Here is a 57,671-nt window from a genome sequence, read left to right on the forward strand (position 1 = left end):
TCCGTCAATCTATTCTTCAGGCTTTAGCTGAACAATCAAGAATTGTTCGTTTGCCATTGAATCAAGTTGGTTCTTTGAATAAAATTAACAAAGCTTTTTCTAAATTTGAACAAGAGCACGAGAGAAAGCCTTCTCCTGAGGAGTTAGCTGAATCGTTAGAGTTGCCTGCTGATAAAGTAGCAGACACATTGCGTGTTTCTGGTCGTCACATTTCTGTTGATGCTCCGTTTGTCGACGGAGAAGATAACAGCTTGTTGGATGTATTGGTGAATGATGATTCTCCAATTGCCGACAGAAATCTTTTGAATGAATCTCTTACCCGGGAAATTGATCGTGCACTAGCTACTCTTACTGAAAGAGAGAGTGACATTATCAAACTTTTCTTTGGTATTGGTATTCAGGAAATGACTTTGGAAGAAATTGGTGAGAAATTTGGGTTAACACGTGAGCGTGTTCGTCAGATTAAAGAAAAAGCGATTCGTCGTTTACGTCACACTTCTAGAAGTAAATTACTGAAGACTTACTTGGGATAAAACATTCCATTTACGATATGTAAAAAGCAGTTTCGAAAGAAACTGCTTTTTTTATTGTTTTTCTTTCAACTGTTCTTGAAGTTTGTACATTTCATCGCGATATTGAGCAGCTTGCAAAAAGTCCATTTCTTTGGCCGCTTTTTGCATTGCTTTTTTCGTTTGTTCAATGGTTTTTTCCAGACTGCTTTTACTCATATACTGAACAACAGGATCGGCTGCAATCTCAATAGAATCCGGACCAGAATAGGACACCGTTTCGTTGTCTTTTCCGAGATTCATCATACTTGTTTTCGAACGGGTAATTTGTGTTGGAGTAATGCCATTTTTAATATTGTAGGCCAATTGTTTTTCTCTTCTATGATCGGTTGCATCAATGGTTTCCTGCATCGATCTGGTAATTTTATCGGCATACATGATTACTTTTCCGTTCACATTACGTGCCGCTCTTCCCGAGGTTTGTGTTAACGATCTGGTTGATCTTAAAAATCCTTCCTTATCAGCATCTAAAATTGCTACTAAAGACACTTCCGGAAGATCTAAACCTTCTCGTAATAAGTTTACTCCAATTAGTACATCAAAAACGCCATTCCTTAAATCTTCCATGATTTTTACTCGATCTAAGGTTTCAACATCGGAATGGATGTAACGACAACGAATATTTAAATTGGTGAAATACTCCGATAATTCCTCTGCCATTCTTTTGGTGAGCGTTGTTACTAATACTCTTTCCTGAATTTCGGTTCTATTATTAATTTCTGAAATTAAATCATCGATTTGGTTGAGGCTTGGTCTAATAATAATTTGAGGATCAAGTAATCCTGTTGGTCTAATAACTTGCTCTACCACAACGCCTTCGCACTTCTCTAATTCGTAATCGGCTGGTGTAGCACTTACATGAATAGTTTGTTTGGCAATTTGTTCAAACTCTTCAAATTTTAAGGGACGATTATCTAGAGCCGAAGGCAAGCGGAATCCATATTCAACCAAATTAATTTTTCGGGAATGATCGCCTCCATACATGGCTCGAATTTGTGGAATGGTAACATGACTCTCATCAATTACCACCAAAAAATCATCCGGAAAGTAATCCATAAGGCAAAATGGGCGCGTTCCTGCAGGTCTGCCATCAAAGTAGCGGGAGTAATTTTCAATGCCTGAGCAATGACCTAATTCACGAATCATCTCCAAATCGAAATTTACTTTTTCTTCCAACCTTTTGGCTTCCAAATGTTTTCCAATATTTTTTAGGAAGGCCACTTGCGCCACCATATCATCCTGAATTTGATGAATGGCTTGTTGTACTCTATCCTTGCTGGTAACAAATATGTTTGCTGGATAGATTGTGATTCGGTCGTAAGGATCTAATCTGGATCCATTTAACGGATCGAAAGAGTATATTTCTTCAATTTCATCGTCCCAGAATATAATGCGATAGGCAAAATCAGCGTAAGCAGGATAAATATCAATAGTGTCTCCTTTTACCCGAAAATTGCCTCGATCAAATTCTATTTCGTTTCGCGAATACAAAGCATCAACAAAAGAATGAAGAAGCTTGTTACGTGAAATTACTTGCCCTTTTTTTATTTCGGTAACATTGGCATGAAAATCATCCGGATTTCCGATACCATAAATACAGGAAACCGATGAAACTACAATCACATCCTTTCTTCCAGATAAAAGGGCCGAAGAAGCGCTTAGTCGAAGTTTTTCAATTTCATCATTAATCGATAAATCCTTCTCAATATAGGTACCTGTTACGGGTAAATATGCTTCGGGCTGATAGTAGTCGTAATAGGAAACGAAATACTCTACAGCATTGTTTGGAAAGAAGGTTTTAAATTCGCCATATAATTGTGCCGCAAGTGTTTTATTGTGGCTTAAAATTAGAGTAGGGCGTTGTACTTGCTCAATTACATTAGCAATGGTAAACGTTTTACCCGAACCCGTAACACCAAGCAGAGTTTGATAGGGAGCTCCATCGTTTAAGCCTTTGCGTAATTCTTCAATGGCGTTTGGTTGATCTCCTGTTGGTTTAAATTTTGATTCAATTTTAAATTTCATGCCGCACTTTAAATTCGTTCTTCGTCTGATTTGCTAAAATATAGAAACAATATGAACCTTGATAGTATTAATTGAAAAATCTGTTCTTTTACGATAGGCTTGTAAATAAAAACAGCCGATTACTTTAGTGGTAATCAGCTGTTTTTTATACGATTGTTTATTTTAACGGTTTAATTGAAAGTAAACAGGGAAATGATCGCTGTAGCCACCGTAGTATTTTGGTCCGGAATAAGAGCGACTAGGTGCAGAAATTCCATTTGGAGTTTTGTAACAAATCCATTCTTCAGTGAAAATTTTGCCAGCTTGATAGTTGGTGTGCAAGCCTTTTTTATTGGTGATAAGGTTGTTGGAAATAATTAGATTGTCGAGCATATTCCAATTGCCTTTATAGTTATAGCTTCCTTTGCCTTCTACTTTTAAATCATACATTAAATTGTATAGCGCCTTTGGATTTGATGTTTCTTTACTATTTGTAGCGGCTAAAGTTTCATTAGCAGATTTATTGGTTGGTTCATCGTTAAAATCGCCCATGATGATAATTTTTGCATTAGTGTTTTCATTTTGAAGTTTATCAACAGCTAATTTTAATTGTTCGGCAACAAAAACACGGTTTTTTTCCGATTTTTCAACGCCACCAATTCTCGAAGGCCAATGATTTATAAATAAATGCAAGGTATCTGTAGCTCCAATAATTCCCTGAACATGAAGAATATCTCGTGTTTTATAGTTTGGTTCGTTCGGGAACTTAATTCCGATTACATCATGACTCAAGTATTTGAATTCATTTTTGCGATATAAAAGTGCGCAATCAATTCCTCTTCCATCCGGACTATCGGTGTGAGCAATGCCATAATCAGCATCTTTTAGTTTTTCCTGATTTACCAAAGCTTCCACAACGGAGCGGTTTTCAACTTCGCAAAGTCCAATAAGTGTTGGAAAATCGTTTTTATTGATGGAAGATAGTACACTAGAAAGGTTTACTAATTTTTGCTGATATCGTTCGTTCGTGTATTCTAATTTTCCTTTCGGAGTAAAATCGTCATCCCAAGTAATTGGATCATTAATTGTGTCGAATAAATTTTCAACATTATAAAAAACAATTGTGTACTCTTTTTTTTCCTGAGAACAGGAAAAGGCGATGAGAGTAACCATTAGAACAAACAGTAATTTTTTAAACATGAAATAATTTTTATTGATTCTAATAAAAAGGAGTAACATCGGTTACTTTCATTCCTGCAGCTTCTGCGGCCTGAAAACCTAAAATTGCATCTTCAAAAACCTGACAGTTTTCGGGAGCAATTCCCATTAATTCGGCACATTTTAAAAATGTATCTGGTTCTGGTTTATGATTTTCAACGTCGTCAGCACTTACCAAAATAGGAATGTACTTGTCTAAACCTAAAAGTTGCATTGTTTCGGTCGCAATATTGCGTTTTCCTCCAGTACCCACCGCCATTGGTATTTTACCATGGTATTTGTACACGAGATCGGTAACCGCAGCAATTTCCTTGATTTTATGCATCTCCTTTGTGAAAAATTCTTCTTTCAGATCAGAGAATTTTTGTGGATCAATAGTTCGGTTGTTTTTTTCGTTTAGCAAATCAATAATTTTTGAGGAAGGCATTCCTGCACAGCTTTTTAAAAAATCAATGCTAAACTCTAAATTCATAATTTCAGCTGTCTTTGTCCATGCTTCAAAATGCAAGGGCATTGTGTCGGCTAATGTGCCATCTAAATCAAAAATAAATGCTTTTGTACTCGGAAATATATTAATTGTTTTCATGGCCTTGGTTTAATTGTTTTATTCGTAATTTTCTTTTTTAAAGGAGATTCCTTTCAATAGTAATTTACGAGAGAATCATTAAAAAAGGGACGACTAAATTATTAAATTAATTTTAATTAATGGCATTGATTTTTTGTTAATTGTGGATTGTTTTGGTATTGTTTTGTGGGCTGAATAGCAGTTTGTTAATAAATTATTTCTTGGATATATCGTTAAAAATATTTAAATTCCCGTCGTTTGTACAACTTTTTACGGGATCAAACGTTATTATAACTGTTTGATTGGTGTGTAAATTAAAAATCAGTATATGAGGATTGTAGCAAGAGGTTTAGTTCTACTATTTGTGTTGTTGAGTGTTACTGTGAGTGCCAAAAATAATTCGGGTGCTGAAAAAAGAGCAAATTTAATTACTTCCTGGATGGAGAAAAAGTTGGACTTATCTGTTGAACAAACTGCTCAGATTGAAGTTTTGAATTTGAAGTATGAAAATGAGATTGAAAAGCTAACTACTGAAAAAAATGGATTTATTTGCATGCAGGCGGTTCGCGATAGTTTGCAACGGAAGGAAATGGAAATGAAAGACGTTTTATCGGAAGAACAATTGGCAAGTTATATTGAATGTAAATGCGAGTTAAAGGAAGAACTGAAACGAAAATGTAAAATGGTGAATTAAACTTGTTCTAAAATATATAAATCCCAATCGAAATTCGATTGGGATTTTTTTTGTCCAAAATCAGGAAGGAGATAAAAAGATAAAAAAATCTGATTTATTTTCGTGTTTGTAACATTCGTTACACTTTTTGCGATTGTTCTGCTACATCTTTGTAGTGTTGAAAGAGGAGAATAGATTCCTGAGAAGGTAATCTTTTTTAGTTTTCTCTTTCCCAAATTCGTAACTTAAGTAATCAAATTTATAACATTAAAAAATACTATTATGGCTATGTTTTGTTATCAGTGCCAAGAGGCAGCAAAAGGAACCGGATGTACAGTTAAAGGAGTTTGTGGAAAAACCGATGAGGTTGCAAATATTCAGGATTTACTGATGTATGTGATGAGAGGTATCTCCGTTTTTAGTACTAAAGCTCGTGAAGCTGGCGTGGAGAACGATAAGGTAAACCACTTCATTATGACTGGTTTATTTATGACTATTACGAATGCCAATTTTGATAAAGTAAAATTTGTTGAAGCAATTCGCACCGGACTTAAGTTACGTGAAGAGATTAAAAATCAAGCGGAAGCGGCAGGCGTTAAATTTGAAAACTTACACCATTCTGCAACATGGTTTGCGGATAAAGAGAATGATTTTGACGCAAAAGCACGTGTTATAGGTGTATTATCTACCGAAAACGAAGATGTTCGTTCATTAAGAGAATTATTGATGTACGGCTTAAAGGGTTTTGCAGCTTATGTAGAGCATGCTTACAATTTAGGTCTTGAGAAAGCAGAAATGTATGCTTTTATGCAGAAAGCGCTTCAGGCTACTACAGACGATACATTAACTGCAGACCAATTGGTTGCTTTAGTAATGGAGTGTGGTGCTAGTGGTGTAACTGCTATGGCTGTTCTTGATGAGGCTAACACAACAGCTTATGGTAATCCTGAAATTACAGAGGTAAATATAGGTGTAAGTAATAAGCCAGGTATCCTTATTTCGGGTCACGACTTGAAGGATATGGAGCAATTATTGAAGCAAACCGAAGGAACTGGTGTTGATGTTTACACTCACTCGGAAATGTTGCCGGCAAACTACTATCCAGCATTCAAAAAATACGAGCACTTTGTAGGAAACTACGGAAATGCATGGTGGAAGCAGAACGAAGAGTTCGAAACTTTTAACGGACCAATTCTTTTCACTACGAACTGTATTGTTCCTCCTAAAGCAAGTTCTACTTACCAAGATAAAGTTTATACTACTGGAGCTTCTGGTTTTCCAGGATTTAAACATATCGAACCTGATGCAAACGGAGTGAAAGACTTTTCGGAAATTATCGAGTTAGCTAAGAAATGTAAAGCACCAACCGAGATCGAAAACGGAACTATTATTGGTGGTTTTGCACACAATCAAGTAATGCAGTTGGCTGATAAAGTGGTTGATGCTGTTAAAACAGGAGCTATTCGTAAATTCTTTGTTATGGCAGGTTGCGATGGACGTATGAAAAGTCGTGATTACTATACCGAATTTGCTGCAGCTTTACCAAAAGATACCGTAATTTTAACTGCAGGTTGTGCTAAATACCGTTACAACAAATTACAGTTAGGTGATATAGGTGGAATTCCAAGAGTATTGGATGCAGGTCAGTGTAACGATTCATATTCATTAGCTGTTATTGCATTAAAATTGAAAGAAGTATTTGAATTAAACGATATTAACGAATTGCCAATTGCTTACAATATTGCTTGGTACGAGCAAAAAGCTGTTATTGTATTGTTAGCTCTTCTATCATTAGGAGTTAAGAATATTCATTTAGGACCAACATTACCAGCTTTTCTTTCTCCAAATGTAGCTAAAGTATTAGTGGATACTTTCGGAATTGCAGGAATTGGAACTGTTGACGAAGACATGAAAATGTTTTTGAATTAAAAATAAAATCTCGAAGTATTAAAAACGTTTCGTGCGAGAAGAAGGATAGAGGTGAAAAGTTATCGGAACGTTTTTAATTTTTAAGATTTGGTTAGATAATAGGTTTAGGGTTATTAGCTACTTAATGTGGAAGTGAATCACCACATTAAGTAGCTTTTTTGGTTTTAGCTTTATTTGTAAAATCATTTTTTGAAAGATTAGGCATGCTTATGGATCGGGTGAAGACAATTAAATTTTTAAAGAAATATCACAAATGGCCTTCTCTGGCTCTTACAGTCTTTATTTTGCTATTCTCAATCTCGGGAATCGTGATGAATCATCGAGGCGTATTTTCATCGGTTGATGTAAGTCGAAACTATTTGGGGAGTGAGTATCAGTACAACAATTGGAATAAGGCTGCAGTTAAATCGGCACTTATAATTCAGGGTGATACGGCATTAATTTATGGAAATGTTGGGATTTGGAAAACTACCGATAATTGTAAAACTTTTCAGAATTTTAATTCCGGATTAAAATCGGGAGTGGATAATCGTAAGATCGAGAAGGTGATTAAAACCGATTCGGGAGCGCTCTATGCCGGAACTTTATTTGGACTTTTCCATTATAATTCACAAAATGAAAATTGGGAGCATATTGTTTTGCCAATTGCCGAAGAACGAATTGTTGATTTGGTGCTGATAAAGCAGGAATTATTTGTGCTTACCCGATCGAATTTGTTGAAAAAAACAAAGGATGGTTTTGTGCTAATTAATTTGCTTCCATCGGAGCAATTCGATAATAAAGTTAGTTTGTTTAAAACCCTATGGGAAATTCATAGTGGAGAAGCTTTTGGTTTCTTTGGGCAATTGTTTGTCGATTTTATTGGGCTCACTTTTATATTTCTTAGCCTTAGTGGTTTGGTATATTTTATCTATCCAAAATGGATAAGGAAATTAAAGCAGAAGGGAAAAGAGACAAAGCGGAAGATTAATTTCTTGAAATTTAACTTGAAATGGCACAATCATTTCGGGAATTGGTTGCTTGTTTTTTTAGTACTGACAACACTTACGGGAATGTTTTTGCGCCCGCCTTTACTAATTGCTATTGCCTCGAATCGCGTTTCTAAAATTCCATTTACCCATTTAGATAATGCGAATCCATGGTACGATCAGCTTCGCAGAATATTGTACGATGAAGAATTAGATCGAATTTTGTTGGCGACGAATGAGAGCGTGTACTATTCTGATGATGATTTTACGACAGCTCCGAAGGTTTTTGCTACACAGCCTCCAATTTCGGTAATGGGTGTGAATGTTTTCGAGAAAGCGAACAAAGGAAGTTATATTGTTGGCTCGTTTAGTGGTGTTTTTTATTGGATTCCTGAAAAAGGAATGCTTTTCGATTACATTAGCAAAAAACCATATGTTCCTACCAAAACCATGGGACCTCCAATTTCATCGCATCCAATTGCAGGATATTTAAAAGATGCCAAAGGAAAAGAAATACTGTTCGATTACAATTTGGGTGCCGGAAATTTAAGCGATAATACCGGTTTTACACAAATGCCCGAAAATATTCAACAATCGCCAATGTCCCTTTGGAATTTGTGTTTGGAAATTCATACGGGAAGAATCTATCAGTATCTTTTTGGTCGCTTGTATATTCTTTTTATTCCTTTAGCAGGATTAAGCATTTTGTTGATTTTAATAACGGGATACCTTCTATATCATAAACAAAGAAAAAGAAAAATATAGCTTTTTGATGCGTTTATTATGGAGGAGAACAAAATGAGAAAAACGAGGTGGAATCTTATTGATTTCGCCTCGTTTTTTTTATGTATTAGCGCTAAGTTACTTCTTTTTTTGCTGTAAAAACCAATCGTAAATTGCTGGATTGTTATAGGTTTCGGTCCAGGAATTATGAGTGGCTTCAGGGTAAATGGTAAATTTTACCTTACTGCCTAGTTTTTTTAAAGTTTCTACCATTTCAACGGATCTAGCGATAGGAACAACATCATCTTTAGCACCATGAAAAACCCAAATGGGTAGCGACTTTATTCGTTCCAGTTGAATGGTGTCGCCACCACCGCAAATCGGTATCGCGGCAGCAAAAAGATCCGGTTTTGCAAGAATAGATGCCCAGGTTCCAAAGCCTCCCATACTTAATCCTGTAATGTAAATTCTATTTTTATCTACAGGATATTTGCTAATAATTTCTTTGTAAAAGGGCAGGAGTAATGCTTCGTTCCAGTAAATTGTATCCGGACATTGTGGAGAGATGCAAATGAATGGAAAATCTTTTCTATCATCTAAAAACGAAGGTGGCCCATGAAATTTCACCATATTTAAGTCATTTCCCCGTTCGCCCATTCCATGAAGAAAAATAAGTAAAGGAAGCTTTTCTTGCGTTTGCTTGCTACTTGGGATGTATTCCAAATAGTTTACACCCAATTGGGATTGTTTTTCAACTTGTTGTGCTTTCATGCCAAGGAATGAAAATAGTAAAATCGTTACAGCTAAAAGCTTGTGCTTCATCATATCTTAATTGCTTATTTTTATAAATCTACTAATTGTAAATGATAAGTTAAAAGGAAAAAATTATTTAACGAAAGTCTGTATCTTTATCGCCAGATAAAATAAAAGGAAAAGCATGTTCAATTTTGAAGATATAAATCTGGACCGTATTGTGGTTCATAGTGTAGGAAATAAACACCACGAGGAAGATCTAAAGCTTTCTAAATCGGAAATTAATTTAGAGGATGATGATGTTAAGGATATCCTGTTAAAGTATTTTTTAACGGCATTTAATAAGGAGGAGTTCTATAATTTTCAGCACGATAATGATTTAAATATGAATGAGGTATTTTGTTATGCCTCGGAGTATTTCGAAGAAAATGTTTCTTTTTACGATCAATCGACCAATATTGCAGTGCATTTGTACGAAAAATCGAATCATCCGAACATAAAAGGTGGGGAATTTTATTTGGTAGGTTTCTCGAATTGTGTTGTAGATGGGGAAGTTTGCGATGCCTTGGGTATTTTTAAATCGGAAAATAAAGATACTTTCTTAAAAGTGTACCAAAAGCAGGAAAATTTTGAGTTGGGTTGCGAGAATGGTATTAATATCAAGAAATTGGATAAAGGATGCTTAATTTTTAATTCCGAAAAAGAAAAAGGTTTTAAGGTTTGTATCGTGGATAAAACCAATTCGAACAAGGAGGCTTTGTACTGGAAAGAGGATTTTTTGAACTTAAAGCTTCGCGAAGATAATTTTTATCATACCCAAAACTATTTGGATATGTGTAAAGGATTTATTGGCGATGTGTACAACGATGAGAATGAAGTTGCAAAAGCCGATCAGATCGATTTAATGAATAAATCAATCAATTTTTTTAAAGATAAAAAGCTGTTCAACGAGGAGTTATTTAAGCAGGAAGTGATTGAGCAACCAGAAGTTGCAACTGCTTTCGACGAGTATAAAACCTATTATCAGAACGAACAGGGAACTATGGTTACGCCAGAATTTACCATTAATAACGATGCAGTAAAAAGCGAGCAAAAACATTTTAAGCACATTTTAAAGCTCGATAAAAACTTTCATGTGTACATTCACGGGCAACGAAAATTTATTGAAAAAGGATACGATGCAGCTCGGGATTTAAGCTACTACAAATTATTTTTTAGAGACGAGAATTAATTCAGATATAAGCGACCTGTCAGCGTATTTATACCTGACAGAGTCGATAGTGAAACTTCAACTATTTTACATTTACTTTATATCCCAGTACTGGCTCGTTGTCGAAGTAGATAATTAATTCAGTCTTTCCTTTTAAATTGGTAGGAACCTTGAAGCTAATTTGATTTTTTTTTCGAATTGGTTTAACAATTTGGCCAAATTTTTCACTTTTAAAATGATATGCAATTTGAATTTCATTAGTAATATTTTCAATCGAAAATTCAATTTCCTTTCCTTTGGTACTGGAAATAGCACCATTTTGTGGATGAATAATTTTGTATCCTTTGCCTAAAAATGCATTTAAAACAGCTGGCTGAAAAGCAAATTCTTCTTTGGAGAGCTTTTTATTCAATAGCAACCATTCCTCATCGTCGGGATAATGTTTCATTGCAAACTCTTCGGGTTCACTATCAAAATAGGCAGGAGTATATTCCTGCATAAATTCCATTTTTGCGTAATCAACCGAACCTGCCGCCCAGGTAATATCTACAAGCTTCCATTTTCCATTTATTTTCACTGCATTCCAAGCATGGTTCGACGCTAAATTTGTATTGCCAATTTCAGATACAAATCGTTTGGCTGTTCCCGGAATAAGCACGCACTCAATGTTTAGAAATAAGCATATTTCCTGATAAAGCGTGGCGTATCCTTCACACAAAGCCTTTTGGCTTTTTAGAGTTTCTAATGCTAAATTTTTTCTAAATTGTTTTTTTTGTGCTTGTAAATCTTCTTCCGAAGAGTACGAAAATCGAATTTTTTGCACCTGATTTACACCTTTTGTATCGTATTTAATATGCTTAGCAAGCCATATAAATGCAGCTTTGGCTCTATCTGCATCCGTAGAGAAATCTGTTTTTATTTTCTCAGCTAAGGCTTCATAACTATCAAATTTACTCGGGTAATTGTCAATCAATACATCGCTTGTCTTTACAATCTGTCCGTTGCTTACAGAACAAATTAAAGAGAACAGAAGGAAGAGAATGGTTTTTGTGAAGTTATTCATTGTGCTATAAGTATTCATTTTTAAATATAGATAAAAGATACAAGAATCAAGCCTGAAAATAAAAGAGCACATTAAAACCTCATTCTATGCTTTACCTCATAGGAGCGAACACTGTTTTAAGTTTATTCGAGTTGTAAAACTCCCTTTCTATTAATAGAGAAAGGGTTGGGGAATGAGGTGAAGTGGAATTGAAAATGGTATTAGCATAAGTTCACCCTTTCGCCTGTCGGCACTTCCCCTAAAAAGGGGAAGATTGTAAATGTAAGAGACGAGTCAATTTATCTTTTTTTTTATGAAATAGAAAAATAGAATTAGTACATAAATCTAAATAAGAGAATTCTTTCTTTTTAAAGGGGAGATGCCGACAGGCAGAGGGGTGCTTTAAAAAAAAAATTTCAGGTTAATTCCTCAATCTTTGTGTAAACTTACTTTTAGGCGTCCTGATTCTTTTTTTCACCAATATGTTCGGGAAGCAAGGCCTTACAATTTACTCCACAAAAAAAGACCCACGTTCACGGAAGCTTGAGCATGGGCCTTTCGAGTAATATACTTAGTAGTATATGTTTTTAATTATCTTAGGTGATTTACCACTTGATAGATTGGTTGGAGAATAGATTCTCCTAATAAAATACTCCTTTCGGGAGACCAACCAAATTCAGGATCAGGTAAATCATTATTGTCCTTAAATGGCATTTCCAGCGTCAAAGATAAACATTTATATCTTTCTCCAATGTGTTTCGAGCAAATTGCTAAATTTCCTTTTCCAGGTTCGTTCTTAGGGTAAGTGTGAGTGTCCTGAAAATCAGGACAAGTAGCTATCCAGGAATCAATAAATTTTTTCGTTAAATTTTTCAATCTTTCATTGAAGGAAGGGATACCTTCTATGCCCGAAATAAAATTATAAGGCAAACCTTCATCGCCGTGAATATCCAAATTTAAGTCACAGCCATACTCATCCATTAAGTTGCGAACATGAAAAACTTCAGGACTGTTTTCAATCGATGGTTCGGCCCATTCGCGATTGTAGTTTATACCTTTTGTGTTTACGCGCAAATTACCTGCAATACTACCATCAATATTCATATTTGGCACCACATAAAAAACAGCTTTACTTAGTAGCATTCTCGAAACGGCATCGTCCTGATCCAACAAACGATCAATGAAGCCTTGCATAAACCATTCGGCCATACTTTCGCCAGGATGCTGACGGGCAATTACCCAAATACTCTTTTTCGCCTCGTCGGCTTCCCCAATAATCAGCATGTCAATATCTTTTCCTTCTACTGTTTGGCCAATCGAAACCAATTCGCATTCGGGCGATAGTTGTGCCTGATGAACCAAATCCAGATGTTGATCGTAGGTGTAAGGAGCAAAATAAGCGTAGTAAACCGAATTATAAACCGGTGTGTGCTCAATAGTCAACTCTTTGCCATCATATTGCGATGGCACTCGAAACCAATTCTCCCGATCGTACGATGCCACCGCATGGTAATCCTCGTATCCTTCCGGATACGATGCTTTACCAGCATTCGTAATGCGTATTTTAACAGCCTCACCCGTTGCACCGGTCAATCGGAAATAAAACCATTGAAAATACTCAGAATTAGTGTCGTTAGGAATGCTTACCTGTATGTTTTTAGGATTGGTGGCATCAATTACTTCAATTTTACCGCCATCAAAATTCGATGAAATTTTCATGTGTGTGTGTCGTTTTTTTTTGAGATTCATTCAAAGGTATATTTTTAGATTTTTACAGCCAAGAAATCTTCCTAATTCTTAAATCTCACTATCGAAGTACTAATTCTCTATATGTAAACGTTTAAATCAGAACAATTTCTTCTATTTTTGGAAGTCTGTTCATGTATGAAATATTATTTTTTAATTTTACACACCACTTGGGTGTTTATTCTAATTCATATTTAATGATCAATTTATTTCGTTTAAAAGGCAATCTTTCCAAAAAGTGGAAATTCGTAATCGTAGCAATCATGCTATTGTTTTTGCTTAGCGGAGCCGTACTTTTTAAGTTCTATCAGGATATATTTTCGGTGAACATTGATTTGGGCGACGAAAAAGTGACCTATTTGTATATTCCTACCAATTCGAATCAGGCCGATGTGTTGCAACTATTAAACGACAAACATTGTCTTAAAAACAGCACTAGCCTCGAGTGGGTTATGGAGAAGAAGAATTTTGCACGTCACATTCATCCTGGGCGATACGAAATTAAGAATGGCATGAGCAATAATGCATTAATCGACCTATTGCGCTCTGGGGTTCAAACGCCACTCAATCTCACCTTTAATAATACGCGCACACTCGAAGATTTTGCAGGTAAAATTGCGGCTCAAATCGAGGCCGACTCAATTAGTATTCTTTCCTATTTAAACGACGAGTCGGAAATTCAACAGTACGGATTTACTTCTCGCACCATTTTAGGAATGTTTATTCCAAATACCTACCAAGTGTACTGGGATATGGATGCCCAAAAGTTTGTGGAGAAAATGTACAAAGAATACCAAAAATACTGGAATTCGGAACGAACAGAAAAAGCTAAAAGCATTGGGCTTACACCTATCGAGGTAAGTACTTTAGCATCCATTGTCGATGAGGAAACTATTAAAAACGATGAAAAAAAACGGGTAGCCGGGGTATATATGAATCGCTTAAATCGACAAATAAAATTAGATGCCGACCCAACCTTAAAGTTTGCTTGGGGCGATTTTACCATCCGTCGGGTTCTCAACAAGCACAAAAGCATCGATTCTCCATACAATACCTATAAATATAGAGGTTTACCTCCCGGACCAATTCGTCAGGCATCCATTTCCGGTATCGAGGCTGTTCTCAACTACGAAAAGCATAAGTACTACTACTTTTGTGCCAGTCCGGAGTTTAACGGCTATCACGTATTTGCCAATTCCCTGCGCGAGCACAATCAAAATGCACGTCGCTATCAAAAAGCACTTAATCAAAAAGGAATTATGAAATAGATTCACAATACCTTTATACCCTTTTTATTTTTTTCCTTTCACCTTTTTCTTACTTTACCCTTTACTCTTTTTATGGGCGTTCCCTTCGGGCGGGCTTTCCGTTTCTACTCCTCACTCGCCTAGGCTCGCTGTGGGGTAACACTTCAATCCCTAACGCTTGGCAGTATCACTTTACAGTAATTGTGCGGTGTTGCAGTATTATGTTGCGGGCTTGCGTCATTAAAAAAGACAGATTCCTAATAGGTGTGTATTTCCACTCAAAAAGCACTTGATAATAACGTGCTGAAAGTAAGCCAATTAGAGTTAATTTTATTGTTTTATTAAATAAAAAACGATAATAATTTCCATATGTTCAATGCACATAATTTAATTTCCTTATCTTTATTATTTGAAAAATTGTAGTAAACAAAAGAGTTCGCTTCTCCAGCTCAGGTTTTATGGGGGAAGTCATCCTCCTTTTAAAAGATAAGCAAAGCATAAAATGAGTATAAAAGGAAAAATGTATGTCGACGATATGGTTTACAACATACGGCGATTAGATTTTGGTTTCGACCAAAAAATTAATACCAATGGTACTGCCTCCACCGCACCCTTAGGCGGTTTATTTAATGTGGAGGTAGAAAGTCCCAAAAACACACACCTGTATGCATGGGGAGCCAGTAAGTTCGATATGAAGTACGTAAAATTGGTATTTTCACCCGTAACACTTGCCTCCAAAAACCGCACCATCGAGCTGTACGATACCCTCTGCATTGCACACCACGACTATTTTCACAGCGAAGGCAAAGCCCCAATGGTTAGCGTACTCCGACTCTCACCCGCCATCATCGTTCAAGATGGCCAAACCCTAGTCGAAAAAAACTGGAAGGTGAGCGATTTGAGTGCTCAGAACACGGAGCCTACTGCGGTGCCCGAAAATCCTGAAATATTGGAATGCTTTTTTGAAGATGAACAAGGAAATGCTGTTGCAAAACCAAAAAAGAACCAAACTATTTTTCTAGTTGTTAACACAAAAGAAATGGTAGGTCAGGGGATTGATATTGACTTAAGCGATGACAATATTGATTACGAATACAATGGATCTATAGTCGATAATGATTTGATTCAAGGTGTAAATGTAACTGCCGATACAATGAAAATTCAGTTGAAAACAATTAAACAAAGAAGATCATAATGGCTATAGTAACACAAACAAATGGTGGTGGGAGTAGTGCAGATTCTGGTGGATTGCTGATGGATGAGTTTCTTCCTTTTGTAGAGTTTAAGGATGTTAAAAAGAAGAAAAAAGAAGATCATTATCCTTTTCGTGGTATAAAAAAGGAAACTGTAAATTTGTCTGAATATTTAGATGAAGGGTATAAAACATCAGAACTCTTAACAACATTTGTAACGAATCAACGCAAATTAAAAATTACCTATAAGGTAATTAAAGGTTGTTCAGATAGTGGTGATGATGATGGAGTTATTCAAATTAAAACAGCGGAAGAAATTTTCGGATTAAAATTGAGTGTAACTCAGAAATCTGCAAAATATGGTGATGCCATGGAATTGGAGCTTGATTATACAGGAGATGAAAAAATAGAATTCTTTCTGGATTTTTATGCTTCTGATGATAATTTAGATGAGTGGAATATAGGAGAACTTAAGAATGTACATTGTGGGCGATGTAGCATCAATTTTGATTTGTGTGAGTATTGTAGCGATTGGAGTACGATTGCTCCTGTTATACCAAAAAAAGATTTTGTAGGTTGGAATGAAGAATTGCATCCTGATTGGGAATGTTATGACTATGCTGCTGAACAGCTTCGAGTTGCAGGATATCAATTAAAAGCAGAAAGTTGGAGGGATTGGAGTAAGTCAACATTAACTAAAAATTCTGATGTGTATCAATTCTTTTTGGAGGATGATATTGCAGGAATGAAGCAAGGAGTACAGAAAGATCAGCTTAAGGATGGTGTTAAGTACTTAAAAGAAACTTTGGGCAAGGGAATACCTGTAATGGCGGGTGTAGATGATGATTATTATATGTATAATGATGATCAAACAACCGAACATTATATTACTATAGTTGGTATGGGAGAAGATTCCAAAGGGAAATATTTTTTATTTTATGATAATGCAACTGGAGATGTAGTAGTTGGAGCTTCAGCAGAAAATAAACTTTATTGCAAATGTGATGAACATAAGTTTGAAGGTGAAGGTGATCTAAATAATAGATATATACAAGGTACAGCAAAGAAAACTTATACTATTTCTCACATTCGTAAAACTAAATGATATTCATATGAAATATATTGCAATAATTGTCACACTAGCTAGTATTATGTTTGTCTCTTGTCAGCCTTCTAATAATTCTAAAAAGGAGTATCAATCTAATGATTTAAACAAAAGGGGACATATTCATGACTCTATAGAAGAGTTGATATCTGTGAAAAATGATAATAATGTCGATTCTATACAACCGAGTATTAATATAGAGTATGATTTGGATAGTTTGCCTTTTGATTCTGGTTCAGAGATCTTAAAATATATTTCTTTCAGAATTAAATTTAAGCCGGATAGTATTATACCAGAATATAGAAGAATCAAAGGTATGACTATACCTTTTTGGTCTAGGACGAATTTCTATATAGCTGAAAATGATAATTATAAGGGGATGAGTAAGCGAAATTTTGATCTTTATAAAGTATTAACACATAATGTGAAAAGTGATAAGCAATTCTTAATAAAAGAAAGAAAATTTATCTTTTCTGTTATAAATAGAGATAATGCATTTAAAGTACGAGATTCGGTTCCATTAAATATTGACTTACTACTACTAAGTATATATAAAGATGGAGTAAAATATAGTTTGTCTCCTTTTGTTTCGCATGCAGAGGAAGTTCAGTAAGAATAGTTAACTTAATTTTAATCCATGAAAGGCATCATCATCCTTGTAAGTTTATTTGCACTTATTCCTTTCCACGGACAAGCACAAAACAAAGACTATTCAGACTATTTGTTAGAGCTTGAAAAGAGCAGAATCGAATTTGGTGTTCAATTCACAAAAGCTGAGAACAAAGGTTCTGTTATTAGTGGAGCCAGAGAATTTTTATTGAATAGTTATCAGAATATCTTCGAATATTGGTATGGTACAAAATGGGATTTTAATGGAACAAGCAGAGTACCAGGAGAGGGAAGTATTGCATGTGGCTATTTTGTGACGAATACCCTGGTAGATCTTGGTTTTAACATTCCCAGAATCAAGTGGGCACAATCTGCTTCCGAAGTGTTCATCAGCAAATTAGCCGAGCGAAAAGACATCAAAAGATTCAGTAATCGACCTGTTTCGGAGATCAGAAAATATTTACTTTTTGCAGGCAGAGGAATTTATTTGGTTGGATTGGATCAACATGTTGGTTTTGTATTGGTAGACTCAAACAAGATGAGCTTTATTCATCCTAGCTACTATTATCCCGAAAAAGGAGTTATGTCCGAAACGCTTAATTCAGAAAATCCATTTAAACATTCTAAATACAGAGTGATTGGTAAGTTATTCTCTGATAAAATGGTAATTAATTGGATGAATAAAACGGCCTATTAAGCGCAACCCCTAATTTTAAGGACATAGTAAATTGGAAAGTAATAATTTGCTTTTGTGCGATTACCGAGTTTGAAAACAAATTCAATCTGCAAAAAAATAAGAGTCCAGGACTTACATTTCGTAAGCAGGGAATTACTATTATTGCATTAAAGTAAATTGAACGGAAAGCAATGATGGGAGCGCAAGCAAAAGGGACTATAATGGTTCTTTTATCAGCAATATTTTTTGGCTTACTGCCTTTTTTTGCCATTAAAACCTATGCCGAAGGTTTTGATATTAATAGCTTGTTGTTATACCGATATGGTTTCGCGTTTGCTTTAATTGGTTTGTTTTGTGCGTACAAAAAAATTAGTATTCAAATCAATAAAAAGCAATTTTCACTACTACTCATTGCGTCTTTTGTTGGTACAATGATGACTACCTACACGCTTTTTTTATCGTATCAATATATTTCTTCGGGTTTGGCTAGTACACTTCATTTTGTATACCCAATTATTACTTTGGTTTTGGCAGGTATTATTTATAAGGAGAAGCTTACTTCAAGGAAAATTATTGCTCTTACGTTATCCCTTTTGGGAATTGCGTTGGTCTCGGTTGGTAGCGGACTAACTATTAATGTTATGGGAGTTTTATTGGCTTTGGTATCGGGATTCTTTTATGCTCTTTATATTTTGTGTTTGGCCAATGCCGAGTTAAAGAAAATTTCTCCTTTTACTGTAGTTTTCTGGATATTTGGTATCACAGCACTTCTGTTTTTTGTAAAATGCTTATTCGCTGATGGTATTAATACAAATCTTACTGGAACTGCTTTATTCTATATTGTAAATTTAAGTTTTTGGTCTACTTTTTTGGCTGTTGTATTGTTTTACTTAGGCATGAAATATACTGGTCCGGGAAATGCTTCTCTTTTATCAACTTTGGAACCTCTTACGGGGATTCTGGCAGGAGCCTTTGTGTTTAACGAAGTAATGGACTTAAAAAGCTTCTTAGCTATTTCACTCATATTAACTTCGGTGCTTATTGTTATTCAATATGGTAAGAAAGCAAAATATAAATGGCTTTTTCACAGAACAACTGTTCGTAGACTAAAGAGGGCATAAGTTCTTCCGTTTAGGGAATTGAAATTTGTTTCTTTTCGTGGTCCGATTTGTAGTTTTTTTTCAGTGTAAACAGGCTTATTTTAGTTTGAACAAACCCCTGGGTTCTATTTTTGGGTATTGAAGAGTGAAATAAAAGTTGCTTAAATGGCATTTACTTCCATCTCTAGCTTAATGCCAAATTTATAAAGAACCGACTTTTTAATTTCGTTAGCTAATTCTAATATTTCATGGCCTTTTGCATTTCCATAATTTACAATAACCAAAGCCTGATCTTTATGAACACCCGCATCACCTATTTTTTTACCTTTCCAACCACACTGTTCAATTAACCATCCGGAGGCAAGTTTGCTTTGCATTTCGTTTAGTTCGTAAATAGGCATGTTTTCATGCTTAGCTTTTAATGCAAGCGCAACGGTTTTAGTTACTACCGGGTTTTTAAAGAAACTGCCTGCGTTACCAAGTACTTTAGGGTCGGGCAGTTTGCTTTCCCGAATTCGGATGATTACTTCGCGTATATTTTTCGAGTTTACTTCAGCGTAAGCTTCTAATTCTTTGGCAATAGTGCCGTAGTGAATTTTAAAGTCAGTTTGTTTTTTGAATCGAAAGTTAACGTGGGTAATAATAAACTGATTCTTATATTCCTTTTTAAAAACACTGTGTCGGTAATCAAATTCGCAGTGAGCATTGCTGAAAACAACTTTTTTGTTGCTTTCTATCGAAATGGCTTCTACACTTTCAATTACTTCACGTACTTCAACACCATAGGCACCAATATTCTGGACTGGTGCTGCGCCAACTACACCAGGAATTGAAGATAGATTTTCAATTCCTGATAAATTATTTTCAACACTCCAGCCTACAAAATCATCCCAATTTTCGTTGGCGCCAACACGAACTAAAACAGAATCCTCCTCCTCTTCGCTAATTTTTATTCCTTGTACTTTTGGGTGAATAACCAGACCGTTAAAATCTTCGGTAAATAGCAGATTACTACCTCCTCCCAATAATAAGTATTGAATATTGATGATGTTATTTTTGCTTAAAAAGTCATGAATTTCTTCATTTGTTTCGAACTCGAAAAAATACTTAGCATTCGCTTCAATGCCAAATGTATTATAATCTTTTAGAGAGTAGTTTTTTCGAAGTACAGCCATTTTATGAGTTGTCAGTGAACAGGAAAAGAGAACAGTTAATAGTTATTACCAAGTTCGGTTTTTAATAATTTTACAAAACCAAGAATATCTTCTTCGGTGGTATCGAAGGAACACAACCAACGAACCTCTCCGGTATTTTCATCCCAAATCCAAAAAAAGTATTCTTCCTGAAGTTTTTCAATTTTATCTTTAGGGATTAGTGCCCAAATTCCGTTAGCCTGAACCTTTTGGGTAATTTTTATTTCATCAATTTTAAGGACTTCCTGCTCAAGCAGTTTTGCCATTTTATTAGCATGACGAGCTGATTTTAACCACAAATCGTTAGTAAGCATAGCGTCGAATTGTGCACCAATAAATCTCATTTTGGAGAAGAGTTGCATGCTTTGCTTGCGAATGTATTTTGCTTCTTTCGATAGTTCTGGATTAAAAAAGATCACTGCCTCTCCCAACATCATTCCATTTTTGGTACCTCCAAAACTTAGAACATCGATGCCGGCATTGCTGGTAAGTTCTTTTACATCAACATTTAAACTTGCTACTGCATTTGCCAAACGTGCTCCGTCCATGTGCACATACATATTGTTTGCATGTGCTAACTCACAAATGGCCTTTACTTCTTCAGCAGTATATACCGTTCCCAATTCGGTACACTGAGTAATGGATATCATTTTTGGCTGTGAATGGTGTTCAAAACCAAACCCATGCAAGTGAGGTTGAATTAGTTCTGGAGTTATTTTTCCATCAGGTGTGGCAATAGGAATTACTTTGCAACCGGTAAATTTATCTGGGGCACCGCATTCATCTACTTGAATATGAGCCGTAGCGGGACAAAGAATTGAGTGGTACGATTGAGTTAAAGTTGAAAGACTAATTACATTAGCTCCGGTGCCATTAAATGCAAAGTATACATCAATATTGGCTCCAAACAGGGTTTTAAATTTTTCAATTGCCGATGCTGTGTAGGAATCTCCACCATAAGCCATAATATGACCCTGGTTCGCATTCTGTATAGCTTCCATTACCTCTGGTAATATTCCTGAAAAATTGTCGCTTGCAAATCCTCTTTTATTCATTGTTAAGTGGGCTTATTTGATATTAGTTCGTTAAGATTTTGTAAGTAATCAATTTTAGAGTGATTTTCACGAAGAGTGCTTTGTGTTATAATTGGAAATAAGTTACACACAGCAGAGTGAGTGTAGTCTGAGAGTTTCCTATTGCAATTAAAAAACAAATGATAATTTCATGAAAATAAGCATCTGGTAAATTAATCTGATATTTAAAATCTAAACGGCTTGTTCTTTTGAAGCTTTAAAAGTAAACTTTTTACTTAACTATTTCGATAAAAAGCCCGAAAAAGGGGACATGTCCTACAAAACAAATATAATTTGATTAGGAGTTTAAGAGGTTTTTTATTTTTTGAAATAGAATTGATAATTCTTCGGGTTTCGATTTCCCTTTTGTAAGGTGCTGAATTTTACCTTCTTTATCCAATAAAAAAAGATAGCAAAGTTTTTTGTCTTGCACGTCAAAGTAATCAAAATAGCTATTTAAGGGTCCATAATAGGTCATTACATTTTTGTGCATGGTTTCATCAATGCCTCCACGCATCCCATTATTAATGTAGTGCGACATCCAATCGTATAAATTACTAATCATTGGTATTTCAATAAATCGAAAATCTTTATGAACGCTAAACTCTTTTAATAGTGGTGTGGTCCAAGTGTCAATTTGTACTTGGGTTCCTCTTTTAAATGCAATAATTAATACGCTCACTTTTCCTTTACAGTGATCTGGCAAAATAATTAGTTCAGAGGATAATAATTCTCCCTTTATTTGCGGAAAAATATCACCTGGCTTTAGTCTTTTCGTATTCTGTGCCGTAAGGTTAGGATGGATACAAATGCACAAAAACAATACTATTAAAATGGATTTGATCATACTATTTTCCTTGATAATAGCCTTGCAACAAGGCAAGTGTATTCTTCGATATTTTCCCTCTTTCGGTAATGGTAGTATCGTGTAGGTGAATTTTAACTTTTTTGTAAAGTGCAGCAACTTGTTCGTATTCCTTGGTGTCCTTAAGAAAGGTTTTTGGTTGTCCGATGTATATTCCCGGACTACTTTCTATTAAAGGAGCAAGATTGGTCCATTTATCAGTTAATGTAAATGTGAGTTTTCCTTTTAGTCCGCATTCAGCATTCCCAAGCACAAGATCTCCATCTTGATTTTGTGTCCAAAAGTATTTTTCTGGATTTTTAAGTAATTGATCGAGCATATCTTATAAATTTTGTTTTATTCGGATGTATTCAAGTGATAATTTATAAAATTTTTAGAACTTTTGCAGCTACTAAAGCTTTCAATTTTAAAGATAAGTAAAAATGATTGATGATATTCAGTTTGGGAAATTAATGATTGTGTCTGATCTGCATGGGAATGGATTCGATTTTAGGCAGATTTTGAAGGTGTATCATGCACTAAAAAGTGAAGGGAAGGCTGATTATTTGGTGTTTTTAGGAGATTTGATTCATGCTTATCCAGGAAAACAAAAAGACGAATCGTTGGAGATAGTAAAAAATTTAATAGATTGGAAAACAAACCAGAAAGCTAGTGATATCATCTGTTTGTTAGGAAATCATGAATTTGTTCACATTTATCATATTGCGTTGCAACGTGGCAATTTAGAGTTTACCTCTTGGTTCGAGAATCGAATTCGGAAAAATAGGGAAACTATTGTGCGTTTTTTTATGGATATGCCATTTATGCTGAGAACTAAAGGAGGCGTGTTGATAAATCATACGGGTAGTTCAGATAGGTATGAACATTGCAGTGAAACTGATTTTAATTGGCTGAAAGAGTATGCTCACAAGGGCCAATTCGATGCGCATATTAGAACCATACAAAGTTATCATCCTTCTATTGGTTCCCAGTTTATGGATACGAAGGAAGGAAATTATTTGTGGGATGTATTCATGAATGGAAATGAACGGCAATATGGGGAGAAATACTTAGATATGATTGATGATTTGCTCCGTTTTGCAACTATAGATCGGGAGCAGTATCCAATGACAGTTTTGGTTAGCGGTCATGTTGGAGTTGATTATGGAGCAGAAACCATTGGAGACTATAAGTTGCGTTTGTGTAGTAGTGCTGGTTGTTTGCGCGATTTAGAAAAGAAGTTTTTATTGATTGATGCTGAAAAAAAATATTCTAATTCAGTGGAGCTTTTGGAATGTTGTCACGATTTGTTCTAAAAGGCTTATTTTTCTCCTTTAAGTTGCAAAGGCGATTTTCCAGTAGTCGACTTAAATGTTTTATTGAAATAGGAGGGACTGTTAAAACCGCATTCGTATGCTATTTGGGCTACAGTTAAACGACCTTCTACAAGTAATTTTTTTGCATAATTAATACGCATTTCATTCAGAAATGCTGAAAAAGTTTTCTTTGTTTTACTTTTAAAGAATCGACAAAAGGCTGTTTTACTTAGGTTTGCAATTTTAGCAGCTTCTTCCAATTCTATTTTTTTCTGAAAATTTTTACTTACGTATTCGTAGATCTGATATAGTTTTTGATTGCTTCTTTGCTGAAAGGTTTCTACAAAATTATCCGATGCTAAATATTCTAAATCTTCCGATTGAGCCAACACTTGTAGTATTTGTAGTAGAGTAAGAATTCTTTGCGAATATTCGGCAGAATGAAGGGTTTTTAAATGCTGAATAATCTTGTATTTTGAACTACCACTAATTCGTACTCCCTGAAACGATTTTGTAAGGAATTTTCTGATTCGCGACATTTCAGGCAATAGAAAGAACTCTTTACCAAAACTGTCCTCTTTAAAATGAACCACCCAGGCAATTGCTCTTAAATCAGATTTTTTCTGATAGTAAGAGTCCTCATTTTTCATGATATGAGGAGTGTCGGGACCAATAAAAAGTAAATCGCCATCGTTAAAATTATCAATGCAATCACCAACAACCAATGTGCCTCTGCTTTTTTCGATGTAAATTAATTCAAATTCGGGATGGTGATGCCAAGGAACTTCAATATGTGGTAAAACATCAATTTTAGATCGAAACGAATGTTCATTTTTTATAGAGATCTCTTCAAGGAGTAGTGACATTATTGTATTATTTTATCTGTATATATAGCTTAAGTGTAATATTTAGATAGTTTAGTGCTAGTTCTTTTTCTTCTTCTATCCGAAAATAGAAATAATACCTTTAAAAACAATGCTTGCGTGTAATTGACATTAATATCGCTTTATTAATGTAATTGTGTAAATATAGTACAATAAATTGGTAAAATAGTAAAACCAATTGTTCGGAAATTGACTGATATTTGTAAACAGAAATACAAACGATTGAAATAAATACATATGGTATCAATAAGTACAAACGTAGGCAATAGCAGTTCCGGTGCACAAGCTCCAGGAATGAATTATAGGGGAGCTTTAGCTCTTCTAACTTCTCTATTTTTTATGTGGGGATTTTTAACCTGCATGAATGATATTTTAATACCTCATTTAAAAGGTCTGTTCGATTTGACAATTACTCAGGCCATGCTTGTACAGTTTACCTTTTTTGGTGCTTATTTTTTAATGTCTTTGCCTGCAGGTTGGATTATTGGAAAGATAGGTTATAAAATGGGAATTGTAACTGGTTTAAGTATTGCAGCTATTGGAGCAGTATTGTTTTTTCCTGCAGCAGCATTATTATCTTACGGATTTTTTCTTTTCGCCTTATTTATATTGGCGGTTGGAATTGTTATACTTCAAGTAGCTGCAAATCCATTTGTGGCAGAATTAGGTACCCCCGAAACGGCATCAAGTCGTTTGAATCTTACACAAGGATTTAATAGTTTAGGAACAACAGTTGCTCCTATTTTTGGCGCTTATTTAATATTAGATAATACTGGTGTTGATATTGCAAGTAAGGCGGAGGCTGTTCAAATGCCTTATCTTGGATTAGCAATTGCTTTGGCAGTAATTGCCGTGATTTTTGCTTTGGTAAAATTACCAAAAATTCAGGATGTTGAGGAAGAAAAAGCAGCAGGTTCGGTTTGGAGATTCAGACATCTAATTTTGGGAGCACTTGCTATTTTTACTTACGTTGGTGCAGAGGTTTCGATTGGAAGTGCTCTTGTAATGTATTTTGGTGATGAAGGTTTACACCTGTTTGGAGAAGCTGAAGCTGCGAATTATGTTTCGGTATTTTGGGGAGGAGCTATGATTGGTCGATTTATTGGATCTGCAATTATGCAAAAAGTGTCAGCCTCCAAAGTATTAGCATTTAACTCTGTAATGGTTGTGGTGCTAGTTGTTGTTAGTATGCTTACGAATGGTTATGTTGCAATGTGGAGTCTTGTTTTGGTTGGATTGTTCAACTCAATCATGTTTCCAACTATTTTTACGCTTGCAATTGATGGATTAGGGAAATATACCAGTCAGGGTTCAGGTGTTTTGTGCTTAGCGATTGTTGGAGGAGCAATAATACCAATGATAATGGGTGTTTTGGCCGATAATTTTGGTTTACGTAATTCGTTTGCCTTAACCATTATCTGCTACGGATACATTTTATTCTATGCCTTAAAAGGACATAAACACGCGTAATTAATTAATTATTTTGATGTGATGAAGGAAGTTGCTTTAGGGATTGATATAGGAGGAACGAATACTGTATTTGGGTGCATAGATTCAGAAGGGAATTGTTTGGTAACGGGAAGTTTACCCACTCAAAAACATGCTGCAATAGAGGATTATTTGGACGAGTTGTTTTTCGAGGTGGAAGCGGAAATAAAAAAATCGACTGAAAAAATGCAAATAATTGGTGTTGGTATTGGAGCACCAAATGCCAGTTTTTATACGGGAACTATCGAAAATGCCGCTAATTTAAGATGGAAGGGGAGTGTACCTTTAGCAAGTTTGGTGAAAGAGAGAATTAATGTTCCGGTAATTCTTACCAACGATGCCAACGCGGCAGCAATGGGCGAGAAAGTTTTTGGCGCAGCAAAAGGAATGGATAATTTCATTGTAATTACCTTGGGAACAGGTTTGGGAAGTGGAATTGTAGTGAATGGAGATCTATTATATGGTCACGATGGATTTGCAGGTGAAGTGGGACATATGATTGTTCGCGAAAGTGGAAGGGAGTGTGGTTGTGGACGGAAGGGTTGTTTGGAGACTTATGTGTCGGCAACAGGAGTGAAAAGAACGGTGTATAAGTTGCTTGCCCGACACATGGGCGAAAGTGAGTTAAGAGATATTCCATTTAGTAAGTTAACTGCAAAAATGGTTGCCGAAGCTGCGGGCAGAGGCGATTTAGTTGCAAAAGAAACGTTTAAATATACAGCAAGAATGTTGGGAGAGGTACTTGCTAATGTGGTAGCAGTAACCAGTCCTCAGGCAATCTTTTTATTCGGAGGATTAACAAAAGCAGGAGATCTTCTATTTAAGCCAGTTGCGGAAACTCTTGAGGAACAATTGCTTTCTATCTATAAAGGAAAAATTAAAATAATTCCTTCCGGAATTGAGGAGAACGCAGCGGTTTTAGGCGCAGCTTCCTTAATCTGGAATAAAAGATAACCGATAGCTTTCAGGCTTAATTTGAAAGTGAACCCCTCGTGCCTGCATTCGTGCAGGCACTTTGCGTTTGTAGAAATTAATACCACAAACTGTAGGAAAGATTCCACACATATTTGCCCTTTGGAAATAAACGAATAAAAAAGTATGAAAAATCAGCTAATTGTATCTATCTGATATTCAAAGCTTAATTACCTTTTTCAATAGCGGGTATTAAATTGGTTTTATTTCTGGCACAGATTTCCCATGCTTTCTTGCGAATTTGAATTGATGTAAACTTGTTAAAATTAAAAATTATGAGAAAGATAGTATTCGCACTGTTAGTATTGCCTTTTTTTACAGCATGCAATCAAAAAGAATTAAAACAATTACGTGAGCAGAATGTTCAGCTTACTCAAATGGCTCAAGAAAAAGATTCTACTATTGATGATTTTGTTGAATCTTTTGATGTTATATCTGCTAATTTGGCTATTATAAAGGAGAAAGAAAACATTATTGCTGTGAGTGCAAATGAGAATCCAAGTATTGGGAAAAAAGAGCAAATCGTTACTGATTTAGGTCTGGTTCGTGATTTGTTGGAAGAGAACAAAGCAAAATTGGAAAGCTTAGATAAAAAGTTGAATAATAGCTGGTATCAAAATTCAAAACTAAATAAATTAGTTGCTGGTTTAAAAGCACAACTGGAAGAAAAAGATATTTCAATTAATGCTTTATCGGATCAAATTGCTCAGCTTAACGTTAAAGTAGATGATTTGAATGGTCAGGTTACTGATTTAAATGGTACAGTGGTTGCCTTAAATACAGAGAACGACAACAAAGCGAAAACAATTGCAGAACAAACAACAAGTCTAAATACAGCACATTATGTAATTGGCGACATTAAAGAGCTGAAATTGAAGCAGGTGGTAACAAGTACTGGTGGTCTTTTAGGAATTGGAGCAACCAATAAGTTAAACCAGAAAATTAATCCGGAAAATTTTAATGATATTGATATTACTCAGACAATTACAATTCCTGTATCTGGAAAAAAAGTTAGTTTAGTAACTTCTCATCCTAGCGATTCTTACCGTTTCGAAGGTACTGATAAAGAAATTGAAGCAATCACAATTTTAGATCCGAATGAGTTTTGGAAAGCATCAAAATATTTAGTAGTTGCAGTGAAATAATATAAACAAAACAGTTTGGTTTTAAGCACCTCAGTTCGGGGTGCTTTTTTTATGCAGTAAAAGTTAGATGAATCAATACTGTTTTTGCTTAATTCAAGAGTTTAAATTATTTATTTGGGAATAGCTTACTGTTGTATATTCTTGATACGACTAATAATATTATTGCAATTGTAGCCATTCCAAATTGTCCGTCGGCAACAATGATGTGAGCGACAAAAGCCAAAACGAAATCAAAGAAAAATCCGGCGTAAGCCCATTCTTTTAATAATTTTGATTTATTTGACCATATGGCCACTAATCCTAAAATTTTTGCAATAGCTAAGGGCTAAATTACGAAGCTTGGAAATCCAAGAAAGGTAAAAGTTTGATTCACCATTTCGTATTTCATAAAATACATACTTGCCGACATAAGCATTAGTGCAGATAATAAGCCTGTTGCAATCCAATAAATTATTTTATCTCTTTTTTTCATTTCGTACGAATTTTAAATGGAAGGTTTAATTTTCTTATATAAGTACAGGAAAAGTTAGTTCTTTTTATTTAAATATGCGCATAGGTCCGTGGTCTGACTTATAGTGTTATTAGGTAGTATATTTTCTATTGGTTATTTCTGAATATTGTTTAACAAGTAACTAATTCTACATATTCTTAGAACAAGTAATTAGCAGCCACAAAGGTGTGACCAACGAATGAGTGGTGAATAAATTTCGAGAGAAATAAAAATAGCAGTGAAAGCCTTATTAAAATTGAATTTTAGTAAAATTTAAGTGTCAATCGTGTGGTATTTATTTCAGATTTACTCAAAGTGATTATCTTTGCCGCTCACATAAATAAATGAGATGATTAGTGTAGATGCTTTAGCGGTAGAATTTGGAGGAACCACTTTGTTTAAGGATATATCTTTTGTGATAAATGAAAAGGATAGAATTGCTTTAATGGGAAAAAACGGAGCTGGGAAATCAACTCTTTTAAAAATCATTGCAGGAGCCGAGAGTCCTTCTCGTGGAAGGGTTTCAAGTCCTAAAGATAAAGTGATTGCTTATTTGCCTCAGCATTTAATGACAGATAATACTCGTACGGTATTTGAGGAAACAGCTCAAGCTTTTGCTGCTATTTTCGATATGGAGAAGCGGATAGAGGAAATGAATGTGGAATTGGGTACAAGAACAGATTTTGAATCGGAGAGCTACTATAAGTTGATTGAAGACGTTTCTGCTTTAAGTGAAATATATTATTCTATTGAAGAGATAAATTACGATTCGGAAGTGGAGAAAACCTTATTTGGTTTAGGCTTTGTTAGGGAAGACTTTACAAGACCAACAAGTGAGTTTAGTGGAGGATGGAGAATGAGAATCGAATTGGCGAAGATTCTTTTGCAGAAACCAGACTTAATTCTTTTGGATGAGCCGACTAATCATTTGGATATTGAATCGATTCAGTGGTTAGAGGATTTTTTGATAAATTCGGGAAAGGCGGTTGTTATTATTTCTCACGATAGGGCTTTTGTTGATAAAATTACGACTCGAACCATTGAAATTACAATGGGTAGAATTTATGATTACAAAGTAAATTACTCTCAATATTTAGAGCTTCGTAAAGAAAGAAGAGTTCATCAGCAAAAAGCATTTGAAGAACAGCAAAAAATGATTGCTGACAATCAGGTATTTATCGACAGATTTAAAGGGACTTATTCGAAAACATTGGCAGTTCAATCGCGTGTTAAAATGCTCGAAAAGTTAGAGATTGTTGAGGTCGATGAAGAAGATAACTCAGCACTTCGATTAAAATTCCCGCCATCGCCACGTTCCGGAAATTATCCGGTAATAGCGGAAGATGTGGAAAAAATATATGGTGATCATACTGTGTTTTCAGGAGTGAATTTTACAATTCAAAGAGGAGAGAAGCTTGCTTTTGTTGGGAAAAATGGAGAAGGGAAATCTACTTTGGTAAAAGCCATTATGCAGGAAATTGAGCATGGTGGTACTTTAACCCTTGGGCACAACACAATGATTGGCTACTTTGCTCAAAATCAGGCTTCTTTAATGGATGAGAATCTGACCGTTTTTCAAACTATTGATGATATTGCAAAAGGAGATATTCGAACAAAAATTAAAGATATTTTAGGTGCTTTTATGTTCGGAGGCGACAATTCTACCAAGAAGGTGAAAGTGCTGTCGGGTGGAGAAAAAACCCGATTGGCAATGATTAAATTGTTGTTAGAACCAGTGAATTTGTTGATTCTTGATGAGCCAACGAATCATTTGGATATGAAAACCAAAGATATTTTAAAAGCGGCATTGAAAGAATTTGATGGCACTATAATTCTGGTTTCTCACGATCGTGATTTTCTGGATGGTTTGGCAGAGAAAGTTTATGAGTTTGGAAACAAGAAAGTGAAGGAACATTTAGGTGATATTTATTCTTTCTTGGGGAAGAAGAAAATGGAAAATTTAAATGAACTGGAGCGAAAGAATTAAAATATAAAAATATACCAAAAGCGACGCAATTGAATTTAATTGCGTCGCTTTTTTTGGGAATGTATTTTTTTTAAAGATCTTCATCTACTGATTTAACCACGAAATTACCTTCTCGCTATTTGGTTTTTCTTTTGGGGAAAGTACATCAACTAGTTTTCCATTTTCGTCAATCAGGTATTTCTGAAAATTCCATTTTATTTTAGAATCCATCACTTTATTCTTCGATTTTTGTGTTAGCCAACTGTAAATAGGATCAATATCACTTCCTTTTACCGATATTTTGGACATCATTGGAAAGCTGATACCATAATTTTTCGTGCAAAATTCTTTTATTTCTTCATCAGATCCTGGTTCTTGCCAAAGAAAATTATTGGCAGGAAAGCCTACAATAACAAAGTTTTTATCCTGATATTCTTGGTATAAGGCTTCTAATAATTCGTACTGAGGAGTCAATCCGCATTTGGATGCAGTATTCACAATCATAATTTTTTTTCCTTTTAAATCAGCAAAATTAAACTCCGAACCATCAATAGATGTAACTGTAAACTGATGAATGCTTTCTTGAGCAAAGCTTATAAAACAAGTGGAGAGAAGGAGAATTCCTATTGTAATTATTTTTCGCATACTTATGTGTTTTTAGTTATTGAAACAACAATTTAATTCCTTTTTTGTTCGGAAGCAAGGGGCAGAATTTTGAATGTGTTTTCCATTTTTTAGGATACAAAAAAAGCAACCAGTTGGTTGCTCTTTCTCCTTCAAATATTTTGTGAGTTTAGAATTTCTCATCGTATTTGGTCCAAAGACCATCTCCAATTTCCCAAGCCTTTTCCACTACTTCGTTTCCAAGTTGAATGCTTCGTTGGGTAAGAAATTCTACTCTTTTTTTCTTGCTTAAACTCATAAATTGCTCATCAATTTTTGCTTGCTCTTCAAAATAGCTTTTTTGTAAGGGAACAAACACTTTGTCGATATCATGACGCATATCGCCCCATCGTTGTGCAGATAAGGTTCCTAGTCGGTTAAAAGCCCACCATGCAGAAGTGCGGGAGTAGCCTAACCTGCGTGCTTTTACTTTATAACTTTCGGCCAAATCGGTAGTGCCTGCATAAACGGGAATGTAAATGGATGTGGCAACATTATCTTGAGCCAACCATACAATTCCTCCTACTTCATCGGGCAACCAATCGCGACATTGAATAATTGTAGCATACATGGTGTACCAACGAGCAATAGTTCTTTCTCCCAGCTCATCCCATCCGCCATTTACACCAAACAATTTATTCATATCGTAAGGCATAAAAGGATTTGCAAATGGAGAGATTACTTCATTTCCGTCCTTATCTGCTTGTTTAATGTTTTTAACGAAGTTGTAGGGAGTTCCTTCGTAGTAATCTTTAAAGATTTCTACTAATTTGTCCATGGTCACTTTTTCATCCGGTTTTACCGAAAAAGGATAATCCTTATCATTGGCATCCAATTGTAAAGAAGGAGCGAGCATGGAGAGAACTCGCCATTCTCTTCTGCGCGAAGCAATAGACAATCTACTTTCTGGTGCGTAAGCATAATTCCAACGGAAAGTTTCGCCTTCTTTCCACCACCCATTTTCTTTTGCAACATCAAAAATATTTTCCGATGCCATAAAATTATTTGTGTCTTCCAGATTAATCTCTTTAATAGTGCTGGCATTGGCATTTACAGAAATGTGATTGTCTGGCACTCTTTGAGCAACCCAAACTGCTCCAACTTTTCCTTTACCAGGACCAACAACCTCAAAATGCCAAACTTCTTTTTTATCAGCAATAGTAAGACACTCGCCATAATCGCGCCAGCCGTACTTTTTTAGTAAATCGTCAGCCAAACCAATTGCTTCACGGGCCGAAGAACATCTTTCCAGCATTAATTGTTGCAAACGCTGACAATCGATTAAACATTCGGTGGAGAAAAGCTCTTCGTGTCCTCCAAAAGTAGATTCGCCAATAGCCAGTTGCTTTTCGTTAATACAAGGGTAGGCGGTATTTAGGAATTGGTAGGTTTTTTCTATCTGATCAATTTCTCCGATTTTTTTATGCTGATAAGTTGGCATTGCCAAACTATCATATGCAGAGCGTTCAAACAACTCAAATTTACTTCCTTTTTCATGTTTTTGCGCAGGAGCTACTTCCATCCAAGCTCGTGTGCGGTGACTATCATCGGTATGAGAGGTAATAACAGATCCGTCAATTGTTGCCATTTTTCCTGCTGTTATGGTGGTGCAACCTTCTGGAACTCCGTTCTTCCAATCTGATTTGTCCTGAGCAATGGCTGTGAATGAAATAGACGCCATTAAAATGAACAGGCTCATTTTAAATTGTTTCTTCATTAGTTAGTGGTTGGTTATTTTGACTTGTGTGCTGTTTATTGCTAGCTTATTTAGCGCCTTTTACTAAAAAGATGCCCGAATCTTCAATGGTAATTAGTTTTTGTTTGTAAAGTAAACCAATGGCTTTTTTGAAGTTTTTTTTGCTCATATTTAAAAGGTGGTAAATATCTTCGGGAGAGCTTTTATCATTTAAAGGAAGAAAACCATCCTCTTTTTTTAATTGAGATAGAATTTGTTCTCCAGAATCTGGAATTTTATTTTCGTAACCTTGTTTTTGCAAACAAACGTCAATTTTTCCATCAGGCCGTATTTTCTTAATATATGCTTTGCGCACGTCTCCACAACGAATAGGTTCAAAAATTTCGTTCTGATACAGCATTCCTAAAGCATCGTTACTAATTAGAACCTGATAACCTAAATCATTTCTTCGTCCAACCAAAATTTCAATTTCATCGCCTTCGGCATAAGATGTTTCTACATCTCGAAGTACGTTTTCAATTTTTGCAGTTCCTACAATTCTTTCCGAAGCATTATCGAGGTATACAAATATTAGGTAGGAATAGCCAACCTGCATATTGTCTTTTTGCTCGCTAAAAGGAACAAACAAATCTTTAGCAATTCCCCAATCTAAAAAGGCACCTAAATTATTGACTGTTTTCACCTTTAGGTAAGCAAATTCGCCTACGGTAGCATAGGGAATAAGAGTTGTTGCAATAATTCGATTTTCCGAATCACGATAGATAAATACTTTAATAGTATCATCTAGTTGGGTTTTAGCTGGTACATACCTGGTTGGTAAAAGAATTAAAGATTCATCTTCACCCTGTAAATACACTCCAAAATCGACTATTTTAGCAACTTTTAATGATGCAAACTGACCAATCATACTCACAATATTATATTTTATCACTTTATCTGCACTGAATAAGAAATATTTACAGCTAAAAGTGTGGTTTTTACTACTCTAAATTTTAATAGGGTAAATGTAAGCATCTTTTTACGAAATATCCGATACCAGACTCATTTCCCGAATTTCGTGTCGAAATTGTTTCTCTCTAATTTTTCCTCTCCAAAGAGCGTTTAATTTCTCTTATTTGCAAAAAGAGAGTATGTTATAGAGCACGTTCGAATTTTTGTGGATTTTTATCTGGGTATTTAAGCTTATGTAATAATTAACAGTAGTTTTTACTGGTTAAGTATGTTTCATTTTACAAACAAATATCTGTGGGTACTGGTTTTAGTGCACTTTTTGTGATTTGTTATGTTGAGATAGCAATTTTCGTTATCGATTGCAGTTTTGACTTGCTATTATTAAAGAAAAAAATCATTAATGCACTTGGGTGTAAACACCCATAAAATAGGGTATTGTACAACATGCGACTAATAATACAGAAAAATTTCTCCAATGGAAAATTGTTTTTATTTTTGATGCAGAATTAAATCACATTGATTCGATTCCAATTTTAAGCAAGTCTCTCGAGCAATAGTTGGGAATAAAAAATAAACAAGTCAGGGTATGAAAAAAAGGAAGTTATTAGTTAGAGATCTTACATTAAGAGATGGTCAGCAATCTCTTTTTGCTACAAGAATGCCACAGGCAGAAATTGAAAAAGTGTTGCATCTGTATAAAAAAGCCAACTTCTACGCAATGGAAGTATGGGGTGGTGCAGTTCCTGATTCAGTAATGCGATACCTTAATGAAGATCCATGGTATCGTTTGGAGTCGATCAAAAAAGAAATAGGCGATGTTTCCAAACTTACCGCTCTATCTCGTGGTCGTAACCTTTTTGGATATAGTCCATACCCAGAACAAGTAATCGAAGATTTCAATACTCAGGCAGTTAAGTCTGGATTGGGTATTATGCGTATTTTCGACTGTTTGAATGATATTGAAAACATGAAGTCTACTATTAAGTATGTGAAAGCTGCTGGTGGTATTGCTGATTGTGCTGTATGTTTTACAGTGGATTCAAAATTTCCTACTAAGAAAGAAGATTTGGAAAGATTAACAGTGAAAAATCTTCCGGATCAAATTTTTGATTTAAACTACTTCGTAGATATGGCGAAGAAGTTAGAAGCTTTGGGTGCCGATATGATTTCATTGAAAGATATGGCTGGATTGGCTTCTCCTTCATTTGCAGGGCAAATTATTCGTCGATTTAAAGAAGAATTAAATATTCCTGTAGATTTCCATTCACATTCTACACCAGGATACGGATTAGCATCTGCTCTTTCGGCAATTGTAAATGGAGTGGATATCATCGATACGAATATCATGAACTTTGCTGGAGGTTCTGCAGCACCTGCTTACGAATTGATCTATATTTTCTGTCAGAAAATGGGCATTGAATTAGATGGTGATGCAAAAACAGTTGTTGAAATCAATAAAATTCTGAAAGAGATTCGTTTGAATGCTTTGGCTGATGTAGATAGTTATAAGCAATATCCAATCGAATTTGATATTACAAAAGATAAATTGCCAGCTAACATCGATCAGTTATTCGATGATGCAATTAAGTATGCGAACGCCGATCAGGAAGCAGAACTACTTGTTGCATGTCACGCAATTGAAGCATATTTTAATTTCCCAGCTCCTAACGAAATGGTTAAGAATGCGGAAATTCCTGGAGGTATGTATACCAACATGCTTAACCAGTTGAAAGCTTTAGGTTTGGAAACCCTGCTTGAGAGAGTGTTAGAAGTGGTACCGGTGGTTCGTTTGGACGCTGGCTGTCCGCCATTGGTAACCCCTTCTTCTCAAATTGTTGGTGTACAGGCTGTAAACTGTGTAATCGATGAGAACTCAGGTCGTCCGTTTTATACCAACGTATCCAACCAGTTCTTTAATTTGGTAAAAGGAGAATATGGAACAACTCCAATCGAGATTGCTCCTGAATTCCGTAAAAAAATTACTGGAAAAGCAGAACGAGTAGCTTACGATGTAGATGCTTATGTATCTCCTGAAAATCCAACATTGCCACAATTCGGAAACGTGAAATTGGCAAAGGATAACAAAGAATTTATGTTGTTGGAGTTATTCCCATTGGTAGCTAAAGGGTACCTGGAAGGAAAACGTAAAGCAGAATTCGAAGCTCAACGAGAAGTAAACCGTAAGAAAATTGCCGCTGAAAGAGCTGCTGTTAAACGTACCGGTAAACTAAAGATTCGTGACCTTACCCTTCGTGATGGTCAGCAGTCCTTGTTTGCTACACGTGTTCCTCAGGCCGAAATTGAAAAAGTGCTTCCAATGTATAAGGATGCTAACTTTTACGCAATGGAAGTATGGGGTGGTGCAATTCCCGATTCAGTAATGCGTTACCTGAACGAGGATCCATGGTTCCGTTTAGAGTCTATTAAAGAAGTAATTGGCGATGTTTCTCACCTAACAGCTCTATCTCGTGGTAGAAACTTGTTTGGTTATTCTCCATATCCTGAATCAGTAATCGAAGGTTTCAATAGAAATGCAGTAAAATCCGGTTTGGGTATCATGCGTATCTTCGATTGTTTGAATGATGTGAAGAACATGGAAACAACCATTAAGTATATGAAAGAGGCAGGCGGTATTGCCGACTGTGCTGTTTGTTATACTGTTGATCCTAAATTTACAGGAAAACAAAGATGGAAAGCATTGCTGTCCGGAAAGAGATTGCCTAAGAAGATTTTTGATGTAGATTACTTCTTGAACAAAGCAAAACAAATGGAAGCTTTGGGCGCTGATATGATTACCGTGAAGGATATGGCTGGATTAATTCCACCATCATTGTCGGGTAAGATTGTTAGAAGAATGAAAAGTGAATTGAATGTACCAATCGATTTCCATACTCACTGTACTCCAGGTTACGGATTAGGTGCTGTTTTAATGGCAATTGTAAATGGTGTTGATATTGTAGATACAAACATTCTGAACTTTGCAGGAGGACCAGCTGCTCCAGCTTTCGAAATTATTCAGATTTTTGCCGATAAATTAGGCTTGGATACTGGCGTAAATTTAGATGCTGTTGTTAAAATTAATGCTGAATTAAAGGGTATTCGTAACCGAATTGCAGAATTCGATTCGTACAAAATGTTCCCATTAGAATTCGACATTACTGCTGATTACCTTCCAAAAGAGATTGATGCATTGTTCGATAAAGCAATTGTATTAGCAAAAGCTGATAAAGAAGAAGAATTATTAGAGGTTTGTAACGCTATCGATAAATTCTTCAACTTCCCGGCACCAAACGAAGAAGTGAAAGCTGCTGAAATTCCAGGTGGTATGTATACCAACATGTTGGCTCAGTTAAAAGGATTAGGTTTGGAAGATTTATTGCCAACCGTACTATTGAAAGTTCCAGAAGTACGTGTTGCTGCAGGTTGTCCTCCATTGGTTACTCCATCATCGCAAATTATTGGTGTGCAAGCTGTAAATTACGTTTTGGATGTGAATAGCGGTAAAGCTCCATATACAAACGTAAACAACCAATTCTTTAATCTTGTGAAAGGGGAATATGGCGAAACTCCAATCGAGATCGATCCAGAGTACCGTCAGAAGATTTGTGGACAGCGCGAAGCTACTGCTTTTGATGTAAGCAAATACAAATCACCAGAAAATCCTATTTTGGAAGAGTTTGGTGGTGTTAAGCTTGCCGAAAACGAGAAAGAAATGTTACTATTGGAATTATTCCCAACTGTTGCAGGTCCTTTCCTTAAAAATCGGAAAGCAGATGCTTACTACGCAAAAGTAGAAGCTGAAGAAAACGAAAAACAAAGAATCATCGACGAGAAAAAAGCAGCTTATAAGGCAATTCCTGCCGAAGAAAAGCAAGCTATGCTGCTTAGAGGATTATATAGTTTGGGTGGAACTTCTAAGGAAGCTACTGGCGAGATTACTCAACCAGAAGAAAAGGAGTCTCGTTTGGATATCAAAACAAAAGAAATGCTTACCAGGATGAAACCTAAAAGCAAATTAGTAGGATAAAGTTTTCTCTTTATATACGCAACCTTAAAAAGTGCTGCTCTTCGGAGTGGCACTTTTTTTATTTCTAGACCATTAAAGGTATCAAGGCCGTATTTTTTAATTTACAATTATGTGTGTAGATGTTAAATAGGTTTTGTTATATTCCTTTAGATTCGGGCTTACAAGTAACTTTGTAATGCTCAAGCCGTATAGAATTAGAGGTTAATATCAGCAAAAAAACATAAGGAATTTATGCAGGATATTATTGAGATTTTAGTTGTGTTTTAGAGAATGAGAGGATGTTTAAGTTTGCATGCAAGAAATAAATTCTTTTCTATTTTGGAGGAGGTTTCAAAGCATTCTTTTAAGCTAAGGAAGAAGATGCTGTTGTTGGGAAGTAAAGGCTGGATGAAAATGAGTAACTTTTCGTTGAAGACTAGAGTAGCTTAAAATAGTAATAGTTGTGTTTATAATATTTTTTTTAGAATGGATGAACTAAAGGAATTACGATCGAATATCTTGGAATTGTTGTACAAGGGAGAGTCCGAAGGGGTCATTCTAACTAAATTGGTAAAGCAGGGGCAACGGATTGTACCTGGTTCGCGTTGTGCCATTTTGCGTGTAGATGAATATGCACAACAGCTAATAATAGGTGCAGCTCCTGATTTGCCCGATTTATACCACCAAACATTAAATGGCCAACCCATTAAAATGGGTATTAGTCCCAGCAGTACGGTAGCGTTTAATGGAATGCGAGTAGTTGTGGACCACATTGATAATTATCATTATCTAAAAAAAATTCGAAAGGACGCTTCAAAAATAAATTTGTGTTCCTGCTGGGCCGAACCCATAAAAGATCCATCAGGAAAAGTACTTGGCGTTTTTGCGATTTATCATGGTAACGCTCATACTCCCGTTGCTGTTGATATTGAATTGATGACTGATTTGGCCAATTTAACCGCTATTGTTTTAGATCGCTATCGCATGATTACGCAATTGGAAGAAAGTGAAAAAAAGTATAAGATATTAGCCAATGCCAGTAACGAAGCCGTTTTTATTGTTGATATAGGAAAAATAATTGAAGCAAACCTTCGAGCCACAACTCTTACCGGATATTCATTGCAGGAATTATCGGGTATGCCAATTGAAAATTTCATACAGAAAGAGGGCGGGCAATATTGTAACTTTAATGATTCATTAGAAAATGAGTTCGAATTTGAAGGGGTAGGGACTCGTAAAGATGGGGCAAGCTTGGATCTTATGGTTCGCATTAAAAAATCGGTTTATAAAAGGAAAAATGTTTGTTTGCTTTCGGTTCGGGATATAACTCAGGCAAAATTGGAACAGCGCGAATTAAAAAAATTGTCGAAATCGGTTAATCAAAGTCCGGTATCTATCTTGATTACTAATTCCAATGGGGATATTGAGTATGTTAATCCAAAAATTGAAGAACTTACGGGCTATTCTTTCGACGAATTAAAAGGTAAAAATCCGCGTATTTTTGCCTCTGGATGCACCCCTTTGGATACCTATAAACAGATGTGGGATACCATTAAAACTGGGAATGATTGGCAGGGCGAATTACTGAATAAAAAGAAAAACGGAAAATTATTTTGGGAGCAGGTTACTCTTTCGGCTATCACCGATGATAGTGGTCAAATTCATAATTTTCTTGCTATTAAGGAAGATATTTCGGAGTTTAAGCGCTACGAGCAAATACAAAAGGTGATTCTTAATATTTCGAATGCGGCATCGGCCCGAAGCACGCTCGAAGAATTTATTCTATTCGTTAGAAAAGAATTGGGAAAACTGATTGACACCACCAATTTTTTTGTTGCCTTGTACAATGAGGAAAGTGAAATCTTTCATTTGCCGTGCATGAATGATCAGTTTGACTATTACGAATCCTTTCCCAAAAGGAAAACTATATCTGCTTGGGTGGTCGATCATCAAATTCCTCTTTTTGTGAATGCGCAGCAAATGAGAGAAATGGAAGTAAGGGGCGAGGTGGAAATTATTGGCAAAGCTTGTGAAATTTGGTTAGGGATGCCATTAAAAAATAAAAAGAAAGTAATTGGGGTTTTAGTAATTCAAAGCTACGATGATAAAGATGCTATTACCGAAAAAGATAAAGAAGTATTAGAGTTGGTGGCGCATCAGATTAGTACTTCTATAGAAAAAAAACGAGCCGAAGAGGAGTTAGTAATGGCTTTGCAACATGCAACCGAATCGGACCGCCTTAAGTCTGCTTTCTTGGCAACCATGTCGCATGAATTGCGCACCCCTTTAAATGCAATAATTGGTTTTTCCGAATTAGTAGATCGCAATACTACTAATGAAACGGCTATGGAATTTAGTCATATTATCAACCAAAGTGGTAACCATTTATTAAGAATTGTTGAGGATTTGTTCGAGATTTCGTTACTTCAAGCTGGTATGCTGAAGATTGATAAAAACGATTGTACGCTTATTGAGTGTTTTAATGAAATTGATAGGTTGGTTCGGATGGAACAAAAATTAATGAATAAGGAACATTTAGAGCTTATATTGACCATACCTGATACTGCGAACCATTGGATATTGAATACCGATAAACAGCGATTGGTTCAAGTCTTTCTTAATCTGATTAAAAATGCACTAAAGTTTACGGAGCGTGGACAAATTGAATATGGTATGTTGGAGTACAATAGGACGTCCGATTTGCCTCTTCAGTTCTTTGTGAAAGATACAGGTGTTGGTATTGCTGAGGATGTAAAGGAAATAATTTTTAGTATGTTTCGACAGGGCAATGAAGTAATTTTGCGAGTACATGAGGGTTGTGGAATCGGTTTGGCTATCTCAAAACGTTTGGTTGAATTGCTTGGTGGAGAAATTTGGGTAGAATCGAAAGTAGGCGAGGGCTCGGTGTTCTACTTTACACATCCGGCAACTATTCAATAGTGTACCATCTAAGTATTGTAATTCTATCAGTAGGGAAAGTTTACTATTATTATATCCATAAATTAACGACAAATTGTTCTCTTTTTTCTTTCTGCGTCAAGCGGATTTGTGTCTGCGTCAAAGGGAACGGCTTCTGCGTCAAGCGGATTTGTGTCTGTGTCAAAGGGAACGGCTTCTGCGTCAAGCGGATTTGTGTCTGCGTCACAGGGAACGGCTTCTGCGTCAAACAGAAACATATATTTTCTCTGCAGAATAGTAAAAGAAGGACACAGACAGCCATATTATTCGCACAGATTTTATCGGTGACAAGAAAGAAAGTGTTACTAGGCAGCAATGCCTTCCTATGTTTAAATAGGGGCATAAAAAAAGGGAACTTTTATAGAGTCCCCTTCGGCACAGCTGCAACGATAGTTTATTAATTAGTATGTAGTTAAAATTTAAACCTCGTTGTTGCTTAATGATTCCTGCTTGCTTTTACGATATTTTATCTGACGTTCGCGATGATATTTGCTGGCATATGCTTTCACTAATTTTTCATCTTTGCGGAATACAAATTTTCCATAACTGCGAATTTCGTCTACCAGCTCTTTGGTTAAGGTGAATGCCTTGTCGCGAATAATTTTAATTTCGTCGTCGTAGTACATTCTACCATTAATATCGCCCAATAAAGTCCCCATTCTGTCGGCTAATTCAGTGGCTCTGTCGCAGTGTGCCATATCAAAATTAATGGGGGTTAAAAGAGCTTCGTTTTCTTTTCCCAAGACTGCTAAAATTGCTAAATCTTGAATGGTATCGGGACGCGAATCGCCTTCTTTAATATCCCTAATTTTTTTTAGCAGATTTTCATCTTTACGAAAAGCAAAGTCCATGTGATCAATTAAAAATTCCCGCAATTCATACATTTCTGGCGATTCGGTATCCCAAGCTAGTATTGCTTTTTGTTTGTCGGAATCTTTGGCTTCCCAGTTCGATTGGGCGGTACGTAAAGCTCCCGTGTAGCCCATCAACAGGTTTAGCTTGTCGGGAACCAAACCGTAGGGGGTAAGCAAAGGCAAATCGATACTTGCACGAGTATGTAAGCTTTCAGCTTCATCTATAAATATTTTGTAGGGAACATCGCTGTACAGGATTTTATTATTGGGAACAGCGATAATTTCTTCCAATAAATTTAATAAGTTTTGTTGATCAGACATAAATCCAATTTTTAAAATGTTTGTATTATCTCCATCATCAATCCTACCGCACGTTTATTTATATGTTTTGTTGTGTAAGAGAATGTTTTTGTGATTATTAAAGCCTCATAGTTTAACAAAACAGATCGAATGTAGTGAAAATAAATGAAATACTAAAAACTTATATGTACTATTTTATCAAGGTGTAGGAAAGGTGTAAGTTTATCATAGTGAAAAGAGGATTGTAAATGATTATATTGAATGGGTGGAGCTTGAGTTTATCCTTTTTATAGTGTGCTGTTTTTAGAAAGAACGATTTCTTTTATCAGATAAAATAATTGGGATGTAGATTTTTTATGGTATTAGTAAAAAGAAGAGGGATGTAACTAATAAAAAACTGTAATTTAACTGGTAAGTTTTAGTACTCACGAAAGTGCTAAATTAAGTACAATGGGGTATTTGTAATCAATTTATAGAACTTATTTATTTAAAAATAAATGCTGCTTGAATGGCTTACAAATGCAGAAATATTGTATTTTAGGCTTATGAATGAACAGAACGCACTACGATCGAAGATATTAGACTTATTATATAGGGGAGAATCACGGCTTACAATTTTAAACGAAATTGTGAAGCAAGCTCAGGATATTGCTCATGGTTCCATCTGTTCTATTTTGTGTGTGGATGAGGAGGGAAAGTATTTGTTAGTAGGAGCGGCTCCCGATTTACCTGATTTTTATAATAATGCAGTACATGGATTACCGATTGGATATGGAATAGGTTCCTGTGGAACGGCGGCTTATACCGGTGCGAGGGTGATTGTTGAAGATATTGCTTCTCATCCTTATTGGAAGGATTTTAACAAGCTTGCCAAAGCAGCAAATTTAGGATCGTGCTGGTCGGAACCCATAAAAGATGCTTCGGGAAAGGTGTTAGGAACTTTTGCAATTTATCATCGAACTCCCAATGCTCCAAGCGTGGCAGATCTTGGGTTTATTGCAGAATTATCGGAAATAACAGCCATTGTGCTCGATCGGTTTGCAATAAATAAACGGCTCGAGGAAAGTGAAAATAAATATAGAATGCTGGCTAATGCTAGTAATGAAGCTATTTTTATTATTGCAAGTGATAAAATAGTGGAGGCAAATAAACGTGCTACAGAAGTAACTGGATATTCGGAAGCGGAATTGTCAGGCATGTCTATTTTTAAAATTATAGAAGAAAAATACTGGCATAGTCCCTATTCAACCGGACATGAAATATTTAAGGATAGGATTAGAGCGATAGGCATTGCTAAAGATGGTTCTGAACTGGATGTGGAAGTTCATATTGAATGTTCGGTTTTTAAAGGAAAACCAGCTTGTTTGCTTTCCATTCGTGATGTAAGCAACTATCTAAATTTGAAGACGGAATTACTTAAATTATCGCAATCTGTTATTCAGAGTCCTATTTCGGTAGTTGTTACCAACTATAAAGGGGATATTGAATACGTAAATCCTAAATTTAATGAGCTTACGGGTTATTCTTTAGAGGAGGTAGTGGGAAAAAACCCACGAATTTTAAGTTCAGGAAATAATAAAGCTGAATTGTATCGGTCGATGTGGGAAACCATTAAGTCGGGAAAAGAATGGCAAGGAGAATTTCAGAACAAGAAAAAATGCGGGGAGCTATTTTGGGAGTTTGCAAGCATATCATCGATAAAGGACGAAAGTGGTCAAATTATTAATTTTGTGGCGGTTAAAGAGGATATTACGGAGCGGAAACGACAGGAGCAAATTCAGAAAATTATATTGGATATTTCGAATGCAGTATTTTTACAAGGCACTCTATTCGAATTTATCGAGTTGATTCGAAACGAATTATCCGCCATTATCGATACTACCAACTTTTTTGTTGCTTTATATGATCAGGAAACTGAAATGTTTAGTTTGCCTTATCACGACGATCAACATGATTTATTTGACAAATTTCATAAAGGAAAAACACTTTCGGGATGGGTAGTAGATCATAACGAAGTCCTTATGGGAACGGTGGAACGCTTGGAGGAGCTAGAGGGGCTTGGCGAGGTTGTGTTAAGAGGAGAGCCATCAAAAATATGGCTGGGAATGCCTTTGCGAGGAAAAGAAAAGGTAATTGGTGTTTTGGTGATTCAAAGTTACGAACATGAAAATGCGGTTACCGAGAAGGATAAGGAGATGTTGGAACTTGTTTCGCATCAAATTAGTATCTCGATAGAGCAAAAACGATCGGAGCAGGAATTACAGAAAGCTTTGCACGATGCCACCGAATCGGATCGCTTAAAATCTGTTTTTTTAGCCACCATGTCGCATGAATTACGAACACCTTTAAATGCCGTAATTGGCTTTTCCGAATTGGTAAATAGTGAAACAGATATAGCTACTGCCGTGGAATTTTGCAAAATGATTAATCAGAGTGGGCAGAATCTTTTAAATATTGTTGAGGACTTGTTCGATATTAGTTTAATTCAATCGGGAGCTGTGAAAATAAAACAGGAAAATTGCAGTATCCTAAATTTGTTATATGAAATTGATGTTGTAATGAATGTGGAGAGAGAAGTGCTTGGAAAAGAGCATGTCGATTTGAAGTTAAACGTTCCGGATAAGTATTTGGCTCTTTCTATATTTACTGATCCTCATCGTTTTAAACAGGTTTTTTTGAATCTACTTAAAAATGCGCTTAAGTTTACGGAAAAAGGAAGCATCGAATATGGTATTTTGAATGCTGATTCGAACTCTGGAGAGTTGCTTCAGTTTTTTGTAAAAGATACAGGAATTGGAATCCCCGACGATATGAAAGAGAATATATTTGGAATGTTTCGACAGGCAAATGAGAGTTTGGCCAGAACCTATAATGGGGTAGGAATTGGTTTATCGATATCGAAGAGTTTAACCGAACTATTGGGTGGTAAAATTTGGGTAGAATCGCAAGTAGGCGAGGGTTCTACCTTTTATTTTACGCATCCAATAAAGTTCTGATTAATTGTATTTACTGAATTAAAGTGACTGAGCCTTCACGATAATGTTTGCCATTAATTTCCATTCCTTGCCAAGTTGCACCGTTTGTAAATACGGCTCTTATTTTCCAGATATAAACCCCTTGAGGGACTACTTCACCATTTTTTGTGCCATCCCAACCTTCGGCAGGTCTACCTTCTTCTATTTTGTCCGATCCCCATATAAAATTACCCCAACTGTCTAAAATTTCAAGTTGGTATTTAAATAAGCCAATTCCCTTCGGTAAAAATAAGGCTACCTGAGGATCGGGATTGCCTGGATTGAAAGCGTTAGGAACAAATAAACCACTCATTAAATCGATCTCAACAGTTTTGGTAATTGAATCTTTACAAGAATATGCCGATTCTGCGTATAAATCAACTTGGAAGGCTCCATTGTTGGTGTATTTATGAATAGGACTTTTTTCCAGAGATTTACTTAGGTCACCAAAATTCCATTTGTAGGTATACCATTTTTTGTCCATCCAATCCTCCTCAACTTCATTGCTTAAATTAACAAATTGAACAGTACCATTGTTGGGTAGAATTTCAGTTGCCGACAATTCAACTCCATCGGGAAGAGTATTGAGATTTTCCCAGGTGAAATCGATATTTGGAGTAGGATAAACAGTAACTGCTTCCTTAATGAAGATACTATCGGTACAATTTCCTTGGCCTGTACTTTTTAAGAAGAGATCGTATTTGCCATAGTTTGAAAAAATATGACTTGCTGTTTTGCCTTCTGTTTTAAAGCCGTCGCTAAATTCCCAGTACGATTGTTCTGAATGACTTGATATGTCTTCAAATTCGATTATTTCTCCTTCACATGTTGTTTTAGAGATGAGTTGATACGCAGGATTCGGAGTTTCATAAATTACAAACTCGTAGCTTGAAGTATCGGAACATAGAAATTTATTTTCAGCTTTTAATGTGATCAAGAAATTGCCGTAATCCGTAAAAATCTCTTTTAAGGGATCTGTTTGATTACTTATTGTGCCATTGCCAAAATTCCACGTATATGAATTAAGATCTTTATTGGCTGTGGTGTTTGTTACATTTAAAGTAAATGGTAAGGAACAACCAATTTCATCAGCTATTGTAAATTCGGCAATTGGTTTTGGATGTACAATTATTGCTGCTGTCATTGTGTCTAAGCAACCCGATGTTGTTTCTGTAATAAGAGAAATTTCATAATTTCCATCTAAAAAAGTATGCTCAGGATTCTCTGCTGTACTTTTAGCTCCATCCTTAAAGTCCCACTGGTAAAAGTTCGCATCGGTTGATGTGTTTGAAAAAGTGACTTTAAGTGGTTCGCATCCTTCAACATTTGAAAGAGTAAATTCTGCATGAGGTTTCTTGTTGATTACAATTTCTTTACTGGTTGTTTTTTCACAGCCATTTTCAAGAGATATTGCAGCTAACTGAACTGTGTAAGTTTGTGCAGAAGTGTATGTGTGAGTGATTTGTGTGCCTTTTTTTGTGGTTCCGTCACCCAAATTCCAAGTAAAATTGGTAAATGTATCTTTCAATTCTTCCTTAATAAAAAGGCTTATTATTTCTTGATCGCATAGATTATCCAGGCCGATTTCAAAATCTATTTCTGGAGCAGAATGAACAATTATTTGCTGTGTTGTTTGATCGGTAGCACATGTATCGTGTACCGAAAGCTGAACATTGTAAATTCCTCCTTTATCGAAGGTGTGGTAAACTGTTTCCCCTTTTGTATCTCTTATATCTACTTTGCCATCTTCAAAAATCCAATCCGATTCTAAATAATCTCCAGCACCCGTTGATAAATTTTCAAAGGCAACCGTAAATGGAGCACATCCTTCCGTTTTATCGGCCTTAAACACAGCCACTGCAGTATTTGGAAAAACAGTCATGTCCTTTGTTGTTGACTTGTCTCCACATTCGTTACTTGCAGTAAGTGTTACTGTATAGATTGTTTTGGTATCATCAGTTAGGAAAGTATGATCGAATGGGCGTTCAATATCCTTTACATCATATTCATAGGTGTTTCCATCACCAAAATCGAAATGGTAGTTGGTTGGTAAACCTTTTGAATGATTAAAAATGCTACGAACTACCGGAGAACAACCATAAGAGCTTGGTAAGATTTCGAATAATGGTATTGGCAATGGTTTTACAATTACGTAATCTGTAAAAGTTGATGTTCCGGCTTTGTTTGTAACATGTAAAACAACCGTGTAAGTGGTATCGCTGAGGGTTCCAGGTTGAAAAACAACAGGATCAGGAGTAAATTCTGTTGAATGTGTTCCATTTCCAAAATCCCAAGAGTAGCTCATGTATTCTCCCTTTGATGTATTGGTAAAATCAACCGTTAAGGGGCCACATCCGTCAGGTGTTTTCGTAAATCCAGAAACCGGTTTCCCAATTACCTCAATTAATGAGCTATCAGAATTAAAACAGCCAAATTTCGATTCTGCTTCTAAAATTACTTTATAGGTGTTTGGTAGTAAATAGGTATGTTCTGGATTCATTTCAGATGAGCTGCCAGTATCCCCAAAACTCCATTGGTAACTAGTTGCATTAAGGCTTTCATTTTTAAAGACTGTAGGAATATCTATTGCAGCAAAAGTCTCATGTGTGAATTTCACCTTAGGTAAGGGATGAATACTTACTGTTTTACTGATTTTAGAAGTACACCCTTTATTATTTATAACCGATAATGTAACGGTATAATCTTTAATTTCTGAGAATTCATGGCTTGTGTTTTGTTCTTCCGAACTATTTCCATCTCCAAAATTCCATGCCCATTTTTCGATCGAATAATCTCCGTTAGTACTTATATCTTCGAAAGAAACAGTACTTCCAATACAACTTGTTCCAATGTTGAAATCAGGAACAGGAGTTGGAATAATTGTTAATTCCATTGTGTCTTCAATAGGTCCACAATTTGAAAATCCTTCTGCTTTTATAGTCAACTGAATTGTGCCGGTTTCATATAATGCAGGTATGTATGTGGGAGATAGCGTGTTACTGTTTTGTAAGGATCCTTTTCCATCTGTTTCCCAGATAAAAGAACTAACGTCTTTTGCATCGGAACCTGTTGGATTGTCTATGCTTTTTACTTTGATTGTATATTTTCCATTTTCCTCACAAATTTCATCATCATTACCTGCAGAAACAAAAGGAGCCTCAATAAAATTTAACTCTAAATCATCTTTAGCATCCATCAAGCAAGGTGTAAGTCCTTGTACTGTAATGGTCAGTTTTACATTACCACTTTTATAATCTTCTTCGCTTGGCAGGTAGGTTGGATTCAATTCTGCAGGATCGCTGAATGTACCTGATCCACTACTGGTCCATTTAATGGTAGAAAATGAGCTTGCAACTGCAGAAGTTAGGTCATAATTCTTATTAAAACAAATGCTCGCATCATCTCCGGCTTTAACTTTAGGAATAGGTACAATCAGCAAGGTCATTTGATTTGAAGCTTCAGAGCATGAGCCATTGCCTTCTCCCGTTAAGGTAAGAATTACATTTCCTGTTTTATTTGTTTCTGGAGAGTAGATTGGCTGAAGGGTATTGGGATCGGAAAAGCCACCTCCGTCGGAGCTCGTCCAAGTTAAATTAGATGTGTTTTGTTCGCTTGAATTTACTAGTTGATACGTATTTCCCTGGCAAATTTTATCGTCTGTTCCAGCATTCATAATTGGTGCAGGAGTAATTCGTAATTTCATTACATCTTCTGCATAGTTATCGCAAGGAGGATTTATAGCGTGTGCTTTAATGGTGATATCAACCTCTTTGTTTTCTTTGTCTTTATCGCCAGGAACATAAGTAGCTTTTAATCCATCTTGATCGATAAATAAACCATCTCCCGAACTTTGATATTCAATGCTTGACCACGATTCTGCTTTAATTTGACCTGCATTACTACCAACATTCATTGTGTAGTTTTGGTTGGAGCAAACTTCACCGTCATTTCCAGCCTCAATAAAAGGATGAGGAGTAATAGTTAAAGTGGAACAAGCTGTTCTAGAACTACATTTACCATTTCCTTCTGCAGTTAGGCAGATAGTTATGTCACCAGTTTCATCTACTGCAGTTTGATAAGTTGGTGATAGGCCATCAGTATCTGAGAGTGTTCCTAAACCAGTGGTGGTCCATGAAAAGCTTGGGCTATTATTTGTAATGGCACTGCTAATTTCATAATTACCATCTTCACAAATAGTTACTTTATCTTCAATGCTTACGGTAGGTGCTGCTGTGATATTTAACTCTAGCTCATCTTGAGTGAATGAGCAGGATCCATTTCCGTTTGCAACTAATGTAAGAGTATATTTGCCTATATCATTTTTCCCTGGGTGGTAGGTGGCAGTAAGACTTGTTTCATTTTCAAAGAACCCATCTGTTGAGGATGTTTTCCATTGTAAAGAGGAGGTGTTTTCTACGCTTGCATCTTCCATTTTAAAAGATTCTCCCTGACAAATGGCTTTATCTTTGCCTGCAACAGCTGTTGGGGCAGGTGTGATGTTCAGGGTCATAAAATCAGATTGATCTTGAATACAAGGAGCTAAAGGCTGAGCCGTTAAAGTTAATTTTACTGATTTTTTGATGATGTCATTTGCTCCAGGGGTGTAGCTTGCATTAATTGTATTTGCATTTTCAAAGCTTCCATCGCCATCACTAGTCCATAAAATATCATCAGAGGAATAAGTGCTTGCTCCATTTTTTCCTGTAGTTATATTGTAAATTCCATTGGAACAAACTTCCCCATCATCTCCGGCTTCGACTGTTACTTTTCCAATTAAGGTCAATTGTAGAGCATCAGAAACCGGATCGCACGAACCTGTAGAGGTCGCTGTAAGTGTTAAGGTGTAGTTTCCTGTTTCATCAGGATCTGGTTGGTAGTTTGTCGCTAATTGAGTCGGATCTTCAAAAACACCTTTTCCCGAACTAGTCCATAATACGCTTGAATGATATTTAGCTGTTCCAACTAGACTTATTTTGCTAGCCTGACACCCTTTGATGTTAACTCCGGCAATGGCTTCTGGTACGTCAGTAAAGGTCAAAGTCATTTTATCAATGGCCGGATCTGGACAAGCACTATTGGGTTTGGCTTCAAGACTTAATTCCACACTTCCATCAGTTAAATCTTTTTCTGTAGGAATGTAAGTGGCATTAATAATTGTATTGTTGGTAAAGCTACCTGTACCCGAACTGGTCCATGAAAGACTATTATAGTTAGTCGCTTGAGCTAGGCTAGGATCAGTTCCAGCCTGAATGGTATAATTTACATCTGTTTTACACATGCTTGCATCAGCACCAGCATTTGCACTTGGTTTTTTAAAAATAGTTATTGTTTTTAAATCAGAAACAATACAGGGAGCATCACCTAATGCTTGCAATTCTAAAATTACAGAGCCATTTTTAATATCATTAGTACCTGGCGTATAAGTGCTGATTAAACTGTTTTCGTCAGAAAATTTTCCATCGCCTGAACTTAGCCATTTAATAGCAGAGCTACTTGAAGTTCCAGATAAGTTAACATTTTCGCCTTCACATATGTCAATATCCTCTTTAGCATCTACTGTTGGTAATTTTACAACTACTAGTTCAAAAGATTTTTGAGCTTCAGCACAAGTTCCATTTCCGTAAGCCGTTAGAGTTAAGTTAACTGTGCCCGAAAAATCAGAAGCAGGAGTAAAGCTTGGGTTTTCTATATTCTGATCAGAAAAAATTCCTGCTTGATCTGCTGTCCATTTTAGCGATTTAGCATTTTCCACACTTGCACCTGTAATAATATAGGTGGCCGATTGGCAGGTTTTATCAGTAGCCTTGTCTAAGCTTACAGTAGGTGAAGGGGTAATTGTGATTGTTTTTTTGTCAAATTCATTGCCACAAGTTCCATTACCTGTAGCGGTTAAGGTCAATTCTATTGTCGATTTTGTTAGGTCTTCAGTCCCTAGATTGTAGGTAGATTTTGTGGCGTTCTTATTCAAAAAAGTACCATCTCCATTTGTTGTCCACTCAATTGTAAGATAATCTTTGGCATTTGCATCGGTTATTTCAAAAGAAGTATCGTTGTTACAAATAGATAGATCGGTTCCAGCATTAACTGTTGGTTTGGCTATAATTGTAATTAGTTTTTCAACGAAATTACTACACCCATCACTTGATGTAACAGTAAGTTTATCTGTGAAAGTGCCCGCAGTAGGATAGATGTGTGTACATTCTTTATTGTTATTTACAGTTCCATCTGCAAAAGTCCATTGGTAAGATGCCATACCATCGGGTTGGGCAGAATAGTTTATTTCTTCTTCCTGACAGGCTTGATCTACTCGGTCTATTACGGGTGTTGGTATTTCATAGATTTCAAATTCCAATAGATCATCAGAAGACCATCCACATTTAGTGTTATGAGCTCTTAAGCTAATACTCGATTTTCCAACTTTATCAAAGCTTATGTTTTTAGGATCTTTATCTGATGAAGTCGTAATTGTTCCATTGTTAGTAAAAGTCCATTTGTACTGATCGATTACATTGTCTTCTATACCGAATGTCTCCTTCCCATTATCTATAAAGTCAGCTGTTGGGCTAAAAGTAAATGTTCCGCAATGTCCATTATCAATTAAGTCCGATAAATTGTTGATGCTTACAATGGGTACATCCGAAACTTCTACTACATATTCATAATTTTCGATACCGCAAAGAGATTCTTTTTGCAGAGATACGATATGTTTTCCAGCCTCGTTGAATTTTATTTTTGGGTCTTTACTGTTTTTGGTAGTCCCTTCTTCAAAAGTATAAGATGTGGCTGAAGAAGACCAAAGATATGTTGTCTTTTGCAAGGCTTCAATAGCTGCATCTTCCTCGGTTGTGAAACTTACAGTTTCTCCATCGGCAAGACAAAAATTAGGAGGTGTATAGGTGCTTGTATTTTCATTTTCGTAGATGCTAATTTCTCCGGTAGTTTCCATAGTAACATCTGCATCGCTACTACAAGAGTTCTTTAGATAAAAAGATATTTTATAAGTTCCGGTTTGTAAAAATTTTATTGAAATATCTCCTTTGGAATCTGAATTGCCTTTTGCAAAGTAATAATCAGTTCCTAATACAGCATCTCCAACTTCGATTCCATCTTCATATTTTGTTACAATCCATCCGTGTTCATCGGTTTCTTTGCATTTACTGCCTTGAAGTCCATAATCTGAGGTGTTGTCAAACTCAAATTCGGTATTGTTAATGCAACCAGTATGGGTGGAGTTTATTGATTCTTCTATTTTTCCAACCTGTAGGGAAAGACTAATACTTGTTGGTTGTGAAATTTCTATTCCATTAATTCCAGTACCTGTATCTTTTAATTCATTGCTACCTATTTCGATAGACGGTGTCATTGTTACATTAAAATGGTTTCTATCGCCTTCTTCGCTACAAGATCCTACCAAGTAAGTATGGCTGATTTTCCCATCATTTTCTAAAGCTTCTTTGTGTGTCCAGTCAATGTACTCATCAGTATCATCAAAATACCAAGCATATAAAGTTGTAGATGGGTTTTCTTCATAATTACTAATTTGAAAAACAAATTTTTGTCCGATACATCCTTTATTTCCTTCGAGTTTATCTAAGGTAACAGTTGGGAATGTATTATATACTTTATACTCGTAAAGATATTCGATTCCTAAGTGTGTAATTGTAATTTTTAATTCAAATTGACCTTGTGTTTTATAGGGGTGGGATTTAGGAAAATTTCCATTGGTAATGGTTTCTATTGCCGATGCATCACCCCAATCAATTTTATATTTGGTAATGTTAGCCGTAATTGTTGCGTCTGTAAGATTTTTCAATTCAAAATCGAACTTTAGATTTGTAGCACTAAAATCCCAATGATAAAAGTAGCCGTCGGTATCACCAAAATTACAGTTTGGAGGATCTGCAGCGTAGGCATTAAAACTGATTAAAAGAGTGAGGAAAATGAATGAACTTTTAAGTAGGTTTTGAATTTTAGTTGAGTGAGAATAAATCATTTATAGTTGGTTTTTCAGTTGTTATTTGGCTTGTTTTATTTGTTTGTTATAAACAGTACATTTCATTATACTGTTTACTGTTATGTGGAGTATTTTGGCTTGTCTACCATAGGCTTTGTAATCGTCATTTCAAGTTTTCATCCAAATTATTGATTAATTTATCACAATAAAACTATTATTAATGTATCTAGCAAAAATAATAAGGAGATAGATGCAAACTAATAATATTCGTATTTAATATTATTATATTATATATTTGTGTGGATGTGGAAATGTGTTTTTCATCACTTAATTTAAATAACTATTTATTTTGAGATTATTAGTAAGATGTACGTTGTGCTCGATTTGTTTGTTCGCTTTTTTTTCAATAAAAATTGTTTCTGCACAAGATTATAAGTTTTCTTTATTTGATCAGAATAGAACTTATTTTAACCCAGCTTTTACAGGTATGGAAAAAGGTTTAATTCGCACTAATTTTGTTTATCGCAGACAATGGTTAAATTTTCCTGGAGAATTTAGTACGAAGCATTTTAATATTGATTGGAAGAACTATAGTTCTAGTGGATTTGGTGTTTTTCTTTTGTCGGATATTGAGGGGGAATCGCTATTAACAACGAATTCGATTGGAGGACAGTACTCTTGGCGTGGAACTTTAGATAAATATTCCGGGGCATTTTTTCAACTTGGATTAGCGGCTAGTTACAATGAGAAGAAAATAGATATCAGTAAGTTGACATTTAGTGATCAATTGGATGAAATATATGGAAAAATTTATGGCAGTAGTTTTGTTGCAGATCAAAACAAACGAAACTATATTGATTTTTCGGTAGGTGGTTTAGTGAGTTTTCGTACTGAAGGTGTTTTTGGTAATGCTTTTACACATATAGTTGGTATTGCTTTTCATCATATTACTCAACCCAATGAATCATTTCAAGGACAAAAAGAGAAGATGCCAATGAAGTTTACTATTCATGTACAAAGTGAATATGTAACCCAAGTTTTCAGTATTAATCGTCGGGATAAATTGAGTTTTATGCCTTGGGTATTATACGAGAAAAGAGGAGAAAGTGTATTGAATGATCAGGCAACCAATAGTATGAATATAGGAATTGATATTACTTCAGATCCTGCGGTAATTGGTGTATCCTATAAAAGTCATTTGAATGGACATTCTGATACGGATTATACTGCTTTGGTATTCAAGGCTGGAACTAAAATTTATGGGAGTAATAAAAATATTATTTATAGGATGTTTTATGCCTACGAACTAGCGATTAATAATTATACTCGTTATACGCGAAATTCTCATGAAATTGGCCTTTCAGCAGATATTTATTTTAAGCGGAGGCGTAAGTGTATTAATCATTTTTAATTCGATTATTACGATTTTATAATGGGTTAAGAGCGATTGTTTGGAGTTTTTAGAATTAACTATTCACAAGAAGATAAAAAATCCCGCTTCTGGATTTCCAAAGAGCGGGATTCTATCTAATCTATGAAACTATATGAAACGTCCATGTATAAAGCTTTCTACACACAGGGAGATGATTATTCCAGCATGGTAAGTTCCATATGACAACTAAAAATCAAATAATAATCATATGAAAAAAACGATTTTACTGTTTTATTACTTTTTTACTTAGTTGGGAACCATCTTCCATTTCGAAAATTAAAATATAAGTTCCCTTAGCCAGATGATTCAAGTTTAAATCTGCAGATTCATTCGGCATATTTACAGCAGTAATTGCTTTACCTGATAAATTAAAAAGCTGTAATCGATTAACTTGTTTCAGATTTTCAAGATGAAGAATATCACGAACCGGATTTGGATACAGTCGTAACTCTTTATTTAAAACATCATTAATTCCTGTCGAATAAGCAATTTCCTCACTGTATGAGCTGTAAACGATATTACCCGTTAGTAATTCTCCTGTTAATGCTACTGGAGTTACAGAGAAACGAACATAGTTGGCACGGTCGTTACTTGTTAGGGTATAAGTTAAATCAGTTGCCCCAGTTATTGAAACTTCATTTGTGCCATTTGAATCATCAGAACGATACCATTGGAAAATGGAAGTTCCTTCCAAATCATTATTTACATCTGTGTAAGTATAATTAGCAGTTAAGGTTTCATCCTCTCGAAAAGTTCCACTTATGCTTATGTTTGAAGCTGCAGGTGCTGTTTTTACATCGGGTTTAGATAGTTGTTTTGTAGTATAGATGTGATATTCTCCTGCTTTTAAATCGATAAATGCGTTCGCATCAGTTACGGTAATTTCCTGCCCGGTGAAGTAATCGTACCAAGTACCTGTTTTACTGAAATTAGGATCGATACTTCTTAGTTTTAGATCGAAATTACCGATTACTCTAACATCCATATCAGTATGGTTGATTTCGATACTTTTTAAAACAGTACTCGTTTTTAAAGTGAAATCTTCCGATTCGAAGGCAACTTCCTCTTTTTTCAGCTTTATTAGTGCCGAAAATACTTCGTATAGTCTTTTTCGGTTCGGATCGTCTTGATATTCCCAATGAATTGGTTTTTTACCAACTCTGCCATTTTCATCAATCGAGACATCGTAACCCAATTCGCCAAATTGCCAAACCATTTTTGGTCCTGGAACAGTAAAGAAGAAAGTTGCGGCCGCCTCCACTCTCGATAGGGCAGTAGTTAGATTGGTTACATCATAAGTATTTAAAGAAGCTCCGTAGGTAAGATTGCGATACATCATACGTTCTTCGTCGTGACTTTCCATATAATTTACTAACTGAGGACCAATCCATTCTCTTTCTTTCCAGGAAGTGTAGCTAAAATCAGAGGTATATCCCATAGAAGCTTCGCTGTACTCGTGGTTGGCGTTTCCCCAAAGCAGGATGCCATGTGCAGCCAATTCTTTTTCTTCAGGGTTATCCGATAAATGCTCGAATATTACTACAGCATCCGATTTAACGTTCCAAATTGCAGTAGACATACGTTTTAATATATCAACACGTTCTTGGTCGTATTGTCCTCCCCAAGGGTCTGTTGAGTTGCTGTGTGGTGTATTCGAAAATCCTTTGGTGAAATCGAAACGGAACCCATCAATGTGGTATTCGTTTATCCAGTAAGCATTTATTCTGTCTACTAATTTTTTGGTTTCAGTGCTTGTGTGATCGATATCGTACCCCCATTGTGCATCTGGGTTTTCAAAATTGCTTGTGACATTGTACCATGGATTATCTGCTGTTGGCTTAGAACCATCAAAGTACATGCGTAAGAATGGCGATTGTCCGTAGGTATGATTTAATACCATATCCATGTAAACAGCTATTCCTCTACTGTGACATTCGTCGATAAAGGCTTTGTAATCATTTTTTGTTCCGTAGGCTTTATCTGGAGCAAAATAAAAGGAGGGATTGTATCCCCAAGAATCGTTTCCTTCAAATTCGTTAAAAGGCATTAATTCAATTACATTAACTCCAAGTCTTTCTAAGTAATCTAATGTGTCTCGAACTGTTTTAATTGCTCCAGTTGCCACAAAATCGCGTACATGTAATTCGTACACTACCAAATCTTCTTTTTTTGGAGCAGTAAATTGAGAATCGGACCAAGCAAATGTAGTTTGAGCAGTTTGAAAAACACTGGCTATTTCACTTGTTTTACTAGCAGGGTAGGCTATAAGATTTGGATAGGTAGTGCTGGAAATGTACTGGTCATTCCAAGGATCAAGGACTTTATCGGCATATGGATCTGCAATTTTAGTAGTTCCATCAATCACATATTGAAAAATGTATTCTTTTCCCGCAGTAAGATTGTTGATAGTAATCCAGAAATGGTCGCCATCTTTATTCATTAGGTAGTTGTTATCGTAATTCCAATCATTAAAATCACCAATAACAAACACATATTCTTTATTTGGAGCGTATAGCGATAGGGTAACTGTATTGTTGTCGATGTAATTAATTCCATCGTTAATGCCTGCAGGTTTTGTTGCTATTGGGGTGTCTTCACGAAGAACGATATTTACAGTATCTCTTGCTACTTCTGATCCTGCTGTTGCTACAGCAATTAATTGATGCGATCCAGCTGCATAATTTGTGTACGAATAGTTTAATTCTGTTTCAGTTGTACTGTGCATGCTAGTATTATCAATAAAAAGTTCCAGATTTTCACTTGCTTCTGAATTGATTGTAATTAATACAGACTTATTTTTTTCAAAAACACTGTTGTTAGTTGGTTTGGTAAATTCAACATTTAGACCACCTTCGCTGATATCAACAAATATGTCTGTTCCTCCCTCGTCTTTGCCTTCTTTCGAATTGTCGGCACTGCGAAAAACGAAAGCCATTTTTACTATTTTCTCACCACTTGCTACGCCGTAATATTCGCGAATGCTTGGTGTAATACTTAATTCCCACTTGTTATTTCCAAGTGATGTTAGTTTATATTTTTCGCTATTGTCACCCCAGGATGGAGCATATTTCCAATCAGCATTAGAAGAGCTTTGATCGGTTATTACACCTGTATGAGCATACACATCGCCGGTGTAATCTTT

General features: G+C 35.7%; 39 protein-coding genes (1 of these 39 running past the window's edge). 20 read left to right on the top strand and 19 right to left on the bottom strand.

Annotated features, from left to right (window positions below):
* Window positions 1–533: sigma-70 family RNA polymerase sigma factor (locus BZG02_RS16745; protein WP_143470503.1), on the top strand; the 533-nt coding region annotated here is incomplete at its 5' end.
* A gap of 51 nt (window positions 534–584) precedes the next feature.
* Here BZG02_RS16745 and uvrB read toward each other — a convergent pair.
* The 3 genes from uvrB to BZG02_RS16760 all read right to left on the bottom strand — a co-directional run bounded on the left by uvrB (window position 585) and on the right by BZG02_RS16760 (window position 4,377).
* Complete coding sequence (gene uvrB, locus BZG02_RS16750) at window positions 585–2,594, bottom strand: excinuclease ABC subunit UvrB (protein ID WP_101262879.1); 2,010 nt, start codon at window positions 2,592–2,594, stop codon at window positions 585–587.
* A gap of 162 nt (window positions 2,595–2,756) precedes the next feature.
* Window positions 2,757–3,773, bottom strand: coding sequence for an endonuclease/exonuclease/phosphatase family protein (locus tag BZG02_RS16755; RefSeq protein WP_143470504.1), 1,017 nt, complete (start codon window positions 3,771–3,773; stop codon window positions 2,757–2,759).
* 19 nt (window positions 3,774–3,792) lie between these two features.
* Window positions 3,793–4,377: an HAD family hydrolase gene (locus BZG02_RS16760; RefSeq protein WP_101262883.1), complete on the bottom strand. Its 585-nt coding sequence runs from the start codon at window positions 4,375–4,377 to the stop codon at window positions 3,793–3,795.
* 307 nt (window positions 4,378–4,684) lie between these two features.
* Between BZG02_RS16760 and BZG02_RS16765 the strand changes: the two genes are divergently transcribed.
* The 3 genes from BZG02_RS16765 (at window position 4,685) to BZG02_RS16780 (ending at window position 8,691) form a co-directional block, all read left to right on the top strand.
* Window positions 4,685–5,050, top strand: a complete 366-nt coding sequence (locus tag BZG02_RS16765; RefSeq protein ID WP_101262886.1) for a hypothetical protein — start codon at window positions 4,685–4,687, stop codon at window positions 5,048–5,050.
* Window positions 5,051–5,311: 261 nt separating this feature from the next.
* Window positions 5,312–6,958 (top strand): hydroxylamine reductase, encoded by a 1,647-nt coding sequence (hcp, locus tag BZG02_RS16775; RefSeq protein WP_101262891.1) that lies wholly within the window; start codon window positions 5,312–5,314, stop codon window positions 6,956–6,958.
* 209 nt (window positions 6,959–7,167) lie between these two features.
* Entirely contained in the window at window positions 7,168–8,691 is a 1,524-nt protein-coding gene (locus BZG02_RS16780) for a PepSY domain-containing protein (RefSeq protein ID WP_245868121.1), read from the top strand.
* Window positions 8,692–8,787: 96 nt separating this feature from the next.
* Here the strand turns inward: BZG02_RS16780 and BZG02_RS16785 are convergent, their stop codons facing one another.
* Window positions 8,788–9,474, bottom strand: coding sequence for a carboxylesterase family protein (locus tag BZG02_RS16785; protein ID WP_218972280.1), 687 nt, complete (start codon window positions 9,472–9,474; stop codon window positions 8,788–8,790).
* A 112-nt stretch (window positions 9,475–9,586) separates the two neighbouring features.
* Here BZG02_RS16785 and BZG02_RS16790 point away from each other — a divergent pair, with 112 nt between their 5' ends.
* Window positions 9,587–10,633 (top strand): nucleoid-associated protein, encoded by a 1,047-nt coding sequence (locus BZG02_RS16790; protein WP_101262895.1) that lies wholly within the window; start codon window positions 9,587–9,589, stop codon window positions 10,631–10,633.
* Window positions 10,634–10,694: 61 nt separating this feature from the next.
* Here BZG02_RS16790 and BZG02_RS16795 read toward each other — a convergent pair whose 3' ends face one another.
* Together BZG02_RS16795 and BZG02_RS16800 are read right to left on the bottom strand one after the other, a co-directional pair.
* On the bottom strand, window positions 10,695–11,675 hold the full coding sequence (locus tag BZG02_RS16795; RefSeq protein ID WP_180335763.1) for a transglutaminase domain-containing protein: 981 nt from the start codon (window positions 11,673–11,675) through the stop codon (window positions 10,695–10,697).
* Window positions 11,676–12,245: 570 nt separating this feature from the next.
* Window positions 12,246–13,373 carry a M14 family metallopeptidase gene (locus BZG02_RS16800; RefSeq protein WP_101262899.1) on the bottom strand — a complete coding sequence of 376 codons (1,128 nt, stop codon included), beginning with the start codon at window positions 13,371–13,373 and terminating at the stop codon, window positions 12,246–12,248.
* Window positions 13,374–13,597: 224 nt separating this feature from the next.
* On the opposite strand from BZG02_RS16800, the gene mltG reads away from it, so the two are divergent.
* From mltG to BZG02_RS16830, 6 genes are all read left to right on the top strand, one after another.
* A complete protein-coding gene (gene mltG / locus BZG02_RS16805; RefSeq protein ID WP_101262901.1) occupies window positions 13,598–14,668 on the top strand; it encodes an endolytic transglycosylase MltG in 1,071 nt (356 codons plus the stop codon).
* A 481-nt stretch (window positions 14,669–15,149) separates the two neighbouring features.
* Complete coding sequence (gene tssD, locus BZG02_RS16810; protein WP_101262903.1) at window positions 15,150–15,842, top strand: type VI secretion system tube protein TssD; 693 nt, start codon at window positions 15,150–15,152, stop codon at window positions 15,840–15,842.
* Entirely contained in the window at window positions 15,842–16,945 is a 1,104-nt protein-coding gene (locus BZG02_RS16815) for a hypothetical protein (protein WP_101262905.1), read from the top strand. The genes tssD and BZG02_RS16815 overlap by 1 nt, the downstream gene beginning before the upstream one ends.
* A gap of 7 nt (window positions 16,946–16,952) precedes the next feature.
* Complete coding sequence (locus tag BZG02_RS16820; protein ID WP_101262907.1) at window positions 16,953–17,558, top strand: hypothetical protein; 606 nt, start codon at window positions 16,953–16,955, stop codon at window positions 17,556–17,558.
* A 24-nt stretch (window positions 17,559–17,582) separates the two neighbouring features.
* Window positions 17,583–18,251 carry a hypothetical protein gene (locus BZG02_RS16825; RefSeq protein WP_101262909.1) on the top strand — a complete coding sequence of 223 codons (669 nt, stop codon included), beginning with the start codon at window positions 17,583–17,585 and terminating at the stop codon, window positions 18,249–18,251.
* A gap of 170 nt (window positions 18,252–18,421) precedes the next feature.
* On the top strand, window positions 18,422–19,351 hold the full coding sequence (locus BZG02_RS16830; protein ID WP_101262913.1) for a DMT family transporter: 930 nt from the start codon (window positions 18,422–18,424) through the stop codon (window positions 19,349–19,351).
* A 140-nt stretch (window positions 19,352–19,491) separates the two neighbouring features.
* Here the strand turns inward: BZG02_RS16830 and murB are convergent, their stop codons facing one another.
* The 4 genes from murB to BZG02_RS16850 all read right to left on the bottom strand — a co-directional run bounded on the left by murB (window position 19,492) and on the right by BZG02_RS16850 (window position 22,780).
* Entirely contained in the window at window positions 19,492–20,505 is a 1,014-nt protein-coding gene (murB, locus tag BZG02_RS16835; protein ID WP_101262915.1) for a UDP-N-acetylmuramate dehydrogenase, read from the bottom strand.
* A 35-nt stretch (window positions 20,506–20,540) separates the two neighbouring features.
* The gene (locus BZG02_RS16840; protein ID WP_101262917.1) at window positions 20,541–21,578 is read right to left on the bottom strand and encodes a threonine aldolase family protein; all 1,038 of its coding nucleotides are present in this window, start codon (window positions 21,576–21,578) and stop codon (window positions 20,541–20,543) included.
* A 316-nt stretch (window positions 21,579–21,894) separates the two neighbouring features.
* Window positions 21,895–22,443 (bottom strand): hypothetical protein, encoded by a 549-nt coding sequence (locus BZG02_RS16845; protein ID WP_101262919.1) that lies wholly within the window; start codon window positions 22,441–22,443, stop codon window positions 21,895–21,897.
* Window position 22,444: 1 nt separating this feature from the next.
* Entirely contained in the window at window positions 22,445–22,780 is a 336-nt protein-coding gene (locus BZG02_RS16850; RefSeq protein WP_101262922.1) for a hypothetical protein, read from the bottom strand.
* Between the two features lie 103 nt (window positions 22,781–22,883).
* On the opposite strand from BZG02_RS16850, the gene BZG02_RS16855 reads away from it, so the two are divergent.
* Complete coding sequence (locus BZG02_RS16855) at window positions 22,884–23,756, top strand: metallophosphoesterase (RefSeq protein ID WP_101262923.1); 873 nt, start codon at window positions 22,884–22,886, stop codon at window positions 23,754–23,756.
* Window positions 23,757–23,761: 5 nt separating this feature from the next.
* Here the strand turns inward: BZG02_RS16855 and BZG02_RS16860 are convergent, their stop codons facing one another.
* Window positions 23,762–24,622, bottom strand: a complete 861-nt coding sequence (locus BZG02_RS16860; RefSeq protein ID WP_101262924.1) for an AraC family transcriptional regulator — start codon at window positions 24,620–24,622, stop codon at window positions 23,762–23,764.
* A gap of 255 nt (window positions 24,623–24,877) precedes the next feature.
* Here BZG02_RS16860 and BZG02_RS16865 point away from each other — a divergent pair, with 255 nt between their 5' ends.
* The 3 genes from BZG02_RS16865 (at window position 24,878) to BZG02_RS16875 (ending at window position 28,245) form a co-directional block, all read left to right on the top strand.
* Window positions 24,878–26,110: a sugar MFS transporter gene (locus BZG02_RS16865; protein ID WP_101262925.1), complete on the top strand. Its 1,233-nt coding sequence runs from the start codon at window positions 24,878–24,880 to the stop codon at window positions 26,108–26,110.
* Window positions 26,111–26,131: 21 nt separating this feature from the next.
* Window positions 26,132–27,082 carry an ROK family protein gene (locus BZG02_RS16870; RefSeq protein WP_101262926.1) on the top strand — a complete coding sequence of 317 codons (951 nt, stop codon included), beginning with the start codon at window positions 26,132–26,134 and terminating at the stop codon, window positions 27,080–27,082.
* 293 nt (window positions 27,083–27,375) lie between these two features.
* Window positions 27,376–28,245 (top strand): Cbp1 family collagen-binding glycoprotein adhesin, encoded by an 870-nt coding sequence (locus tag BZG02_RS16875; RefSeq protein ID WP_101262927.1) that lies wholly within the window; start codon window positions 27,376–27,378, stop codon window positions 28,243–28,245.
* A gap of 106 nt (window positions 28,246–28,351) precedes the next feature.
* On the opposite strand, the gene BZG02_RS21055 is transcribed toward BZG02_RS16875, so the two are convergent.
* Together BZG02_RS21055 and BZG02_RS21060 are read right to left on the bottom strand one after the other, a co-directional pair.
* Complete coding sequence (locus BZG02_RS21055; protein ID WP_281253705.1) at window positions 28,352–28,561, bottom strand: DoxX family protein; 210 nt, start codon at window positions 28,559–28,561, stop codon at window positions 28,352–28,354.
* A 9-nt stretch (window positions 28,562–28,570) separates the two neighbouring features.
* Complete coding sequence (locus tag BZG02_RS21060) at window positions 28,571–28,717, bottom strand: DoxX family protein (RefSeq protein WP_218972282.1); 147 nt, start codon at window positions 28,715–28,717, stop codon at window positions 28,571–28,573.
* A gap of 367 nt (window positions 28,718–29,084) precedes the next feature.
* Here BZG02_RS21060 and BZG02_RS16885 point away from each other — a divergent pair, with 367 nt between their 5' ends.
* Window positions 29,085–30,722: an ABC-F family ATP-binding cassette domain-containing protein gene (locus BZG02_RS16885; RefSeq protein ID WP_101262928.1), complete on the top strand. Its 1,638-nt coding sequence runs from the start codon at window positions 29,085–29,087 to the stop codon at window positions 30,720–30,722.
* 84 nt (window positions 30,723–30,806) lie between these two features.
* On the opposite strand, the gene BZG02_RS16890 is transcribed toward BZG02_RS16885, so the two are convergent.
* The 3 genes from BZG02_RS16890 to BZG02_RS16900 form a co-directional block, all read right to left on the bottom strand.
* Window positions 30,807–31,346 carry a glutathione peroxidase gene (locus BZG02_RS16890; protein ID WP_101262929.1) on the bottom strand — a complete coding sequence of 180 codons (540 nt, stop codon included), beginning with the start codon at window positions 31,344–31,346 and terminating at the stop codon, window positions 30,807–30,809.
* 148 nt (window positions 31,347–31,494) lie between these two features.
* A complete protein-coding gene (locus tag BZG02_RS16895) occupies window positions 31,495–33,081 on the bottom strand; it encodes a dipeptidase (RefSeq protein WP_101262930.1) in 1,587 nt (528 codons plus the stop codon).
* 46 nt (window positions 33,082–33,127) lie between these two features.
* Entirely contained in the window at window positions 33,128–33,991 is an 864-nt protein-coding gene (locus tag BZG02_RS16900; protein ID WP_218972283.1) for a CvfB family protein, read from the bottom strand.
* Between the two features lie 606 nt (window positions 33,992–34,597).
* On the opposite strand from BZG02_RS16900, the gene BZG02_RS21065 reads away from it, so the two are divergent.
* Together BZG02_RS21065 and BZG02_RS16910 are read left to right on the top strand one after the other, a co-directional pair.
* Window positions 34,598–38,038, top strand: coding sequence for a hypothetical protein (locus BZG02_RS21065; RefSeq protein WP_218972284.1), 3,441 nt, complete (start codon window positions 34,598–34,600; stop codon window positions 38,036–38,038).
* A gap of 465 nt (window positions 38,039–38,503) precedes the next feature.
* Window positions 38,504–40,957: a PAS domain S-box protein gene (locus tag BZG02_RS16910; RefSeq protein ID WP_101262932.1), complete on the top strand. Its 2,454-nt coding sequence runs from the start codon at window positions 38,504–38,506 to the stop codon at window positions 40,955–40,957.
* A 437-nt stretch (window positions 40,958–41,394) separates the two neighbouring features.
* Here BZG02_RS16910 and BZG02_RS16915 read toward each other — a convergent pair whose 3' ends face one another.
* Entirely contained in the window at window positions 41,395–42,150 is a 756-nt protein-coding gene (locus BZG02_RS16915; protein WP_101262933.1) for a hypothetical protein, read from the bottom strand.
* Between the two features lie 524 nt (window positions 42,151–42,674).
* Here BZG02_RS16915 and BZG02_RS16920 point away from each other — a divergent pair.
* On the top strand, window positions 42,675–45,125 hold the full coding sequence (locus BZG02_RS16920; protein WP_180335764.1) for a sensor histidine kinase: 2,451 nt from the start codon (window positions 42,675–42,677) through the stop codon (window positions 45,123–45,125).
* 10 nt (window positions 45,126–45,135) lie between these two features.
* Here BZG02_RS16920 and BZG02_RS16925 read toward each other — a convergent pair whose 3' ends face one another.
* Window positions 45,136–53,136 (bottom strand): PKD domain-containing protein, encoded by an 8,001-nt coding sequence (locus BZG02_RS16925; protein WP_101262935.1) that lies wholly within the window; start codon window positions 53,134–53,136, stop codon window positions 45,136–45,138.
* 334 nt (window positions 53,137–53,470) lie between these two features.
* Here BZG02_RS16925 and BZG02_RS16930 point away from each other — a divergent pair, with 334 nt between their 5' ends.
* Window positions 53,471–54,508, top strand: a complete 1,038-nt coding sequence (locus tag BZG02_RS16930) for a PorP/SprF family type IX secretion system membrane protein (protein WP_281253706.1) — start codon at window positions 53,471–53,473, stop codon at window positions 54,506–54,508.
* Window positions 54,509–54,752: 244 nt separating this feature from the next.
* Here the strand turns inward: BZG02_RS16930 and BZG02_RS16935 are convergent, their stop codons facing one another.
* Window positions 54,753–57,671 carry the 3' portion of an alpha-amylase family glycosyl hydrolase gene (locus BZG02_RS16935; protein WP_101262937.1) on the bottom strand. 150 nt of this gene lie beyond the right edge of the window, so only the last 2,919 of its 3,069 coding nucleotides appear in the window; its start codon lies beyond the right edge, outside the window; the stop codon is at window positions 54,753–54,755.

Origin of the sequence: Labilibaculum filiforme (genome assembly GCF_002843315.1) — a bacterium.
GTDB classification, from domain to species: domain Bacteria; phylum Bacteroidota; class Bacteroidia; order Bacteroidales; family Marinifilaceae; genus Labilibaculum; species Labilibaculum filiforme.

Bases quoted from the DNA above. Each gene is read 5' to 3' on its own strand.
- BZG02_RS16760 (WP_101262883.1), bottom strand. From the start codon at position 4,377: ATGAAAACAATTAATATATTTCCGAGTACAAAAGCATTTATTTTTGAT.
- BZG02_RS16870 (WP_101262926.1), top strand. From the start codon at position 26,132: ATGAAGGAAGTTGCTTTAGGGATTGATATAGGAGGAACGAATACTGTA.
- BZG02_RS16785 (WP_218972280.1), bottom strand. From the start codon at position 9,474: ATGATGAAGCACAAGCTTTTAGCTGTAACGATTTTACTATTTTCATTC.
- BZG02_RS16755 (WP_143470504.1), bottom strand. From the start codon at position 3,773: ATGTTTAAAAAATTACTGTTTGTTCTAATGGTTACTCTCATCGCCTTT.
- uvrB (WP_101262879.1), bottom strand. From the start codon at position 2,594: ATGAAATTTAAAATTGAATCAAAATTTAAACCAACAGGAGATCAACCA.
- BZG02_RS16825 (WP_101262909.1), top strand. From the start codon at position 17,583: ATGAAAGGCATCATCATCCTTGTAAGTTTATTTGCACTTATTCCTTTC.
- BZG02_RS16830 (WP_101262913.1), top strand. From the start codon at position 18,422: ATGATGGGAGCGCAAGCAAAAGGGACTATAATGGTTCTTTTATCAGCA.
- BZG02_RS21060 (WP_218972282.1), bottom strand. From the start codon at position 28,717: ATGAAAAAAAGAGATAAAATAATTTATTGGATTGCAACAGGCTTATTA.
- BZG02_RS16895 (WP_101262930.1), bottom strand. From the start codon at position 33,081: ATGAAGAAACAATTTAAAATGAGCCTGTTCATTTTAATGGCGTCTATT.
- tssD (WP_101262903.1), top strand. From the start codon at position 15,150: ATGAGTATAAAAGGAAAAATGTATGTCGACGATATGGTTTACAACATA.
- BZG02_RS16850 (WP_101262922.1), bottom strand. From the start codon at position 22,780: ATGCTCGATCAATTACTTAAAAATCCAGAAAAATACTTTTGGACACAA.
- BZG02_RS16865 (WP_101262925.1), top strand. From the start codon at position 24,878: ATGGTATCAATAAGTACAAACGTAGGCAATAGCAGTTCCGGTGCACAA.
- BZG02_RS16915 (WP_101262933.1), bottom strand. From the start codon at position 42,150: ATGTCTGATCAACAAAACTTATTAAATTTATTGGAAGAAATTATCGCT.
- BZG02_RS16820 (WP_101262907.1), top strand. From the start codon at position 16,953: ATGAAATATATTGCAATAATTGTCACACTAGCTAGTATTATGTTTGTC.
- BZG02_RS21065 (WP_218972284.1), top strand. From the start codon at position 34,598: ATGAAAAAAAGGAAGTTATTAGTTAGAGATCTTACATTAAGAGATGGT.
- BZG02_RS16925 (WP_101262935.1), bottom strand. From the start codon at position 53,136: ATGATTTATTCTCACTCAACTAAAATTCAAAACCTACTTAAAAGTTCA.
- hcp (WP_101262891.1), top strand. From the start codon at position 5,312: ATGGCTATGTTTTGTTATCAGTGCCAAGAGGCAGCAAAAGGAACCGGA.
- BZG02_RS16790 (WP_101262895.1), top strand. From the start codon at position 9,587: ATGTTCAATTTTGAAGATATAAATCTGGACCGTATTGTGGTTCATAGT.
- BZG02_RS16920 (WP_180335764.1), top strand. From the start codon at position 42,675: ATGAATGAACAGAACGCACTACGATCGAAGATATTAGACTTATTATAT.
- BZG02_RS16840 (WP_101262917.1), bottom strand. From the start codon at position 21,578: ATGAATAAAAGAGGATTTGCAAGCGACAATTTTTCAGGAATATTACCA.
- BZG02_RS16855 (WP_101262923.1), top strand. From the start codon at position 22,884: ATGATTGATGATATTCAGTTTGGGAAATTAATGATTGTGTCTGATCTG.
- BZG02_RS16765 (WP_101262886.1), top strand. From the start codon at position 4,685: ATGAGGATTGTAGCAAGAGGTTTAGTTCTACTATTTGTGTTGTTGAGT.
- mltG (WP_101262901.1), top strand. From the start codon at position 13,598: ATGATCAATTTATTTCGTTTAAAAGGCAATCTTTCCAAAAAGTGGAAA.
- BZG02_RS16800 (WP_101262899.1), bottom strand. From the start codon at position 13,373: ATGAAAATTTCATCGAATTTTGATGGCGGTAAAATTGAAGTAATTGAT.
- BZG02_RS16860 (WP_101262924.1), bottom strand. From the start codon at position 24,622: ATGTCACTACTCCTTGAAGAGATCTCTATAAAAAATGAACATTCGTTT.
- BZG02_RS16795 (WP_180335763.1), bottom strand. From the start codon at position 11,675: ATGAATAACTTCACAAAAACCATTCTCTTCCTTCTGTTCTCTTTAATT.
- BZG02_RS16845 (WP_101262919.1), bottom strand. From the start codon at position 22,443: ATGATCAAATCCATTTTAATAGTATTGTTTTTGTGCATTTGTATCCAT.
- BZG02_RS16890 (WP_101262929.1), bottom strand. From the start codon at position 31,346: ATGCGAAAAATAATTACAATAGGAATTCTCCTTCTCTCCACTTGTTTT.
- BZG02_RS16780 (WP_245868121.1), top strand. From the start codon at position 7,168: ATGGATCGGGTGAAGACAATTAAATTTTTAAAGAAATATCACAAATGG.
- BZG02_RS16875 (WP_101262927.1), top strand. From the start codon at position 27,376: ATGAGAAAGATAGTATTCGCACTGTTAGTATTGCCTTTTTTTACAGCA.
- BZG02_RS16885 (WP_101262928.1), top strand. From the start codon at position 29,085: ATGATTAGTGTAGATGCTTTAGCGGTAGAATTTGGAGGAACCACTTTG.
- BZG02_RS16910 (WP_101262932.1), top strand. From the start codon at position 38,504: ATGGATGAACTAAAGGAATTACGATCGAATATCTTGGAATTGTTGTAC.
- BZG02_RS16815 (WP_101262905.1), top strand. From the start codon at position 15,842: ATGGCTATAGTAACACAAACAAATGGTGGTGGGAGTAGTGCAGATTCT.
- murB (WP_101262915.1), bottom strand. From the start codon at position 20,505: ATGGCTGTACTTCGAAAAAACTACTCTCTAAAAGATTATAATACATTT.